Below are 57,671 nucleotides of genomic sequence, written 5' to 3'. Positions count from 1 at the left end.
GGTGTGCGGTCGGGCGCATAGCGCACCGCACTATTGGGCTGCGTGTTGGTGGCAAGTAATTTCAGTTCTGGCCAGGCCGAGACAGTGTCCATGTCAGGTTCTGCAAAGGCAGTGATTGGCTTGCTGAGCACGATGAATTCAATGGCCTGATCCAGCATCCGGGCGACATCTTTTTGCCAGGGCTGGGCCTCCGGGTCTCTGAGTTCATAAGTGGGCTCGGCAAGATCAAAACTGTCGACGATTTTTGCACCGCTCTGATCATAGAGCCGGAGCCGACCCTCCAGATGGGTAGCGAAATCAGAGATCAGATCCTCGCGATTGCTCTCTGTCTGCAGGTTAAGCGCGTCGCTGATAATCTGGGTTTGCAGACGGGCCTGGCTGAGCCGCTCGGCAGTGAGCTCATCCCGGTAATTGTCGAGATAGAACAGGCTGCCCGCCAACAGCGCAATGGCAAGGATATTCACGGCCAGTATCCGGGTTGTCAGCGACAACCGGGCAGACCAGCGCAGGGACAGTTCGGGATCGTCCTTGGCGTCTACAGATTTACTCGTTGTAGCGATAACCGGCTCCATAGAGCGTATCAATGGCATCAAATTCGGGATCCACTTCGCGGAATTTCCGGCGCAAGCGCTTTATATGGCTGTCGATCGTCCGGTCATCGACATAGACGTCATCCTGATAGGCTGCGTCCATCAGCTGATTGCGGCTTTTCACCACGCCTGGACGGTTGGCGAGCGTTTCCAAAATCATGAACTCGGTGACTGTCAATGTTACAGTGTCGCCGTTCCATTTGACGAGATGCCGGGCAGGGTCCATTTGTAATCCGCCGCGGACCAGCGGTTCCAAGCCTTCGGTATCTGCTTCTTCATCCGATAATTTGACCAGTTCAGCCCGGCGCAGAATCGATTTGACGCGGGCAATGAGCAAGCGCTGGGAAAAGGGTTTCTTGATATAATCATCAGCGCCCATGGCTAAACCGAGGGCTTCGTCCAGCTCTTCGTCTTTGGAAGTCAGAAAAATAACTGGCAAATTGCTCTTTTCCCGAACCCTGCGAAGCAATTCGAGGCCGTCCATTTTTGGCATTTTAATATCAAATATGCCGAGGTCGGGCGGGTTGTCGAGAATGGCCTGCAACGCTGCCTCACTGTCGGAATAGACCCGAGTCACATAACCTTCCGCCTGCATCGCGATGGATACGGACGTTAATATGTTTCTATCATCGTCAACAAGAGCGATATTTGCAGCCATCTAATGCACTATCCTGATTGCCATTTGCAAAAAAACATTCGTCTTCGACCTAATTCAAGCGACGCCCCTGCACAAGACGCATGTGTCTGTGCGGCGGACTTCTGTAAATGACCATCGTTGTCATTTATCCCATATCGAAACAGACCGAATTTCAAGGCAATCTGTGAATTTGACCGACTCGTTACGGTACGATAAGCGCCAGCACAAACCTGCCGAATCCGGCAAACATCCATTCCTAATTTCAAGCCTTAGGGGAATAATCGTGCCACAAGTTTCGTCCGTAACGTTAAATGATCAGGGCTTTGCCACCGCGGCAGAGCAACATTGGAATTTGGGCGCGCCCGCATTAGTTGAAGCTGCCGTGTCCCGGGGCGAAGGGCATCTGGCCAAAGACGGACCCTTGGTGGTCGAGACCGGCAAGCACACCGGCCGTTCGGCTAATGACAAATTCATCGTCCGTGATGGCGAGACGGAAGACAGCGTATGGTGGGGTAAAACCAATGTCGGAATGACGCCCGACCATTTTGCCGCGCTGAAGGAAGATTTCCTGAAAGCCCTTGGTGAGAAAGAAACTGTGTTTGTGCAGGATCTTTTCGGTGGTTCGCAGCCAGAGCACCGCGTTAATGTTCGGGTGATCAATGAACTGGCCTGGCACAATCTGTTCATCCGTACGATGCTGGTTCGGCCATCCAGCGACGAACTGGCCGGTTTTGCGCCAGAATATACGATTATCGACTTGCCGAGCTTCAAGGCTGATCCAGAGCGTCATGGTACGCGCAGTGAAACGGTTATCGCGGTGAACCTGACCGAGAAGCTCATCCTGATCGGCGGAACCGCTTATGCAGGTGAGATGAAGAAATCTGTGTTTGGATTGCTGAACTATCTGCTGCCGCTGGATTCTGTCATGCCGATGCACTGTTCGTCCAATATGGGACCGGAAGGCGATACCGCGATTTTCTTTGGTCTGTCCGGTACCGGCAAAACGACATTGTCCGCCGATGCCAGCCGTACCTTGATCGGTGATGACGAACATGGCTGGTCCGATACAGCGGTATTCAACTTCGAGGGCGGCTGTTACGCCAAGATGATCCGCTTGTCAGAAGAGGCAGAGCCCGAAATTTATGCAACTACCCGGCGTTTCGGTACGGTGCTGGAAAATGTTGTCATGGACCCGGAAACTCGGGAACTGGATTTTGACGACAATAGCAAAGCGGAAAATACCCGCGGTGCATATCCGATCGACTATATCCCCAATACATCTGAGAAGAATATGGGGCCGGTTCCCAAGAATATCATCATGCTGACGGCCGATGCTTTCGGTATTTTGCCGCCAATTTCTCGCCTGACGCCAGAACAAGCCATGTATCACTTCCTCTCCGGCTATACCGCGAAGGTAGCCGGTACGGAAATCGGTGTTACCGAGCCGGAAGCGACATTCTCAACCTGTTTCGGTGCGCCGTTCATGCCGCGTCATCCTTCGGTCTACGGCAACCTGCTGAAAGAACGGATCGCCAAAGGCGGCGTGCGTTGTTGGTTAGTCAATACCGGTTGGACTGGCGGCAAATATGGCGAAGGCAATCGTATGCCGATCAAGGCAACCCGGGCTCTATTGAATGCCGCCCTGGATGGAAGTCTGAATGACGGTGAATTCCGCAGCGACGACAATTTCGGCTTTGACGTGCCGGTATCGGTACCTGGCGTCGACAGCGGTATTCTTGATCCGCGTTCGACATGGTCAGACACAGCCGCCTATGACGAAACGGCTCAGAAGCTGGTGAAGCTGTTTATCGATAATTTCGAACAGTTTGCTGAGCATGTCGACCAGAATGTGCGGGAAGCGGCACCAACGGCGGCCTGAACCGCAATTTGCGGCTATTGCAATTGTCGTGGATCCTCCGCGACAATTGCAATGTCGACAATCTGTCCATCGTCGCTCGGCGTGAACGATAGCCTTTCACCGGCCACCAATCCGTCGGTTTCGACTGGCTGTTCAATTTTGCCATCAATGGCAATATCATGCGCAAGGCGCACCAAGCGTCTGACCACTTCGTTCGACGCAAGGTCTGCGGGGGCGCTCAGCCGTATTTCCTGATCGGAAAAATAGGACAGGCCGGATGTCTGGAAAATATGGTCGCGCGTTTTCGAAATGGCGATTTGAGCCAATACCGGAAATGGGCCACCCGCCGCATAATGATCTGTGGCTCCGGCAAAATATTCAAACCCGATATTCAATCCTGCGGGCCGCCAAATCACACTGCTGGCATCAACAGATTGACCGACATGTCGCGCCAGTTGCAACAAGGCCCGATTGACGGTCTCATCATGCTTGGCAGAGCCTATATGTTCGCCCAACGCGATTGCGACCCCGGACAAGACTGTGTCAGGTGATTTGCAGAATATATGATCGCAATCGGTTATGGCGATGGTCTGCGCTACTTCATCGGCGCTCTGGAGAAGGATGGTGAATGTCATGCCGGCGATTATTGCAGCCCATCCGTCGAGATCCTGATGTCTGAACCGGGAAAGGCTAATGATTTGCGATGCCTCTTCCGACAATTTAAGGTCGGTCAGCCGGAACGACGGCGGTAGGTCAGCCAAGATCAACAGGGGGGAATCGCTTTGCACCGCTCGTTCTTATCTGTTTTCCGGCAAAATTGATATGTTCTTTTTATGTTCTACTGTAGCTTCCGTTTCCATTCGCCAGGGGACTGGTCGCGACGGCGATCAGCCAATCACTGTAATCGCAACTTGATATCGGTGCATTATGACGGCAATATTTGGGCGAAGGAGTTGATCATTGGCTGACTGGATATTGTCTGTTTTGATGCTCGCTGGCGCAGGGCTGCTGGCTGGCGGAGTCTATCTCATCCGCACAGGCAGAAACAAGAAGCAGGGCGTGCTCATGCTGATTGCCGCCGCTGTTATGTTTGCCAATGTCGCTATTTGGACCGTGCCCACACCGAATGCTCCGACGGGTGGCGGAAATGCGATTCCGGACAATCCCGGTTGAAGACTTATTTGATCGGCGAATCCGGGGCGAGGCGCATGTCGAGATAATTATCGACTGACCCCATCAGCAGCTCCATTTCATTTTCGTAGAAATGGTTGGCGCGCGGAATTTCATCATGATGGATCGTGATATGTTTCTGGGTCCGCAGCTTGTCGACAAGTTTCTGAACCGCCACCGGTGTCACGACTTCGTCATTCACGCCCTGAATGATGATCCCGGAAGACGGGCAGGGGGCGAGGAAGTTGAAATCATACATATTGGCCGGCGGGGATACCGAGATAAATCCGCGCACTTCTGGCCGGCGCATCAAAAGCTGCATGCCGATCCAGGCGCCAAAGCTATAGCCGGCAATCCAGGTGGTCTGCGCTTCGGGATGGATGCTCTGTACCCAGTCCAGCGCTGAGGCCGCATCGGAAAGTTCGCCGATGCCATTGTCAAACGTGCCTTGTGACCGGCCTACGCCGCGAAAATTGAACCGCAGGGTTGCAAAGCCGCGACGCACGAATGTCTTGTACATCGCTTGGGTGATGCGATCATTCATGGTGCCGCCCGCTTGCGGGTGCGGGTGCAGGATCATCGCAACCGGCGCGCGGTCACGTGGCCCGGGGCTAAAACGGCCTTCCAGGCGTCCTTCGGGTCCGGTAAAAATTACGTCAGGCATGGCTTTTTCAATTCTATGGTCAAGATTTAAATTTGAATGGCGTCAAAAGGCAGATTAGCTTTTGCGCTGATTGAAGCGTCTATATAGAGAGAGTGAAATAATCCGCAACTCAATCCCGCAATTGTCAAAGGGTTTAGCCTAGCAAAATGTCTGAACAGAAACGTATCTATCTGGACTATGCCGCGACCACGCCGATGCTGGATGTCGCGCAAAAGGCCTGCCTGGAAGGGTTTGCGCATTGGGCAAACCCGTCATCACCCCATGCAGATGGGCGTGCTGCCGGAGCGATGCTCGAAAATGCGCGCAAGCGATTCAAGGCGGCCTTGGACTGGGATGGTGAGGTTATATTCACCAGCGGCGCGAGCGAAGCGATCGCCATTGCGCTGAAACAGAGCAAGCCCGTCCGGCAACTGGTTTCCCCGATCGAGCATGATGTGGTCCTGCGTTTTGCCGAAGGGGCAGGCAGCATACCGGTTGACCTCAACGGCCTGGTTGTACCGATGCGGCTCAACCACATGCTGAAAGGCGAGAAAGAGCAGGCGTTGGTCGCCATACAGTCGGTCAATAACGAAACCGGTGTGATGCAGGACATGGAGGCACTGGCCAAGGTAACCCGGGATCGCGGTGCGATCCTGCTGGCGGACTGTTCGCAATCTGCTGGAAAAATGCCGCTTCCTGATGCTGACATGATCATCATTGCGGGTCATAAATTTGGCGGCCCTCCCGGCGTCGGAGCGCTGCTTATCAAAGATCTGAACCTGCTGCATGCCCATGGCGGGCAAGAGCAGGGATATCGTTCTGGCACCCAGAACCTGCCTTATATCATGGCGATGGTTGCGGCCTTGGAGGCCCCCGCCAACTGGGCAGGCAGGGCGACAGAATTGCGCGCGCATCTCGACAATGCAATCAAGACAGAGGGCGGCGCTATCATGGCCGAAAATGCACCGCGTATCGCAACGATTGGCAGCTATCATATGCCCGGTGTCGCTGCGAATACGCAGTTGATCAAATTTGATATGGCCGGTTTTTCAGTATCAGCGGGCAGTGCCTGTTCCTCGGGCACGTTGAAGCCCAGCCACGTTCTTGAGGCCATGGGTATTGAAGAAGCAACGGCGCGGGAGGTGATACGGGTGAGCATCGGTCGCGATACCACACGCGCGCATGTCTATGACTTTATCGAGCAATGGAAATCCATTTTTAGCGCAGCGCACAAGGTCTGATCCGATGGCCAACGACCCAATTTATCTCGACAATCAGGCCACCACGCCGCTCGCACCGGAAGTCTTTGACACCATGGTTCCTTGGCTGCGTGACAATTTCGGTAATCCGCACAGCGCGCATTTACTGGGCCGCAAAGCTGCCGCTGCTGTTGAAGTCGCGCGGGATCAGGTGTCAGGCCTATTGCCGGACGGAGGAAAGCTATTTTTCGCTGGCAGCGCAACAGAGGCGATCAATCTGGGTTTCGGGGCCGTCCATGCTCAGAAAGCCGCTGGACGCAACAAGATTATCGTCCTCGACAGCGAACATGCCGCCGTCCGCGATACCGCTTCATCTTTCGCGGAGCATGGCTTCACGATCGAAAGGCATCCGGTAGGTCCTGACGGCCTTGTGTCTTTGGAACAGTTGAGCGATGCAATTGATGACAAAACCGCACTTGTTGCGGCGATGCTGGTCAACAACGAAATTGGTGTAATTCAGCCGGTCGAAGCGATTGCCGGGCTGGCTCATGACAAGGGGGCTCTGATGCTGTGCGATGTCGTGCAGGGTTATGGCAGGGTGATTATTCCGGATAGTATCGATTTGGCGGCGATATCGGCTCACAAGATATATGGCCCCAAGGGCATTGGCGCCTTATGGGTGCGTGAGGGGATTGATCTGCCGCCAATGATCCATGGCGGCGGACAGGAAAAAGGGATCCGCTCGGGGACATTGTCGCCGGCCTTGTGCGCTGGTTTCGGGCGCGCTGCAGCGCTGTGTTTGGAAAGAAGCGATGACGATGCAGCCCATATTCAGGCTTTGGCCGATAAAGCGCGAAGCTGTTTTGCAAACTGGATATTCAACGGCGCAATGGATCAACGCTATCTGGGTAATCTCAATATCCGCCGTGACGGCGTTGATGTGGCCCGCTTAATGTCGGATGTCCGCGGTGTAGCCTTTTCTGCGGGCTCGGCCTGCGCCAGTGGATCTGGTCGACCGAGCCATGTGCTGGCAGCATTGGGACTGGAGTCAGCGCAGATCAAATCCTCGATTCGTCTGGGTTTCGGTCGTTATAACAGCTTAGAAGATATTGAAATCGCATCACAATATATCAATGAAGCGGCGGAGGCACAGTTTGCATGAGCGACATTATGGTGAACTTTGTAAGCGCTGATGGTGAACAGACCATGGTTGCAAAAGCGACCGAGGGGGATGATCTGTTGAAGGTTGCGCAAATCCATGACCAGCCTCTCGAAGGTACGTGCGAAGGGCAAATGGCCTGTTCGACTTGCCATGTGATCGTCGATGCTGCGGATTTCGAAAAATTGCCCGAAGCGACGGAAATGGAAGAAGATATGCTGGATCTCGCTGCTGGTGCGCGCCGGACAAGCCGTCTGGCCTGTCAGATTACACTGACACCCGATCTCGATGGCTTGACCGTGCACATTCCGGCGGAGAGCCGAAATATGCAGGGAGTCTAGAGGTGATCGACCGCAGGACTTTCATGCTTTCATCCGGTCTGCTGGTCAGTGGTTGTATGGTGTCGCCGAACAGCAATGGCGAAACGCGGTCAAAGTCCGCAATGGTCGATCCGCCGCAGCTGGCGGCCATTGAGCAGCGCATTGGTGGACGGCTTGGCGTTGCGCTGATGGATGGTAACGGTTCCTTGATCATGATGCATCGCGGGAGCGAACGTTTTGCCATGTGTTCAACCTTTAAGGCGCCCTTGGCCTCGGTCCTCTTTGCGGCTCACGAAGCCGGTACCGTCGACATGTTCGAAGAATTTAATCTGAAACCGTCCGACGGCGTGCCCTATATGCCGTTTGTCGAGAAAAAACTGTCAGAAAAAGTACCTGTATCTCTGCACGAGCTTGCTGGCGCAGCGGTAATGACAAGCGACAATGCAGCGGCAAATTTGATTTTGAAGGCCACAGGCGGGCCAGAAGCCTTTACCAAATTTGTGCGGGCGAACGGTGACAAGATCACGCGTCTGGACCGTATCGAACCTGAATTGAACGAAAACGCACCGGGTGATCCGCGCGATACCACCAGCCCGGAGGCCATGGCCGGACTAATGCAGAAACTCCTCATAGAGGGGGCTCCGCTTGATATCGACAAGCTGACACTGCAAAAATGGATGAAGGAGAGCAAAACCGGTGCATCACGGATCAGGGCCGGTCTGCCGAAGGGATGGCCCGTCGGGAATAAGACAGGAACGGCTCCGGGAGGGATCGCCAGCAACGATATGGCGATAATCTGGCCCTCTACTGCGGAATATGCCACTAAACCAGTGATTCTTACGGTCTATACAGATCGCCCGACGGCATCGGCACAAGCAGTCGAAGCCGCCATGGCGGATGTCGCGCGAGTGGTGATTCGCTTGATTGCGCTTCCGGATTAGGCCTTCCGCGTAACACCACACTTGAATTCTGTGCGACTCCTCGCCATATGCGCAGCGGGAGTCGGGTGGACGTAGTGTTCGCCAACCCGGTCAGATCCGGAAGGAAGCAGCCGTAACGATTTTTCTACGGGTCGCCCGGCTCCTACTCACAAAATTTACACAGGCTTTTATAGCCAATCGCTGTTTAAGCTTCGACAAGCTGGCGGCTTGCGCCTAAACTCTCCAGATGTCCGATTCACCCGACATATTTGCCGCTGGCGGCGTAGAAGCGCCTGTTGATCCTGCGCCTGCTGCTGCGCAGCCTTATCGCGTGCTGGCACGCAAATATCGACCATCGAGCTTCGCTGAGCTGATTGGTCAGGATGCGATGGTTCAGACGCTGGGCAATGCGATCAAACGCGATCGCCTGGCGCACGCGTTTCTGATGACTGGCGTACGCGGAGTCGGTAAAACATCGACAGCGCGGCTGATTGCCAAGGCGCTGAATTGCGTCGGTGAAGACGGGCAGGGCGGTCCAACCATAGATCCTTGCGGTAAATGTGAGCCATGCCGGTCGATTGCCGAGGGCAGTTTCATCGACGTTATCGAAATGGATGCGGCAAGCCATACCGGAGTCGATGATGTCCGTGAGATTATCGAAGCTGTGCGCTATTCCTCGGTTTCCGCGCGTTACAAGATATACATAATCGACGAAGTCCACATGCTGTCGAAAAATGCTTTCAATGCGCTATTGAAGACGCTGGAAGAGCCGCCAGCACATGTGAAGTTCATTTTCGCGACGACAGAAGTCAACAAAGTGCCGATTACGGTACTGTCACGGTGCCAGCGCTTTGACCTGAAACGAATAAAGGCTGAGCAACTATCTGCCCATTTTGCCCATATCGTCGAAAAAGAGGGCGTGCAGGCAGAGCAGGAAGCACTTGATCTCATCGCGCAGGCTGCCGAAGGCTCCGTCCGGGATGGCTTATCGATTCTCGACCAGGCGATTGCCCATGCCGATATGGAAGGCGGCGGTGACGTCAAGGCGGCGCAAATCCGCGAGATGCTGGGGCTTTCTGATCGTGGTGCTGTGCGGCGCTTGTTCGGATTGCTTCTGGAAGCTGATTCCGGGGCATTGCTTGATGCGATTGACGAGCAATATCGAGTGGGTGTTGAGCCCTTGTCATTGATGAACGGGCTCTTGTCGCTCTGCCACCAGGTGACATTATACAAGGTTGGTCGGGCCAATGATCCCACCTTGTCGGATGAGGCCAAAGCCCAGCTCGGACAATGGGCTGAGAAATTATCATACCCTGTTCTCCATCGGTTATGGCAGCTTCTTCTCAAAGGTTATGAAGAGGTGCAGCAGGCACATATGCCGCGCGAAGCGTGCGATATGGCATTGCTGCGGGTGCTATGCGCGGCCGATATGCCGGATCCCGGTGAGTTGGCGAAGATGTTGTCGCAAGGCACTGTTCCGGCGACTCCAACGCCCGTGGAAGCCGCGCCGGTGCCTATAGCTGCACCTGTTCACGAAGCACCACCCGCGCCAGTCGCGGAAACACCGGTTCAAAACATTGAGCCGGAACGCGTCGCACCACAAATACCGGTGCAGGTTGAAGCTGAGCAGGATGGAACTCAGAGCGACCTACCTGAGGACTTTGAGGGTGTTATTACTATCATCGGCGCGATCTCGCCGGTATTGGAAAGCATATTAATAGCTGATATGCGTATCATCAGTTTTTCTGCGCCCGTCATCGAATATCAATCCGCACGGCCAATTGCAGCGTCTGACCTTAAGAAAATTACCGACGCCCTGAAAGATGCAACTGGCACAGTCTGGACGATTAAAGAGGGGCAGGGCAAGGCGAAGCCTAGCATTTCCGAACAAGCACAGCTTGATCAGGATGCCGCTACGCAGGCTATATTGGATACACCGCTGGTAAAAGCTGCCTTCGAAGCTTTCCCCGATGCGGAGTTACTGGAAAATAATACAGATCAGGCCCAAGCTGAATCCCGGCCTGAATCAAGGAGCTCACAAGCATGAAATCAATGGAAGAAATGATCAAAGCGGCGCAAGAAGCGGCGCAAACCGTGCAAACTCAGATGGAGGAAGCCCAGTCCAAGCTCGACAGTATCGAGGTGGAGGGAAAATCCGGTGGTGGTCTGGTGTCGGTCAAAGCGACTGCAAAGGGCCGTATATTGGGTGTCAGCATCGACGAAAGTTTGATGAAGGCCGAAGAGAAAGGCATTTTGGAAGACCTGGTCGCCGCGGCCTTTAATGATGCGCGTGACAAAGCTGATGCGGTGAGTAACGAAGAAATGGGCAAAATGACCGGAGGCATGGGCCTGCCGGCGGGCTTCAAGCTTCCCTTTTAGCGGTATTGCCGCTTTCCTTGCACTATGGCTTTATAGTGGTTGAAGTCATCTTAGAGCGCCCCATATAGGCTCATAAGCGCAGAAATTAGCGCTATAGTTTGGAGTATTAATGTCACAATCCGAGTCCTCATCCGCTGCTAGCCCTCAAGCAAAAGCACTGCCTTTGTTGCCGTTGCGCGATATTGTGGTGTTCCCGAATATGATCGTGCCGCTTTTCGTGGGTCGCGACAAATCGGTTGTGGCTTTGGAAAAGGCCATGGACAGCGACAAGGAAATCTTCCTGGTCGCACAGCTTGATCCAGCCGAGGATGATCCCGGACGCGATCAGCTCTATGATCTTGGTGTGGTTGCGACGGTATTGCAGCTGCTGAAATTGCCTGATGGGACGGTCCGAGTGCTGGTTGAAGGAAAACAGCGCGCGAAGCATGTTTCGCTGGATGAGCAAAGTGACGGTTTTGTGCTGGCCAATGTCGATCTGGTCGCGGAGCAAGAGGTAGAAGGGCCTGAGGCGACTGCTTTGATGCGTTCTGTGGTTGAGCAATTTGAGAATTATTCGAAGCTCAACAAGAAAATGCCTGCGGAAACCGTGGTACAGCTTGGCGAGATTGATGAAGCCTCGCGTCTGGCCGATGCCGTCGCTGCGAATATCAACGTCAAAGTAGCGGACAAGCAAAGCTTGTTGATCGAAAGTGATCCGGTCAAGCGTCTCGAAATGGCTTTCGCGTTCATGGAAGGTGAGCTTGGGGTTCTTCAGGTCGAGAAGAAGATTCGTGGCCGAGTTAAGCGCCAGATGGAGAAAACCCAGCGCGAATATTATCTCAATGAGCAAATGAAAGCCATTCAGCGCGAACTGGGCGATGGCGAGGACGGCGAAGGCGATGAAATGTCGGCGCTGGGCAAGAAAATTGAGGAGATGAAACTCTCCAAGGAAGCCAAAGCCAAGGCAAAGGCGGAATATAAGAAGCTTAAGGGCATGCAGCCTATGTCGGCCGAGTCGACAGTTGTCCGCAACTATCTTGATGTGTTGCTGGGACTGCCATGGGGCAAAAAGTCGCGGCTGAAGAAAGATATCAAGCAGGCCGAGAAAATCCTCGACGATGATCATTTCGCTTTGGAAAAGGTGAAAGAGCGGATCGTGGAATATCTCGCTGTGCAGGCGCGGACAAACAAGCTGAAAGGCCCGATCTTGTGTCTTGTTGGCCCTCCGGGTGTCGGTAAGACTTCATTGGGTCGCTCGATCGCACGGGCAACCGGCCGCGAATTTGTCCGCCAATCTCTGGGCGGTGTGCGTGATGAGGCAGAAATCCGCGGTCATCGCCGCACCTATATCGGTTCGTTGCCGGGTAAAATTGTCTCGAACCTGAAAAAGGCCGGGACATCCAATCCGCTATTCCTGCTCGACGAGATTGACAAGCTTGGCCAGGATTTCCGAGGCGATCCGGCATCGGCGCTGCTCGAAGTGCTGGATCCGGAGCAGAATGACAAGTTCCAGGACCATTATCTGGAAATAGACATAGATCTGTCCGACATCATGTTCGTGACGACAGCCAATTCGTTGAACCTGCCGCAACCCTTGCTGGACCGGATGGAGATCATCCGCCTTGAGGGATATACCGAAGACGAGAAGGTCGAGATAGCGAAGCGCCACCTGATCGAAAAGCAGGTCGATGCGCATGGTCTCAAAAAGGGCGAATTCGCGCTGCATGATGATGCTCTGCGTGATTTGATTCGCTATTATACCCGCGAAGCTGGCGTTCGGACGCTGGAACGCGAGATTGCAAAGCTCGCCCGCAAGGCGCTGCGCCGTATACTTGAAGGTGAGTATAAGAGTGTCGAGATTACGCCTGACACGCTCTCTGAATATGCCGGTGTACGCAAATATCGTCACGGCGTTGGTGAAGAAGAAAATCAGATCGGTGCTGTTACAGGCCTCGCCTGGACCGAGGTCGGCGGCGAATTGCTGACAATCGAGTCGGTCACGGTATCTGGCAAAGGGCAGATCAAGACGACCGGTAAGCTGGGTGAAGTGATGACTGAGTCGGTTCAGGCCGCCTTGTCATTCGTTAAAGCCCGCGCGCCGACATATGGGATCAAGCCTAGTGTATTTGGCCGAAAAGACATTCATATCCACTTGCCGGAAGGCGCGGTGCCGAAGGATGGTCCCTCAGCCGGTGTCGGAATCGTAACCGCAATTGTCTCCACACTTACCGGCACTCCGGTGCGCCGTGATGTTGCCATGACGGGTGAAGTGACTCTGCGCGGACGGGTCTTGCCGATCGGCGGTCTGAAGGAAAAACTGCTGGCCGCTCTGCGTGGTGGTATCAAAACGGTGCTGATTCCAGCGGAGAATGAGAAAGATCTGGTTGAAATTCCGGATAATATTACCTCCGAGTTGAAAATCATTCCGGTCAAACATGCCGATGAAGTTCTGGCTCTGGCCCTGGCTGAAAAGGTCGAGCCAATCGAGTGGAGCGATGCAGATGAACTGGCTAGCCATGCAACCGCTCCGGTTTCTGACGATGCCGGGTCTACAGCCCGGCATTAACCGCAGGCGAGCGCGAGTCGTTATGGGTAATTTCTGCGCCTGAATGCATCGCCTGCACATTGAGAATGGCCGAAAAAGACCAAAACTGTCTCAATTTTCACCATTTGACATAAATATTACATCTTTGACCCAAAATTTGGCTGTTTTCCTTTGACTCAAGGGGCACACTTGTTGTTACTGACCCCAGACAAAGTTGCGATTCAATCAAGAGTTGCTTTTAGAGAAGGGGGGATACCCATTATGAATAAACAGGATCTTATCAGTAGCGTTGCAGACCACAGTGGTCTGAGCAAAAGCGATGCCGGCAAAGCCGTGGACGCAGTTTTCGATTCTATCACAGGTTCGCTGAAGAGCGGCGGTGAAGTCCGTCTCGTAGGTTTTGGAACATTTTCTACTTCAAAGCGTAAAGCTTCAACTGGCCGTAACCCACGTACGGGTGAGCCAATGCAGATTCCTGCATCAACACAAGCAAAATTCAAAGCCGGCAAGGGCTTGAAGGACGCCGTTAACAAGTAAATAAATTGGGGAGTGCCTGGGCGCTCCCCATTTTTTTCGCGCTTTGTTTGAAAATTCAGGCGGGTTCCTTTGGGACCCGCCTTTTTTCATGGGATCGAGGATTTTCGGGCTTGGGGTTTAGCTGGCGCTAAGGGCGACACTTCTTCGCTGCAAGAGTGAAGGCTATGAAGGGCTTTCCTGAGGTTCTTAATGTCCGCTTTGGGCGCAAAAGCGGACATTGATTGCAATGCCAAGTTTTGCACCTTATTCTGGTTTAATGACGACTAAAGAAGAAAAAGCTCGGAGAATGGAGATCAGGAAGAAAACCGGCTCCCGTGTGATACGGCCACCACTGCCCAGAGAGAAGGGCGGCGGCAAGTTGGAAGCTCATGCTTGCTTCAAATGTCGTGTCAGCTTCAAAGTTGAGTTGAGAGAGGGCATGGCACCATGCCCAAACTGCCGTGCTCCGCTAGCTTCTATGGGGCGATCTTTTAAAGCACCAAAAAAGTCAAATACGCTCCAGTGGAAAAAAGTAGAAAAACTCTGGTTAGCGGGCATCCGTTTCCCGACAATTTGGGGTGGAGTTTATCGTCCTAAAAGGTGGCAAGACGCTGACGCGTATATTCGCTTAGTTCAACTTTATCGAGCACAATTGCACCGACATCAGAGAAATCAAGAAGCTAGCTAACGTCTGATAAGAGCGCAAAAATGGACGTTGAAACTCATTTGATTCCTTGTGGGATCGCAGGTATCCGAGACTTCTTCTCAGTTTAATTGCGGGCCATGGAAAAATACACAGTCACATTTAAAAACGAGATCATCAGCAAAGAGCAAATCTTTGAAGGTATCACTGATGTTGTAAAGCTTGGTTTTTCTGGGATTAGCAATTGGGATGCTTTTGATGAACTAATTTTTGAAAATTTGGAATACAGAGACATTCAAATAGTAGTTAACCACCAGTCAGCGTTACGACTGCCAGCCAGAGACTTGGAAATTTACTTCGATCTAAGGTCCGAGTTATCACTGAAATTTGGCGACAAAATCCAGTTTAACTTCAGTCATTGATACGTATTTCCAATGTCCGCTTTCGGGATAAAGCTGTCAGAACGCTTGTGTCCGCTTTGGGCGCAAAAGCGGACGTTGGAAATAGATAGCATCGACCGCAATTCGGTGCTTTCATTTTAACCGAACCACAAAAAATGTGTTGCGTCCTATTACTCTTCAGTTGGTTGCCAATCACCACCCAATGCCAAATTCAATGCCATCCATTGATCAATTCTCTGCCTTTTGACCGAGACGAGATCGCGCTGCGCGGCGAAGAGCCTTTGCTGAATATTTAGCACGTCAATGAGGTCTGTTTCACCTTCCTTATATTGCAGTTCTGTCAACCGATATGCTGTTGTCGATTTATCGGCAGCATCTTGCAGGATTTGCTGCCTTTTCCGCAACACTTGTGTCTGATCAAGACCGTTTTCTACTTCTTGCAAGGCATTCAGGGCGGCGCTCGCATAGCTGGATATAGCGACCCGCTGGTTGGCGTCTGCCTCGTCGACCGCAGCGTCGCGCAGGCCGCCGTCGAAAATGGGTTGCAACACATTACCAATAATCGACCAAATCAGGTTGGGGCCGTTCAATATGTCCGTCAAATCGTTTGAAGCTCCACCCAGATTGCCGGTAAGGGTTACCAGCGGTAAGCGTGCTGCTTTGGATTGATCCAGGCTGGCAAAAGCAGCAGCCACACGCCGTTCTGCTGCAATAATATCAGGACGTCGCTCCAACAGATTTGATGGAATACCCGCTGCGGGCGTATCGGGAGTTATCGGCAATCCCGTCTTCAACTCTATCTGATCGCCTGGATAGCGACCAAGCAAAACTTCCAACGAACGACGTGCAAGGCGAGCGCCGCCTCTGGCATTCTCCAAACTATCACTGGCTGATGCCAGATCGGAGGCCGCAATGGCGGTGTCTTGTGAAGAGGCGAACCCCTCCCGGTAGCGCACTCTCACAATTCGATCGATTTCTGCCAGTGCAGCAACGGTTTCTTCTGCCACGCCGATTTGCAGCTGCGCTTCCAGACAGGCAAAATAGGATGCGGCAACGGCTTGAGCGAGCGCGTATTGAGCAAATCGAAAATCTGCCTCGACGGCCTGTGTACTGGCATAAGCTGCCTGGCTACCAGAACGCACTCGGCCCCATAGGTCAGCTTCCCACTGCGCCTGTAAAGTAAGGGTATATTGACTGACATCTGGTATCGGGCCTTTGAAACGCCCCGTTCGGTCTGCATTGAAATTGGCATCGACAGAGGGAAATAAGGCGGAACGCGCCTGACGCGCTAAAGCACGCGATGCTTCCACATTGGCTGCTGCTGCCTGAATATCACGATTGTTGATTTGTGCCTCGCGTACCAGTTCAGATAGCAAGGGGTCCACTATGCGATCAATCCAGCCAATCTGCACTTCGCCCGGAGTTGCGCCATCAACCAACCACTGGTCAGGCAAGCTCGGCAGACTGGCCTGTGCCGCCTGCTGGATATCCGCATCGGTGCTAAGCGAAGCACAGGCTGATAAGGCCACTAACGATACGGAGAGAGCAACCATTCTCATTGGTTTTTTCATGCCAAGGCCTCCTCGCCGCTTACATCATCATCCGGTGTATCTGGCGCTGGTTTGGGTGTGGCGCTCTCATCATCCGCGATATCAAACAGAGCAGCGTAGATTACGGGAATGAGAATGAGAGTCAGAATTGTCGCGAAGCTGAGGCCAAAGACCAGGACCACTGCCATGGATTTGAAAAAGGCATCAAAAAACAGTGGTATAACTCCTAGTACCGTTGTGCCCGATCCCAGTAATACTGGTCTAACTCGGCTGGCAGCACTGTCGATGATGGCATCAAATCTGGGTTTTCCATCGCTGATTTCCAGATCAATTTGATCGACCAGTACAATAGCGTTTTTGATCAATAGGCCAGCGAGCGACAAGACTCCCAATATGGCCATAAATTCAAACGGTACGCCCATCACAATCAGGCCAAAGACAACTCCAACAAGCGCTAGCGGTACAACTGACCAGATGATTAGTGGCTGCTTTAGTGCGTTGAAAAGGAGGACTACAACCAAGACCATGGCACCGAACCCGAATGGGATCGCCCCCATAAGTTGTGCATTGGCCTCTTCACTACTGCCAGATTCACCGTCCCATTTGAGCGAGTAACCCGGCGGCAATGGAATGGCTTCTACCTTAGGCTGCACTCGCGCTTGTAGATCTCCAGCCAAGGTGCCGGGTATCGGGTCTGCCTGCGCCTTAATTGACCAAACCTTATCTGTCCGGCGTAAGCGGCTATCCCTCCACACGGTATTTACCCCGTCTGTAATCTGCTCGATTGGCAGTGATTCACCAGAAGCACTCAATACCTGAATGCCGTTTATGTCGGAGATATCCTGCCTTTCTTTTTCTGGAGCGCGGGACATGATCGGGATCAAATCATCATTTTCTCGATAGACACCGACCTGCTGCCCGGAATAATTCCGAGCAAGCGCGTTACCCATATCAGTACGACTAACGCCAGCGCGACGTCCTTTCACTTCAGAATAGACCGGCTCGATCATCGGCACCTGTTGGCGCCAATTGTCTTTTATAGAGAGAGCTTCGCCGTCTTCGGCATATATATTTTTAGTCTTCGTTGCGAGTTCGCGCAAAACTTTTGGGTCAGGTCCGGAAAATGTGGCTTCAATCTTAGAGCCGCCGCCGGGTCCGAGGACAAATCGCCAAACTTTCCCCTGTGCCTGCGTATGGTTCTTGTCGATATAATTCTGCACGTTCGGGATTAAAGTATCCAGACGATCATAGTCGTCTACTTTGACCAACAATTGACCATATGCGCTGTTGCTGGATTCAAATTGATAAGTCAGCATATAGCGCAATGTGCCGCGGCCAACCAAGGTATGGACGTTATCCACTCCCTCCTGCTTCGAGACATACTTCTCAAGTTTGCGCATGTCTTCATTGGTCTTGCTAATATCGGTTCCTTCGGGAAGCCAGTAATCCACGACCACTTGCGGAGTGGTAGATGCCGGGAAGAAGCCCGGCGTCACAAGGGTAAAGCCAAGAACCGAAACAATGAAAAGACCCACAGCACCGCCAATTGTGAGGATCTTTTTACCGATTAACGTTCCAATTAAATCTTTGAACCGGTGCATCAAGGCACCGTCTTTTTCGGCCTCACCATCATCCTGCGTAACCTTCATATTCTTGAACAAAAGGCTACACAAAAATGGCGTCAATGTGATCGCAAATATCCAGCTAAACAGCAGAGAAATGAGGATCACCCAGAACAGGTCGCCGGTGAATTCAGCCGTATCGCCCGGCGCCAGCCCAATCGGTGCGAACGCAAGGATACCAACTAATGTACCGCCAAAAAGCGGCCATATGGATTGCCGGACAATGTTACTAGCTGTGTCGATCAACTTCCGCCCCCGTTGAATACCAACCAGAATGCCGTCAGTAACAACGATTGCGTTATCTACCAGCATGCCCAGAGCAATGATCAGAGCACCCAACGAAATGCGGTGCATGGGTATGTTGATAATATACATGATGCCCAGAGTGGCAGATATCGTGAGCAACAATCCGATCCCGATGACCAAACCTGAGCGTGGACCCATAAAAATGAAAAGAGCGCCAATCACGATAATGAGCGCGATCACCACATTAATTACAAAATCGAAGACCGATTGGTCCACAATCTCGGCTTGATTGTAGAATTTATGAAGCTCCATACCAGCCGGTCGTTGTTTCTTGATTTCGTCGAGCTTTGCCGAAATATCCTGACCGATTTGGACAACGTTGGAGCCTGACACAGCAGAGACACCCAGCGCCAATGCAGGCTCGCCGCTATAGTACATCATGAAATCCGCTGGATCTCTGTATCCGCGCGTAACTTGGGCAATATCGCCTAGCTGCACTACGTTACCATCGGCAGAAGAAACCAGCAGGTTCTTTATCGCTTCAACTGAATCAATATCGCCTGTTGGAGAGATGATCAGCCGGCTATTATCAATTTTGACCGACCCCCCTGCAACAACAGTGTTTTGCGTGGAGAGTTGGTTGAAAATTGCATTGACCGTGTTTCCAAGGGAAGCTGCGTTTTGACGAGGAATTTCGACATAAATAACTTCGTCTTGTTCACCCGCAATATTGATTTTGCCAACGCCCTGAACGGACAGAAGGTCTTGACGCAATTGCTTGGCATAACTGCGCAATTCGGCCATCGAATATCCATTGCCGGTCAAAACATAGTATATTCCAAACACGTCGCCAAAGTCATCAAACACCTGCGAAGGGCCGGCACCCGGCGGCAAGTCTCCCGCCGCATCGGCAATCTTGTTCCGCAATTTGGTCCAGATTATTTGAAGATCTTCCTTGGTTGGTGAAGCTTCAAATTTGATTTCAACCGAGAGCTCGGAAAGCCCAGCCGACGAAATCGATGTGACCTTTTTGACCTCAGCCATATCCTGCAGAGCTTCTTCTAGCGGTGCAGAAACTTCGCGGGCAACATCCTCTGGAGTGCCGCCCGGATAGGATGTGAACACCTGTGCTACGCGGATTGTGAATTCAGGATCTTCATAGCGAGGCATATTCTGATACGCTATCCAGCCTGCAAAAAGCGAAAGCAGGATCACAATCCACATGATCAGACGGTTTTTTATACTGTAGGCAGCAATATCCATGGGTCAGTCCAACTCTCTTATGGCTTCCAAGGACGGACTTGTTCGCCCGCACTCAAATAGGTGCCACCCGCAGCGACAATGGTTTCGCCAACCTTCAATCCCGAGGTTGCAATCATGGTTTTACCAACACCATCAGCTAGCTTGACTTCCCGTCGATATATTTTGCGTTCAACTGGTTTGACCACCCAGACATATTTTTTACCTGCCTCTGTCATGATCGCAGAAAGCGGTACCGAGACACCGGGCGTTGCAGTGTCGTTTTTATCTGTCAGTTCGGTATCGAAAAACAGAGTGGCAGTCATACCACCTAACACCACCAGGTCATTGGGGGGAGCGAACCTGAAACGTCCTTCAAATGTCTGAGTGGATTGGTCAGCTTGTCCCGTTGCCTCAGTGAAAGTTGCCGGAAATCTGCGACCTGGAGCGGCATCTAGCTCAACGAACGTGTTGAAAAATCGAACCTTGTTGGAATTGAGGACAAAGCTGCCGGGTACATTGACAATTGCTTCGACGGAGCTGCTTTGCAGCGTCACAATAGGAGATTGAGGTTGTACATTTTGAAACTGTTCGACAAATGTCTTGCCGATATAGCCAGTAAATGGTGCCCTTAAGACGGTATCTCCAAGATTCTTGCGAGCATTATCCAATTCTGCCTGCGCCACAAGACGTTGAGCTAACCGACTTTCAACTACACTGCGCGAGATTGCATCCTCTTTGATAAGTCGCAGCGCCCGTTGATACTCGCTATCGGCATTTCGGAACTGGGCCTCAGCCTGAGCGACCGCGTTGCGAAAACTTCGCGCATCAAGGGCTGCCAGAACCTCACCTTTTCGAACATCCTGTCCACCAATAGCATTCCATTTGGTGATTTGACCGCCCACTTGGAAGGCCAAATCGGTTGCTCTCACCGACCTTACCACTGCAGGCAGGCTGTCGCTCTCTTGTGTCGATGCCTGAGTAATTTTTAACAGTTTTGCTGGTCGAGGCTCGGCTGCTGTTTCCTTTTGCTCTGCGAGACCACAAGCTGACAATAAAAGCACCATAGACACAGTCAAAAAACTTGATTTGCAACCTAACATCATTGATTTCCCATTGCGATTTCATACGACCGTTGGATCGGCGATAGCGCCCTTTTATTTCCATCTACGAAGGTAAGTGCCATCCTACTTTCCTTCCAAAGCCGCTTCTGTTTGCGCTTTTGTAAAACTTCGCTGCATGATTTTCCGCATCGCCAAATTGGGCAGCATACGTCGCAGCAACTTTTGCGCCTTTAGCGATCCAGTCATCACTTCGTGCACCGGACCAGAAACAGGAGAGGTCAGAATTCTCTCTACCCTGTCCGCCACATCTTTCGGCTGAACGAGTTTCTTCTGTCGTTCGACATATTCTTCCAGTGCCTCGGAATCGCCCTTCAGCATAGCTGTTTGGACAAATGGGACGGCTATTGTCGTTACCTTAATTTCATCTTCTCCCCACTCAACATCCAGGGCCTCGCTTAGATGCTCGACGAATATTTTTGTTGCGCTGTAGGTAGATAGGCCGGGTATTCCGTAGGTAGTTGAGGCCGATGACATATTTATGACATGCTTTATTCCTGGTTGATCTTGAAGATGGGGTTTTGCGAGATAGCAGCCGTTGATCACACCCAGAACATTAACACTTACTGTCTGATTGTGTTTTTCCAACGCCAGGTCAGAAAATTCACCATCATTTAACACGCCGGCATTGTTGAAAATGGCATTTATCCCTCCGGATTTGCCGATGATATGTTCCAGAGCCCGGCCAAAGGATTCTTGGCATGATACATCTGCAACTGCTGTGGCAATCCGACCGGTTGGAAAATGTTTCTTGGCTTGTTCCAGATTTTCTTCGTTGAGATCGATCAGACCAACAAACCAGCCACTTGCAGACAGTTTGCGGGCGGTCGCAAGGCCGATGCCAGCAGCCCCTCCGGTAATGACAATAGATTTTTTTATCTGACTATTTGACATGGCTATCCCGCTTACGAGGTTGCGTCCGTTTTCGACTGCAATCCAAAGCGTGTGAACACATTTTTAGTGATCTGCTCTACAAAGCTGTTCTGCGCCGCCAGTCCATGCACCCATTCGGTGGTTCCTGCGTTGAACACTTCACCCTTGCCACATTTGAAACTAGCCATGACCGCATGACCGCGCATCAGCCTGGCACGTGTCTGCGGCGTGTCTTCTCCAAACGTGACCCGCGTTAGAATTTCCCGATCTTCCAGAGGGATTACCTTGGGGAAAGGACTGCGATCTGATTCAGCCAGTGTGGCTGGCGCCATGGCAATAATTTCGAGATTTTCCGGAACACCAAGACCGCCAGCAGGTTTCGGCAAACCGTCCTCGCCAAATTGTATCGGGCAACCATCATTCTCATAGCCGATCAAGGGCACGTCGCCGCCGACTATATCGCCATAATATAGATCAGTATCGTCGAGTGCCCAATGCGTATCGTTGTAGATAGTATAGGCCGCGCTGCCTCTGGAAGCGCACATTGCGATGCGGTGATAGCCGCCATAGAGGAAGGATAACCCAAGGAAGCGGGCTTCCGGTGCCTCGAAAGCCGGATGAGACCATAAGTGGGTCGCATCTTTGCGGGTCGATGGATTAGCCCACAGCGGGTCATTTTCTTCACCAGCCCATTTATGCGCGACCATCGTCTGGCCATCATCTTCCCAACGGATTTTCCAATAACAGGTATTGCCGGAAAAGCTGACGAAATTGCCGCCTTGTTCGATGAAATGCTCGATTCCAAAGCGCTGGTTGACCGACCAATATTCACTATGCCCAACGACCATAGCGGTTTCATATCCGGCCAGCACAGTGGCGTTGGTCTCGAAATCATGATCGGTCAGATAATCAATCGCGTAGCCATGCTTCTCGGCCCATTGGACAAAGACGTGCTCCCACTTTTTCAGGAAACAGGCGGAACCGTCATAGGGAGTAGGTTGGTGCTTCATCGCCCATTCCATGTTCCCGGGGATTGGCATTTCACCAACATTGCGCGGTTCATAGTTGATAAGGCGGGGAGGATCGCCCGGAGGTGCAAATAGACCCTGGGGATAGGGGCGCATGCGCGATAGTCGGCCAATGGCACCGTCACGGGATTCATCGGGCGTGACCTTGCCCTCCATCAACCCAATCACGTCGGCATAGGCATTGCGCCCGCCCCAATAATTATAGGCAGCATAGGTATTGGTGGATAGAATGATCGCGGCTTTCGCCTTGGGGGCATCACTGCCTTTGCGCAAACAGATGAAATGCTGGCTTTGTGCACCATCTGGTCCAGTGAGTGTCAGATCATAATAGCCGGTCTCCCAATCTTCTTCGATTTCGAAAGAGAATGCCGCCGACCAGCCACAACCATTAGTGTCTGCGTCTTTTGGTATCTCGTGCTCGTCAATCTCAATTCCATCGAATTTTGCGACTTGCTGCACCTCTTTCCCGACGCGGCTTATGCTAAGGGTGCAGGGTGAATTGGGCGCGCTAGCGAATATTGCCACCGTTTCTCCCGGTGCGGCGCTTACCTTATCCGTGTAAAACCAAGGTTGCGACATCAGCTCCCTCCCTTTTTTTCGCCACGCAGCAATGCTACGCCGAGCCAAGCCGACCATAGCGGTGAAAGCACTACCACCAGGGCCAAAGCGGCGTCCGATATCTCCACCATTCCGGCATGCGATGTTATGAATTGAACAACCCAGATGGCGGACAGCGCGGCTGCACTGAGGCCCAGAGCTTTCAAGCCAATGGCAGAAAGCAGTTTTGCCAAGCCGCCTAGCCAAATGGCCACCAGGATTGCCTCCAGCAACCAATAGCCGCGCCAGTTGCCGCCGATTGAGGCTTCCCAAGCAGCGGCCGTTCCGGCTGACTGACCAGCATGTAGCGCTTCAAACGCACCTGCCATCTGAACGGCACCGAAAGAGCCCAATAGGCAATAAATTAGGCCGCATAGGAAAGCGATATCCGTCAGGTTTTCATCAATATGTCGCAGCGCTTTCCACGCATAGACGATGACCGGTATGAAAATCAGATAATAGCCCAGCACATCCGTCCACATTGCAGCATAGAATAGTCCAGCTTTGTCAGCCGCCAGGCCCATCATCTGATCCCCGCTTTGAAACATTGCCACTTCGCCATCGGATGCAGTCATAAACAGAAACTGGGTCAGGTAGGCGAACGGAAGTGAAACGATCGCAGCTAAAGCAGCAAGCTTTCGGCCGGGAATTTCTGGGTTGAGAGTTGCCATCTATAACTTTCCTTTTTTCAGATCCGAGCGTGCCCTCAGGCTGCGACTTTTGAACCGTCATCTTGAGTGAATTTTTCAATCGCGCGCTGCACGCTCCACAGCGCGCTTTCCATGTATCCGCCCGACATGTAATCGCCGCAGAACGACACACCTGCCCGATTGTCTACTGATTCCAGAAATGCGAGTGTGCGTTCATTATGGCCAACAGAGGATTGTGGAACCGCGTGTTTATGGCGCGTGACCGCATATCCTTCGATGTGATTATCAACATGCGGCAGGTATGACGCGATATCCCGGCGCGCGATTTGCGCGATTTCATCATCTGGTTTGTCCATCAATGGCTCTGACTGCGGACTGATGATCCATGCCTGCAAAGTGGCCCTACCGGATGGCGTATTTCCGGGGCTTTTTTGGTGCGTATCAACACAGAATGTGACCGTGCCTTTCTTGTCCCGGTTCTCAAACGGCAGGAAATAGGTCCAGACATCTTTTTCGAGGGAGCAGTCCAAGAAAAAGGATACGAGAATGGCAGGAGGCATCTCTATGGCGGAAAGATAGTCCTTTTCCTTTTGCCATTCGGAAGGGACAATTTTGGCCGCGTTTGGGGCGTGTGCTGCCACCACGATATGGTCGGCTTCGACAATGTCACCATTTTGCAGAACGAGGTCAGTTACTGCTCCGCCCTCCTGACGAAGACCTTTTACCGGGCTGTTATATTGAATGGTGGCGCGCTTCGCGAGCTCGGCATGCAGAGTGGCAGTACCGCCTTCCAGCGAGACATAATCGGTCAGCATGATGATTTTGAGCAAACGGTATATTTGCAGCATGTTGACCCGCATATCCTCAGGTTCGCTGAGCCCCCCGACCATGGTCAGCATCCGAACAATATGGTTTTGAACAAATGCTTCTGATGTTGAGTCCATGGCCAATTGCGCATCATAAGGTGCCTGCTTAGCCTCGGCTGCAAAGGTATGTGACCGGTTTTTGAGCAGCATCTTCGCCATGTAATAGGCGACTTTCAGATTGCCGGATATTCCGCCGGGATTGATCCAAGGTAATCGCGGGCTGAGCAGGTAGGATTCACCTAGATTTTTGCCGGTGAACATTCTGCTGCTGCCTGTGATTTTTTTTAATTTGGGAGAGAGCCCCAACTCATCAATAATCCGCAGACCATTGGTGTAGTTGGAATGAAAATATTGAGACCCGACATCGGCCCAATCATCCGTGCCAGGGCGGTTCAGCAATTTCCCCCGCCCGCCCGCACGGTCAGATGCTTCATATATTTCCACATCGTGACCGAGTTTTGAAAATTCATGGCTGGCGGCCAAACCAGCAATTCCGGCGCCTATAATCGCGACCTTCATGGCTCTCTCCTTTGATTAAATTATCCGAAGGAGAAACCTGCTGATGCACCTGGCTTGATGTAGCGCGGAGCATCGCGGCCCATCATCTGGCATACGCCCAGAACAGCCTGCTCAATTGTTCCGGCATCAGTTATATCAACCAACTGATCTTCATCGTCATAATTGATGTTGGCACCAGTCACGACCATGAAACCTTCGGCATTTTCTTCAGCCTCTTCAGGCACCATGAATTGGTGGATCGAGCCGCCTGGTTCATAAAGATAGCTTCCAGCTATCTGTTTGTCCTCGGGATATTCAACGTAGTTCCATGTCCCTTTTGTCGTCAAGAAATGCACCGTACCGGTATGGAAATGACGTGGCAGCAAGGTGCCAGGAGGAAATTTTGCGAATAGGACCCAAGTACCATTTTCAGGATCCAGAAATAGCGGTTGGATAAAATACCCATCGGTTGGATGTTGGACTGGCTCTTGATCGTTAATGTTAACCGTTAGCAGTCTGTCTTGGTGATTGATGACTTCAGGTATTGCCATTTTTCTCTCCTGTGTTTGTTTCGAAGCCATATTTAACTGGCCAATTCCAATGGGACAGGTTAGCTCCGGACAATAAGGGTATCATTTTCGGACAAGAGATATGAATCCAAATCAGGACCATTTTGACCGACCTGTTCTGTCACCGCAGATTGCAAACTTGATCTTGGATATCCTTGGAGAGCAAGGAATTCCGGCACATCAGCTTTTTTCGAGACTCGATTTTGATCATGGCCAGTTGGCATCAGAAGACAGCTATTTGAGCTTTCATCAAATGTTCGCCCTGATCAATGCGGCCCTAAGGTTGTCACCGACTCCCTGGCTTGGGCTAAAGGTCGGCGATTCGGAAACAATCGGTACCTGGGGTGTCTTGGGCTATGCCTTAATGAGCAGCGCGAGCGAACTTGAAGCTGCAGAGATTGGCCCGAAATATTACCAAGCGGCACCAAGTCTAATGCAAACACGGACAGCTATTGAAGATTCTCGTCAGCGTATAGAAATGACTCCTGTCTATCCGGCTGAGCGGCTTGTGCCTTTTTGTGTTGAAGAAAATATGATGGGTATATGCAAAGTCGCGTCGGAATATCTCCAAGAACCGGTGCGTGCGCTGGAGATCAGTCTCACCTATCCTAAGCCCGTATACTCGCGCAAATATGAAGAATATTTTGATTGCCCTATCCATTACAATGCGGACCGCAATATCCTGTGGACCCGTGCCCCTACTGATAGGCCACTGCGCAATTCCGATGCCGCAAGCGCAAGAATTTGCCTGAAGCTCACCGAAGAAATGGTGCAGCGAAATCGCGATGAAGATGATTTCATGCTGACAGTGAGACGCGAATTGCTTCGTAATCCGGGCAATATGTCAGGTATGGAACAGGTGGCATCAGAACTGGCCATGAGCTCTCGCACCTTGCGCCGAAAGTTGACTAGCCTGCAGACATCCTTTCGTGCTCTGCAGGATGATGTCCGGAAAAATCTGGCGTTGGACTATCTAAGAAACACGCAGCTCAATATCGATCAAATTGCCCATCGACTAGGATATAGCGAAACCGTAAATTTCCGACGCGCTTTCAAACATTGGACAAATCATCCACCAAGCCATTTTCGTGGCTAATCAATGTCCGCTTTCGGGATATAGCTGTCGTCAGAAATTGTTCAGAGGCCTAGAAGATTGATTCTAGCGACAATCTCCTCAACGCATTCCGCTGGAGATGAAATCGAAGTGTCCAATTCCAGATCATAAGGGATCTCCTCATGGACCACATCAAGCTGTGATTTTGCCAAACCTAACTTACGATCCCCGCGCTCCAATTCTCGTCTTTCCAGTTCATCCAGCTTACAATCGAGCTTTATCACAAGTACACCAATCCCATCGAGGGTACTGGAAAACTCCAAGTGCGATTTTAGTCCACTGTATATTATGTCGACTATGACGTTGTGGCCAGTTTCCGCCAATGCTTTGACCGATTTAGCCATAGCCAATTTCATTCTAGGGAAATTTGCGGAACTTGCCGGAATTGTTGGAGGTGTCATGTTCCAGAATGCGTCAAGTTGACAATGCAAATATGTGTCAGTCAATTCAAATTGAAGTGCACGAGCGAGAGTGGATTTTCCTGAACTGGACGCCCCATTGAGTACAATTACCTTCCCAGTTCCCTCCAAAATTCAACTCCATGATTGACGGTTCGTAGCGCTCGTTTCCATTGGCTGTTTCAAAACCATAGATCAACGATCATCTATGTTATCGGTCGATGAGGTTTAAAGATGTGATGTTTTCTAGCGTCCGCTTTCGGGATATTGCAGGCATAACGCTGGTGTCTGCTATGGGCGTAAAAGCGGACGTTAAAAACCGATAGCTGACCTTCCGCTAGCGACCCAATTTTTAGCCATTCAGGATCGTGTAAACTTGTCACCATTGCAGACATGTTTTCTCTATGGCATGGCCCAATCAACGTGACGGATGACCAAAAGGCTAGCGCGACGACATGATCAATAAAGAGTTGTTGGCATATTTTGGCATTGCCATTCTCTGCTTAGCTGGTCTCGTACAGGCATGGATTTTAAAAGAGGGGCAATATTGGCCGGTCTGGGTTTGGCTGCCACTAGTGGTGATTGGCCTAATTTCACTTTGGGTGCTCCGCGATCCACCTGATCCGAAGGCTAAAACCTTTGATTTCAATCCTCGGCGCGGCGCATTTTATTTCGTTTCTGGGTTCATTATATTCCCAGTGGTCGCAGTTATAAATGCGATTTTCGGTGCCGAACTATCCATATTTTCAATGATTAGCTTCACTTTGATAGGCTCCTGTGTCGCAGGAGTAGCGGGCACATTTATGGAAAACACAGGTCTTTGAGACTTGAGGTTCTGCTATGTCTACTTCTCGGACAGTTCGTCCTGAAACCGACAGACCGCTACCACCCCCAGAATAAGAAGCTAGAAGTGGTCTAGGGTAGAGTCCGCTTTCGGGATATTGCGGCTACTATGAGATAATCAATATGATTGCTTGTTGCTCATCGCCACTTTAGCGTCAGGGCACTAATTTCACGGAGACTATGTTATGATCTTTAGCATTATCGCTATGATTGCTTCGACTTCGCCGATTCAAAATGCATCATCTGGTCCTGTACCAGCAGGCAATCCGGGTAATTGGATAAACAGAATTGATTATCCTCAGGAAGCACTTCGCAATAGAGTCGAAGGTACAACCAGTTTCGCACTGACAATAGGAATGGATGGATTGGTCCAGTCTTGTGAAGTTACTACTTCTAGTGGATCAGCAGCATTGGACTATACAACCTGCAACAAGATCACGGAACGCGCACGTTTTCGTCCCGCGAGAGATGAAGCTGGCAAAGCGATCATTGGAAATTGGAGCAGCCGTATTCGTTGGCAAATGCCCACTCAGCAAACGTCTACTCAAAGGCCAGGCCTAATTTTACCGAACGAATTTTCCACCACTAGCAAAATCACTTTGATGAGAGAAAAAGATGGTACGATCTCTTCTTGCAAATATGGACATTTCGTAACCGAAGAACAAGAAAAGGCCTTGTGTGATCAAGCCAAATGGAGATTCGGTAAAAATTTGCCGGATAGTTTGATCAAAGACAGAGTAAAAATAGTGGTCAGCACGACCACAAAGATCGAAACCAGTCTTGCAGAAGCAATCGAATAGCAGTTCAATATCCATCTGTTGTTTTTGACCATATCTGGTGATGTTGAACGGTTTTGTTCTAATGTCCGCTTTCGGGATAAAGCAGACCATGTTCCAGAACAGGGCGAGCGTGCTGGCATTATTTGTGATGGCTGCAATTGAAACTGTTTCGGGTTTGATACCTGTAACGCCGGCGTCAGGTCACCCTTCGCTTGCGCTCGGGATTTTCGCGGAAAATAATGCCCCGCATTATTTTTAGATCCGCGAAAATGGTAGACGCTACAGGGTTCGAACCTGTGACCCGCTGATTAAGAGTCAGCTGCTCTACCAACTGAGCTAAGCGTCCCTATTTTTGTTACAAGGCGTATATAGGTTGGACTGTTCGCAGAACAACCGTTGAAGGACGATCTTGACTTTATCCGAAGGTTCCGCTGCGGCGGCCCGGATGGCGGTCTATCGCCATTAGCATTCCGATACAGATCATGATGGTCATCATGGACGATCCGCCGTGACTGAGGAAGGGCAGGGGAATGCCGACCACGGGCGCAAGGCCCATGACCATCATCAGGTTGATGGCAACATAAAAGAATATCGTTGTCGAAAGACCAGCGGCCAAAAGCTGAGAGAAGCGCGTCTTTGCCTTCATCGCGACTCCAAGACCCCAGCGGAACAACAGGAAGAAGCCGGTCAGCACCGCAACACCGCCCATCAGGCCCCATTCTTCTGCCATGGTGGCAAAGACAAAGTCTGTATGGCCTTCAGGCAGATAATCGAGATGGCTTTGTGTGCCGTTCAAAAAGCCTTTGCCAAATATCCCGCCAGACCCGATCGCGATTTTGGACTGGCTGATATGATAGCCAGCACCCAGGGGATCATTTTCGGGGTTGAGGAAGGTGGTGACCCGGCGCTGTTGATAATCTTCGAGTCCAAAGAAAAAGGCGATAGGGGCGATGACGGCAACGGCCGCTGCTCCACCGACAAAAAGACGCATCGGCAGTCCGGCGAGAAAAGCAACTGTCATGGCACCAGCTACAACGGTGATCGTGGTGCCTAAATCTGGTTGCAGCAGAATGAGGGCGCAAGGAAAAGAAAGCAATATCAATAGCGGCCAGATGGCGCCCCATGTCCGTATCTGGCCCGCTGGCAAGAGATCGTAAAAACGTGCAACCGCCAATATAATCGCAGGCTTCATCAATTCGGATGGCTGAATGCGAATGAAGCCGAGATTGAGCCACCGCTGGCTACCACCGCGAACAGCGCCGATGAACTCTACGCCCAGCAACATGATAACCACGACGATATAGACAGGAAAGGCAATGGTTTTCCAGAAATTCTCTTTCAATCGCGAAAACACGATGGCCATGGCGAGAAAAACAAGAAAGCGTATCATGTGCAGGCCCGCCCAAGGCGTCAGGCTACCTCCGGCCGCCGAATAAAGTACGACGAAACCAAAACTTGCCATGACAAGCAGCAATAATATTGTTTTCCAGGGAAGTTGCGCAATGGGCGCAGGAATAAAATCGTTCAATGCCTATTGCCCCACTTCGGCAGTAGAATCCTCGCCATTTGCTTCGGTTTGAGGAGGGGGTATGCGCCCTTCAGCTATTGCCTTTTCCAGCTCCTTCTGCGCGCGATAAGCAGCGAGCTGACGATCCATGCGTTCGGAGATGGTTCCGTCCCAGCTTTCCTCCAGTGCCACCAGCTTCTCCATTGCCTGTTCGCGATCATATAGAAAAGTCATGACGTCACGCGCTACCGGATAAGCAGATGAAGAGCCACCCCCATGCTGAATCACGACAGACGCAGCATAGCGCGGATTTTCAACCGGTGCGAAGCAGACAAACAGACCATGATCGCGGAATTTCCAAGGGACATCACGGCCTCCACGGCCATATTTCAAGCTGACGACTTGCGCCGTTCCTGTTTTACCACCCAATTTGATATCCTCGAGCGGCAGTCGCGCGCGTCTTGCCGTGCCGGCGCCATTCACCACTTCACTCATAGCTTCACGTACATAGGACAGATGCTCTGGAGAAATATCCAGCGGTGTTGCGGCGGGGCGGTCTTGTTCGAACAGCAATTTGGCTTCCAGCTTCCTTCCCGAAGCCATACGGGCGGCCATCACGCAAAGCTGCAGGGGATTAGATAGGAAATAGCCCTGTCCAATGGCGCTATTCACTGTATCAAAATTGGCCCATTCACGGTCATGGCGCTTTTTGATCCATTGTGTGTCCGGCACTGTGCCATAGCTTTGCGAGGCAACTGGCAGATCATATTTCGCACCTAATCCGAGTTCACGCGCCATCAGCGCGATTGCGTCATATCCAATCCGCAAGGCCATTTTATAGAAATAGGTATCACAGCTTTGGGCGTTCGCCCGCTTCATGTTCACGCTGCCATGGGTGCTGTGGCAATTGAAGAAGCGATTGCCCACCCGCAATCCGCCGGGGCAGCTAACGGTTTCATCCGGATCAATGCCAGCACGCAGCAAGGCAAGTGACACCATCGGCTTGATTGTCGAACCAGGTGGAAACAGACCCTTTAACGATTTGTCACGCAGGGGAACATGATCGTCGTCGCGTAACATGCCATATTCGGTCTGGCCGATGCCATCCGAAAAGCTGTTGGGATCAAAAGACGGCATGGACGTCATCGCGAGGATATCACCAGTCTCGCAATCCATCACCACCACAGAACCCGATTCCGGACCGAGCCTGCGAGCGGCATATTCTTGTAAATCGACATCAAGAGTCAGTTGCAGGGCTTTTCCGGGAATGTCCGGCCTGCTGTCGAGTTCCCGAACGATTTTGCCGCGCGCGGTGACCTCGACCCGCTTGGCACCGGGTTTTCCCTGCAAGCGGTCCTCGAATGTCTTTTCAAGACCATCCTTGCCGATCTTATATCCTGGCGTGACTAATATCGGATCCGGGTTTTCCTTATAATCTTCAGCAGAGGCAATCCCGACATAGCCGACCAGATGGCCAACCGCAGCGCCCGTCGGATAGAAGCGGGAAAAACCTTGTCGGGGCGAGACACCAGGAAGATCGGGCAGCCGCACGCTGACCGCAGCAAATTTCTCCCAGTCCAGTCCGGTCGCAATCTGCACGGGCTGGAAGCTGCTGGCCTGTGTCAGTTCCTTGTTGATCCGGTCGATCTCTTCCTGATCCAGTGATAAGAGCTGGGCCAGTGTCGCAACGGTTTTCTCTTTGTCGCGCATGCGATCGGGAATCAGGTCAACACGGAAATCGGTCTTGTTGTTTGCGATCGGTTTGCCGTTGCGATCAATCAACCAGCCCCTCCGCGGTGGAACCAGTGTCAGATTAACCCGATTGCTTTCGGATAAAAGCTGGTAGCGCTCATTCTCCGCCACCGAAATATAGGCCATGCGCCCAGCGAGAAGGACGCCGATACCGACCTGCAGACCGCCAATGATCGTGGCTCGCCGCGAAAATGTCAGTGCCTGAACCGCACCGCTAATCGTCTTGCCCCCGCTGATACTCATACCGCCACTCGCCAATTGTCAATCGCGCCGATCAAGCGGGTTACGAATGGATAAAGGAGGATGGAAAGCAGAATCTGGGGCACCAATATTTCGAGCCGGAGGAGATTGGATTGGAAATCGATCACGAGCATGCCGCATATTAGCACAAAAATGATGGAAAGGGAGGCGATAAGCCAGTCTTGCCAATAATCCCTGCCGACACCGCGACGATCGAGTGTTTCCAGTGCCAGAAACACAAGCGACCATAAAAAGGCGGCGCTGCCAAAGGGTTGTCCGCTGAACATGTCGTCAATCATGCCGAGAGGAAAACCAGCCCATACCGGCCAGTAGCCCGGACGGATCAGGCGCCATGAGAGCAGCACCAGAAGCCCCATTGGCGGCAGGATCGGATAGTCGGTAACTAGCGGCAAGGCTGTGATCATCGATCCCATTATGACCGTGATGGACGGAATGAATTTAATGCGAAACTGGGATGGCTGACGATTGATCCGGGAACGATAGGGTTTTGCCACTATTCGCTACCTTCCGTTTCCGTACCATCGCCGCCAATTTCTTCCTGCTCGATCGCCGCAACGGTCTCTGCCTGAAACATCGGCTGTACGATGACGTGGCTGACTTTAGCGGCATTGGCCAATATGCGTGCAATGGCGCCGGTATCGGTCTTGCGGATCACAACGGCAACCGGAATGCCCGGTGCATAGAGGCCGCCGCTGCCCGAAGTGATGAGCAAGTCGCCGCCCTTGAAGGGATTGGTACCCAGATTGATCGGTCGAATGTCGACGGTACCGTCGGCGCGGCCAGTAGCAAAGGCGGGCAGCTCGTCACTGGCGCGTTTCACGGGCATCACATTCTGGCTATCGGAAACCAGCAATATCCGGGCGGTTGTCGGACCAGCCTCCAGCACCCGTCCCACAAGGCCTTCCGGCGCGCGCACTGGCTGTCCGATTAAAATGCCATCGGTCGTACCCAATCCCAATGTTGCCATCCGGCGGGAACTGGAAGATGTCGAGCTGATCAACCGTGCCATACCGATCGCATCGGGCACTTCCTTATCCAGATCGAGCAGCCGTTTCAGCCGCTCATTTTCCTGTTTGAGCGCGCGGGCTTCCAGTATCTCAATGCGGTTGCTTCTCAACTCACGTTCCATCGCCGCATTTTTGGAAGCCGCGTTGAAATAGGCGGAGATATTATCGCCTGCATTGCCAGTGGCTCCACCGACTTCAGAAAGGGTTTTGCTAACCGGCGCGGTGGCTTCCGCGCCGATGGTGCGCAGCACAGCAAAGCCTTGAGGGTCGAATATGGAGATAAGCAGCAGGAGGAGACCGACGACAGCTCCTAATATGCCCAGTAAGTAGCTGGCGAATATGCTATATTGCGCCCGCTTGGAAAATCCTGGGCGCCGGTTTCGTGGCGGCGCCATGCTTGCTTATCCTCCCGATTTCTTCATTCTGGTCAAATCATCCATCAAGCCGTGGTGAGCACGCCGCGGAACATATCGTCTTCCATTGCGCGGCCCGTTCCGATCGCGACACAGGCCAAGGGATCTTCTGCCACGGTTACCGGCAATCCGGTCTCGTCACTAAGCGCTTCATCCAGGCCAGAAATCAAAGCGCCGCCACCGGTCAGGACGATGCCCTGATCAACAATGTCAGCGGCGAGTTCCGGCGCCGTATTTTCAAGAGCGATCCGCACGCCCTCAATAATGGTGCCAATAGGCTCACTCAGCGCTTCGGCAATCTGGCCTTGATTGATCGAAATTTCCTTAGGGACGCCGTTTACAAGGTCACGGCCCTTGATGTGGATCGTGTGGCCCACGCCATCAGCAGGCGCCTGAGCGACGCCAAAATCTTTCTTGATCCGTTCAGCCGTTGTCTCGCCAATCAGCAAATTGTGGTGACGGCGGACATAGGAGACAATCGCCTCATCCATCTTGTCGCCGCCGGTGCGGACAGAAGTTGTGTAGGCCAGCCCGCGGAGCGAGAGAACCGCGACTTCCGTCGTGCCGCCGCCAACGTCAACGACCATCGAACCAATCGGCTCTGTAACCGGCATGTCGGCGCCGATAGCAGCTGCCATCGGTTCTTCGATCAGAAACACCTGGCTGGCTCCGGCATTGGAAGCGGCATCGCGAATAGCGCGGCGCTCGACCGAGGTGGAACCGCTGGGAACACAGATCACGATTTCCGGATAGCTGAACAGCTTGCTCTTGCCGTTCACTTTCTGAATGAAGTGCTTGATCATCTGCTCAGCCACATCAATGTCGGCGATGACACCGTCGCGCAGAGGTCGAATCGCTTCGATGCTGTCGGGCGTCTTGCCCATCATCATCTTTGCATCATTGCCTACTGCTTTGACTTTCTTGATGCCATTGATCGTTTCGATTGCAACAACCGACGGTTCGTTGAGGACGATTCCCTGACCGCGTACGTAAACAACCGTGTTGGCTGTTCCCAGATCGATTGCCATGTCCTGAGACCTGAACTTGAACAGATTTCCAAATACCATGTTTTTACCCGTGTTTTCTTATATTTACAGCGAACGCTGTTCCCTAAAACCATAGCGACATTTTGGCTGAACGGGGGATGAAGCTAAGCATTCGGATCGTCCCGCAAATCCCCCCGAGAAACTAAGTCACAATCAAGGGTCGCTTGGCATGATCGCTTGGGCTAGGAATGCGGATATGTCAATAAGAAGACTCCCAAATAGCCTGATCAACCGGATCGCAGCCGGTGAAGTGGTCGAACGTCCGGCCAGTGCGCTGAAAGAGCTGGTCGAAAACGCCATTGATGCCGGATCGAGCCAGATCAATATCCGTCTCGAACAGGGTGGCCTCGATCTGATCGAGGTGGCCGACAATGGGTGCGGCATGACCCGTGATGACATTGCGTTGGCGCTGGAACGGCACGCGACGTCCAAACTGCCGGATGAAGCGATCGAAATGGTCGCGACATTGGGCTTTCGCGGCGAAGCGCTACCCTCCATTGCGAGTGTTGCGCGACTGACCATCGAAAGCCGCGTGGAGGGCGAAGATGGCTGGACACGTATCGTCAACCATGGAGAAGTCGAGAGCGACGCACCGGCAGCGATCCCGCCCGGCACCAAAGTGCGGGTTGAACAGCTATTTGCCAAAGTCCCTGCCAGAAGAAAGTTCCTGCGCACGCCGCGCAGTGAATATGCGGCCTGCGTGGATGTGGTGCGGCGGCTTGCCATGGCTAGGCCTGATATCGGTTTCACCCTGACCCATGAAAATCGTAAGGCGATTGCAGTGCAGGGCGGTGAAAGCGGTCCGGATCGGGTGGCGGCGCTGACCAACAAGGAGTTGCGCGCCAACAGCGTTGCGGTTGATCTGGTGCGCGAAGAGGTTCGCCTGTCTGGTGTCGCAGGTCTGCCAACCTATAACCGCGGCGTTGCCGATCATCAGTTTCTGTTCGTCAACGGCAGACCCGTGAAAGACCGGCTGTTGGTCGGTGCAGTACGCGGCGCCTATGCGGAAATGCTTGCGCGCGATCGTCATCCTATTGTGGCGCTCTTTATCGATATGCCGCCGGAGCTTGTGGACGTGAACGTGCATCCGGCCAAAACCGAGGTGCGGTTTCGCGAGCCGGCGATGATCCGCGGGATGATTGTCAGCGGCTTGCGGCGTGCTTTGGACGAAGGCGGCTTTCGCGCCGTCCAGCGACCAGCAGAATCCGCTTTAGCCAATTGGCAAACAGAACCACAGGCGCCGGATCCACAAACGAGCATTTTTACGGCGCAAGGGGCGGGCGGGGGCAGAGCCACGATAGCCTCGCAGCCTTATCCATCTGCAACTGCTGGCGGATTACAAGCCAATAAAAGTCCGTATGGTGCAATAAATCCGGATGAACTGGCACCCTTGATGGGACGGGCTGAAGAAGCGGCGGAACCGGTTCCTGAAGCGGTCAGCCATCCGCTCGGCATTGCCCGAGGGCAGGTGGCGAAGACCTATATCGTGGCTGAAGCAGAAGATGGACTGGTCATTGTCGATCAACATGCGGCCCATGAACGGTTGGTGCTGGAGCGCATGCGCAAGGCCGTTGAGGGCGGCAGTGTAGCTTCGCAGGCCCTATTGATGGCCGAAGTTGTGGAGCTGGATGAAAATGCCTGCGACCGCCTGGAGGCACGTCAGGCGGAACTGTCCGAATTCGGGCTGGAGCTGGAACGATTTGGCCCCACTGCGATGTTGGTGCGCGCCACGCCAGCAATGCTCGGCTCTGGCGATGTCAAAGGTCTGATCACCGATCTGGCCGATGAACTCGGGGCTTATGACGAAGCATTATCACTGAGGGAACGGATTGACCATGTCGCCTCAACCATGGCCTGTCATGGGTCGGTGCGGGCAGGGCGCGTGCTCAATGTTGCGGAGATGAATGCGCTTCTGCGAGAAATGGAAGTGACCCCGCATTCAGGCCAGTGCAATCATGGTCGCCCTACCTGGGTTAAATTGGCGCATGGCGATATTGAAAAACTCTTTGGGAGAAAGTGATGCGTGAGTCGGCTTTATGCCGAAAGCGGACACTAGTGGGCACTCCTGGAATGGCGTATTGATCAGCCCGAACGTCTTCAGTCCTGCGTCGTCGCCATCCAATCACCTAGATTCATCGGGAAGGGAAATATAATTGTCGAGCTGTTCTGTTCATTGGCTATAACGTTCAGCGTCGAAAGATACCGAAGTTGCATCGCTTCAGGTGCTTCGCTTAAAACCCGCGCCGCGTCCAACAATTTTGCGGCGGCCTGATATTCGCCCTCCGCATTGATCACCTTCGCTCGTCGTTCGCGTTCGGCTTCCGCTTGACGGGCGATTGCGCGCACCATCGATTCATCGATATCAACGTGTTTGATCTCGACATTGGCAACCTTAATGCCCCAGGCATCCGTGTGCTTGTCGAGGATTTCCTGCAAATCTTCGTTAAGTTTGTCTCGCTCCGATAACATTTCGTCGAGCTCGTGCTTTCCCAAGACCGAACGCAATGTCGTTTGGGCAAGCTCGCTCGTCGCCTGTACAAAGTCCTCGACCTGGATAATGGCCAGTTCGGGGTCAACGACCCGGAAATAGACCACGGCGTTGACCTTGACCGACACGTTGTCACGCGAGATCACATCCTGGGTCGGCACATCGAGTACGATTGTTCGCAGATCGGTTTTGACAATTTGTTGAATGAACGGGATAAGAATGATCAATCCCGGACCCCTTACTCCCGTGAAGCGGCCGAGAGTGAAAACCACCGCTCGTTCATATTCACGCAGGATCTTTATCGCCGCCCAGAGGAAAAGGACGACCAGCAGTATCAGCGGGCCATAGAAACTGTAGCTTAGAAAATCCATTTCATCCTCCTTTTGAAGGGTCGCTTTGCCCTTGTGCACGCGAGACCTTCAGCTTCAGGCTCTGAACCCCGTTGACTACCACTTCTTGGCCTTCGCTAAGATTGGCGGGTCCCTGCGCGTTCCAACGTTCCGAATGGATGAACACGTGACCTTTACCATTGTCCCAGTCGATCACGATTGCAGACGCGCCGACCAGTTCTTCGACACCCGACACGACCTCGCGTCCGATTGATCGGATTCCAATACGCAAAACGAAAACAAGTAGACCAGCGCTGAATATCGCTAGCGCGGCAATTACGGACCAGTCCACACGAAATTCCGATATGTCGGTGTCGAACAGCATCGTCGCTCCGATGGAGAAGGCGACGATACCGCCGATACCTAATATGCCGAATGACGGTGCAAATGCCTCGCCGACCAGCAGCCCAACACCGAGCAGGATTAGCGCGAGGCCGACCATATCGACCGGCAGCACGGCCAGGGCGTAGAATGCGATCAACAGGGAAATTGCACCGACTGTTCCTGGCACCAGCGCGCCGGGATTGAGGAACTCGAAAATAAGTCCGTACATACCGATCATCAGAAATACGAGGGCGATATTGGGATTGGTTAAAGTGGCAAGCAACTGTGTTGCCCAGTCAGCTTCAAATTCGGTGATAGTGATATCGGCGGTTGCAACCCTGTACTCCTCACCGTTGATGGTTGTCGCTTTTCCATCCAGTTGTTCCAGCAATGACGTTATGTTCGGCGCAACGATGTCGACGACATCCTGATCGAGCGCGGCATTCGCAGACAGGCTTTCGGCCTGGCGAACTGCCGCTTCGGCCCACTCTGCATTGCGGCCGCGTAATTCTGCTAGAGACCTGATATAGGCTACAGAATCGTTTACCGCCTTTTGGGCGGCTGCGTTCGTCGGCGGATTTCCGCCTTCATCACCCTCCTTGTCGGCTTCTGGGGCGGGCACGGCCCCGATCTGGATCGGTGTGGCAGCGCCAAGATTTGTGCCAGGCGTCATCGCGGTAAAGTGACTGGCGTATAGAATATAGGTTCCGGCGCTTGCGGCTCGCGCGCCACTTGGATGGACATAGGTCACGACCGGAATCGGCATCGCGAGTATGTCCTGGATAATCCTGCGCATGGATGTATCAAGGCCACCCGGTGTATCCATCAAGATAATCACAAGCTCGGCGTTGGAAGACTGAGCCCGTTCGAACCCGTCAGCAACATAGGATGCCGATGCCGGGCCAATCGCTCCTTCAAGCCGTATCACATATGCTTCTCTGGATGACGATTGGGCGCTGGCTGCGGAGACTGCCCAGAGGAGAGCAATGGCCGCCAACAATAGGCAAAGAAAGTGATGTCGGCTAGCCCACAAGGCACTCATCGTCCGCGACCCTCCAATCTAGTCGTATCTGCTACTGGTCTCAGTTGTGCCGCCTGACTCGGAGTCCCCGCCATCTGCTTGACCAGAACCGGTCAACGAAAACTGCCTAGGCCAACGCCCACCGATTGCTAGCTGCTCACCATCAATTTTGAATTGAATCTAAGACGCCCAAGCGGTTGGGCAAATCCGGAAAGATACTTAACGAATCTTGATGCCCGGATCTGTTCCCAAAGCAGACTTTAGCTTTGTGACCGCAATATCCCGAAAGCGGACGTTAAGATTTGTTCAGGGAGAAGCGATGTGGAACCATTTGCACCGTCTTGGCCGAATTCGATGGATCTAAGTCGAGACAATTCTGAAGCTTGTCTCGCGCGGCAGTGTTTGGTTGCTCCCAAAGCGTACTTGAAAATCCGGCGGATGAAGGGTCGCAAATCCATCCGCCGGACGCATCGCTTTCGCGTGCTTTTCGAAAGACCTAAGGGCGGCCTATCGGGGTTTATATTCGCGCAAAAGCATGCTGCTTTTCACGGTGCGATATTCGGCGCGGTTGCCGGATGCTGTTATCTGCTGTTCGGCAGAAGATTTCATAAAAGCATCATATTCTTTGTTTCGCCGTTCTGATTCTGCTGCATCTGGAATGCTGGCAAAGGTCGTCATAAGATAAAGTGTCGGCTCGCCATCACGTTGGTTCTCGTTGATGAGTATCTTATAGTCGCTGATCCAGCCTTTGGATTTGGCAAATTCCTGAACTTTGGTCCAATCGCCAGCGAGATGGTTTGCATATTTAAACGCTCCGCCGTCTTTGATATAAATACCGCTAACGTTTGAATATTCACCCGCGACTAACGGGAATTCCTGGGCTTGCACCACCGTGGGCAATGCCATGGGCAGGGTTACCACCATCGCCGCAGCTGCCATCTTCATTTGTTTAATCATTTTCATTCTTCTTCTCCTTCATTGTTGAACTTTTCTTTGGGCAGTGCCGCCTCTGGTACCGCCTCGGGATTTCCCACTTTGGCAAGTAGGCATATTGCGAGAGCCACCAGCGTGATCGCGGCGACCGTGTAATAGGTGACGGCATAGCCACCACTTTCGACCAGCCAGCCGGAATTACCGGACATCACGGATCGAGCCAGATTGGGAACTGCCATGAACAGTGCGAACTGGCTTGCTGCCACTGCAGGGTTGCAAATGCGCATGGCCCAAACGACCAGCAGGATCATCAGCAGAAGGCTCAGAACATATTGCGCCGCAAAGACTATCATAAAGGTTCGGTCACCCTGCCAGCTGTCGAAGGTCGCACCGCCGATCACTGCACAACTGCCCACCAGAACAAACAGGGTGCCGATGGCATTGCGCAAGCCAACCAAGCGTACAATCAGCGGGGATAGTAAGCCTGCGGCAACGGCAGCGATCAGGCTAACAAGCGCTGAAAAGCTGGAATATTTATCGCTGCCCCAACCCAGTTGCTGCACGGCGAGTGTCGGAGTCACCGCGTCAATAAACGCCCAATTTACCTGAACTAGAAAGACAGCCATCAGGAACAATATGGTAAGCGGCGAGACGATCGACCGGAATATTCCCGCAATGATTGGCAACCATGCGCTGTGTTGCCGTTCCTCACATTCGCGGGAAGCCGAGCCTTTACTCCATGGCAGCAAACGCTCACCAGGACGTTCGCGGAAGATCACCACCACGGACGAGACGATGGCAACAAAAGCAGCGAATACCAGCGCCGTCGACGCGATATCACCTGACATAAGCAATTGTCCTGCAACAAAACTGGCAGCCGAAATCCCGAGTGCCTGTGAAGCGGACATAAGGCCATTGACCATTGTGCGCTCTTCATCAGGCACCAGGTCAACAGCCATCCCATCTACTGCAACGTCATTAAAGGTGGCGCAAAGGTTGAGGGCAAAGCAAAAGGCCGCCAACAGGCCGATTTGATCAACAGTTGGCGCAGCCATCGCCATCGCCAGCAGGGCAATCACCATCATGGCTTGCGCGGTGATTATCCATACCCGGCGGCGTCCCATAGGTCTAAAGGTAAAACGGTCCATCAACAGGCCGTTCACCAGTTTCAATGACCATGGCAGCAAAGCGATTCCCACAAAGGCGCCAACTTCCGTCGGCGTTGCGCCATTCGCCGCCAACCAGGACGAAATGCCCACGGTCGACAAGCCGGCTGGTACGCCTTGCATAAAGTAAAGGATGGCCACAACGACAAGGCGCGCCGCCTTGCTCTCGGACAATGAAGGAACGGCCAGTCGTACTGGCAGCTTAACGGCTTGCTCCATTTCATCCCCCTACATCCAACAGGCATAGCTCTCCTGCTGGCGGCCAAAGAGATTTTTGAACCGACCTGAACGATCAAACTTGTCTGCAATTTCAATGCACTACTGATGCACGCAAATGTAAATTTCCGTCAACGGCGCTACCGTCAAAAAAGCGTCAATAATGGTCTATTTGATGGTCAAAGGCTTGGGGAGCAGGTCCGGCCAGCCATATTTTTCCCATGCATCGACCATTCCGATGCGTTGGGCAAAGTCCATGAAGTCAGGATGCAAACGGACCTGATTAATCGGTTCTGCATCAGTCCACAGCGACATGAAGGCGAAGAAATTGGCCGGTGTTATCTGCTTGCCGAGGGTTTTGAAAACCATCTGTGCCTCACCCATCCAAATGGCCGGGATTACGATAGTAGAGTCACAGGGATCATGCAGTGTCGCGTGGAGCATCTCCAACACCATGCAATAATTTTTGCGGTCCTGATCGTTCTCGCTCCAAAGCCCCTTCGCAGCCATCAGCCAATAGGCATCCATTGCTTCGGGTTCCATAGGTGCACTGCCAGCTGGTGGGTATATTACGGTGTTCATCAGCTTCTTTGTCAGCTGATATTGTTCCACCGCGAGTTCATTGTCGCCTGCAATCGCAGTTGCAGCGGCCAGCCACATAGAGGGAAAGCCAAGATCGACCATCCGCTGTCCCGCATCAATGGCGGCATCAATATTTCCAAGGTTGAGATGCACCCCTGATAACATGGCATAGCTGCGTCCGTTTACCGGATCCTGATCGATAGAGGCGTCAATATAGGGCAATGCTTCCCGGCACAGCCCGCAATAGAGCAGAAAAGAGCCAACACGGTTTAAAACATCCGGATTATTGGGCTCCAGCCGATAGGCCTCAAAAGCCAAGTCGAGCGCACCGACAATATCATTTTGGGTCCAAGCGTAAAAAGCGAGCACGATGCGGGCGTGCGCCTGCTGCGGCGATAGACTGAGAGCTTTCTTTGCATATCCAGCTGCTTTTTCACTGCGCTCCAACCGGTCTAAACATGGCGAATAAACCGTCACATTAATTTCTGCTTCGGCCAGTGCCGTCCAGCATTCCGCAAATTCAGGATCGAGCGCCAGCGCTTTTTCGAGCAATTCAATAGCCGTAGGTAACACCCCGTCGCCAATGGCTCTTATGGTTAGGGCCCGACCCTGCAAATAGAGCCCATAGGCTTCCCTATTGGTTGTCAAGGTTCGGGTTTTGGGTTCATGTTCTTGCAGATTGAGCGCTTCACTCAACCCGTTCGTGACCGCTTGTGCGACATCGGCACGTGCCGCAAAAATATCGTCCAGAGTGCCATCATAGCTATAGGACCATGATTCAAAACCGGTTTCGGCATCAATCAAGCCAACATCAATACGAACTTGCTCTCCATGTCTTTGAACAGAACCTTCCAAAAGATAAGACACATTTAGCGCGCTCGCGATATCCGATGGGCTCTTATCGGATTTCTTGAACTGGAAAGACGAGGTTCGGCCTGCGACAAGCAGTTGAGGCACCTGACCGAAAGTGGTGATTAACTCGTCGACGATGCCATCTGCGAAAAAACCCTGATCATCCGGTTCTGCGATCGACTTAAATGGAAGCACGGCAATGCGAACCTTGCCCTTCTTGCGGCCGGAAATCGGGTTGGGGGCGGGAGATCGTAATGACCAAGCGCTAAGCAAACGGGCATGATTTGCTAAATCATCTCTTTTCTCCAAAGCCGATAACGCAGTCGTAATTGCACTTTGTAAACGCTGCTCTGCCTGATGGCGATGCACTGAAAGCCAATCGTCAAACGCTTGGCCAAAATCCATCTGATCCAATAGTGGCTTGGCACCTATGGAGACCAGTCTTTCGGCCGCTTCCAAATAATTGCCTTCAGTTAGGCAATGCTGAAGATCAGAGAGGTCGGTTCTGACAGTTCCATCTCTTAATCCGATTCTCGACCGAGAAATATTCAATAGGTCACAATTCGCCGATGCCAGCACTTTGCCCAGGTCCAACAAACATTGCCGTAAGCTAGCCCGCGCCTGAGCTTCAAACCGGCCTGGCCAAAGAAGTTTGCTCAAATAATCGCGATCAATCGATTCATCCGGCGCCAAGCATAACATAGCCAATAAAGCGCGTGCACGGCGATTAGAGATCGGGATTTCGTCACCATCCAGCGCTGCAAGTCGAAATGCTCCAAAAAGCGTGGCCTGCGCTTGCCCGTCAGCTTTAGTAAGATTATCTTGCCGCTTTAAAGAATCCAACAGGCCGTCCCCCAACGAACACGTTGTAACATAATGCAAAATTGGTGCAGCACAATCGCTAAATCAGCACGGACCGCGATCTCAGTTGATGGGTGTTTGCGCCAATATCCGCTTTGCACCCTAAGCGGACGTCAGTGTGCCAATAACAACTAGTCTCCACGCACCTGAATCAAGCCGGTGCTCTCCATCGTCATGACTTTCTCGTCATGCTGGTTAAGCACAGTGATCTTGCCCTTCATGATCCCCATTTCCGGACGGCTTTCCGACCGTCGTTTCTCAAGCGTCACATGTTCGCAGCGCAGTGTGTCGCCTGGATAGACTGGTTTTAGCCAGCGCAAATTCTCAACGCCGGGGGAACCCAGGCCAGCCTGTTTATTGGCGTTCATATGATCAACCATCATTCGCATCATCATCGCGGCGCTGTGCCAACCGCTCGCGGACAAGCGACCAAAATGCGTCTTGGCAGCGGCTTGCTCATCGAGATGAAAGGCCTGCGGGTCATATTTGGACGCGAAGTCGATTACCTCTTCGCGGGTGACGTCATAGGATCCATATTTCTGGACGACGTTGATCTGGATATCTTCATAATAGAGCATGGGTGGTCTTTCTGATGAACCCTGTTTCTATGACAAGGATTCAGGGTCTTATCGCCTGTTCAAATGGAGAGAGATCACCATCACTTTCGCGCGCTTTGATTTCGGCCAAATGCGTGAGCAGTGAATAGATATCGACATTATCGAAAGTCTCGATCTTGCCATTGCCGGTAATGCCGGGGCCACTAGCGAGAAAAAATGCGATCATGTCCGGGTGAAGATGGTCATAGCCATGGCCGCCGCCAATTCCAGTCATCCATCCGGGCTTGTCCTGATAAACAACCCAACCGGATTCGGGCAGGCAAATGATCGATGGCACGCGTGGGTTTTTGCCATATTGAAAACGGGCTGGAATTTCGGCTTTGTTCCAGCATTCCATATTGTCATGCGGTTTCAGGAAGGCCGCGTTGATGGCGGTCATGTCGTCTGACAAAGGTTCGATCCCCGCATAATTGCCGTCGACAACCAGACGATATTGATCGCGCGGCAGGATGTTGTCGAGATAGATGACACGGTCAGGGTGGGTCTCGGCCATCCCATGATCTGATGTGATAACGAGGTTCACCGGTTGACCCAAGGTGGTAAGCTGTTCCTTCAGGCTACCGATATTCTGGTCAATCGCGCTGATCGCAGCATGGAGTTTCTCGCTGGGTGCTGGTCCGTAGTAATGGCCGGCGGTATCCACGGTATCGAAATAGAGCGTGACCAATTGCGGGCGTGTCGCCGCAGGTCTGCGCATCCAGTCGACCACAGCATTGACCCTTCGGTCATTGGATAGAGCCTCCGAAAAAGGCCACCAGTCGCTTGGCCGTGTTCCGTCCAGTTCCACTTCAGATCCGGGCCAGAACATGGTGGCTGTCCGCACGCCTTGTTTCTCGGCCGTTATCCAGATGGGTTCGGCTAGGTCCCACCAGAATGGGTCCTTGTTCGCCATCGTGAATCTCTGCCCGGGACGCGCCACATCTTCCATACTGTTGCCAACAATGCCGTGATTATCCGGCCTTTTGCCAGTCACCAGAGTCCAATGGTTGGGAAATGTCTTGGTTGGAAAACTGGACCGCATATCAGCATATATGCCGGATGCCGCCAGCGCACTGAGATTGGGCGTGATCCCGCGATCCAGATAGTCGGGGCGGAACCCGTCAATTGATATTAACATCGTGATCGGTTCGCGGACCTGCTGATCGGGCAGGGCACTGGTGCCCGTCGCTGTTGATGCCTCGACCGTTTCTACTGTCTGTGTAGCGGCGCATCCCGCCAACAAAGTGCAAGCGACAAATGCCTGTAATATATATCGAATCATAACCACCCCTTTAGACTGGTTTCAGTCTAACCGGCTTTTATGACAAATCAGACATTGAATTTGAAATTCATGATATCGCCATCCTGTGCGACATAATCCTTGCCTTCCTGGCGGAGCTTACCGGCATCCCGTGCTGCGCTTTCGCCGCCCAAGGAAACAAAGTCATCAAAAGCGATTGTCTCTGCGCGAATGAAGCCACGCTCGAAGTCGGTGTGAATTTCGCCAGCTGCTTCTGGGGCCTTGGCACCCTTGTGAACCGTCCATGCGCGGGCTTCTTTTGGGCCAGCGGTGAAGAAGGTCTGCAGACTGAGCAGCTGATAGCCCGCACGAATGACCCGAGCGAGGCCGGATTCTTCCAGACCCAGTTCAGCCAGATATTCTGCGCGTTCCTCGGCCTCCATGCCAACCAGTTCGGATTCGATCGCCGCAGACACGATGACGGCTTCGGCATTCTCGGCCTTGGCCTTTTCAAAAACAGAAGCACTCAAGTCATTGCCATTGGCCGCATCGCCTTCATCCACGTTACAGACATAGAGCACAGGTTTGGCGGTCAGCAGCTGTGACTGGTCAAAAATCCGCTGCTCTTCATCATCATTGGGCTGGGTTAGTCGAGCCGGCTTGCCGTCGCGCAGCAATTCCAGGGTCTGACCCAATACGCTGGCGGCAATCTTGGCTTCCTTGTCGCCGCTGGTCGCTTTCTTTTCAAAGGCCGGGACGCGTTTTTCGAGGCTCTCCAGATCGGCGAGTAGTAGCTCGGTCTCGACCACTTCGGCATCGGAAATCGGATCGACCTTGTTGGAAACATGCTGGATATCGTCATCTTCGAAACAGCGCAGAACATGCACAATCGCATCGACTTCGCGGATATTACCCAGGAACTGGTTGCCCAAACCTTCGCCCTGTGACGCCCCTTTGACGAGGCCGGCAATATCAACAAAGGCAAGCTGTGTTTCGATAATTTTCGCGCTGCCAGCGATTTTGGCAATTTGCTGCAATCGCGGATCGGGTACAGCAACCTGGCCGACATTGGGCTCAATCGTGCAAAATGGATAATTGGCTGCCTGCGCCGCCTGCGTTTCGGTGAGCGCATTGAACAGCGTTGATTTTCCGACGTTGGGAAGGCCAACGATACCGCATTTGAAACCCATTTTTGTCACTCCGTGGAATTAAGCGTGCTCGATAGCGGGCCTCCCGTGTGATTACCAGTAGCAAGATGCGATGGATATTGCTTTCATCGATGAATAGGTGCAGGTTACTAAATATTAACGATAAAAAACGGGGAGAGTGGATATGAAAGCACGTTTATTGGGTGCGCTCGCAGGTGGGTTGATACTGGCGACAGCGGTTCCGGCACAGGCGGAGCGGGATACACAGCAATATACCTCCCTGACCATTTTTGGCGATAGTCTGGTTGATGCCGGCAATGTTTTCACGGCCACCGGCGGTACAATTCCTTCACCAGCCGAAGGTTATTTCAACGGTCGGTTCACCAACGGCTTCGATTATACTGACCTGCTCAGCATCGAATTATTTGGAGCGCCGACGGTGGCATCGTTGCAGGGTGGAACCAATTTTGCATTTGGTGGTGCCCGCGCTTCGAACACAGGCCCCATTGTTCCCGATCTGGGCGAGCAGCTCGATCTGTATAACGGATATCTTGCGACACCCGGCAATGAAGTCGACCGGAACGGGCTCTACATTCTCAACTTTGGCGGCAACGATATTTTCAACGCGCCGGACGATCCTGGTGACGCAGACCTGTTTATTCGCCAGGCAGCTCAGGATTATGCCGCGGGCGTTCAGGCACTGAATGATCTTGGTGTTCGTAATTTTCTGCTGACGGGTTTTCCCATCGCAAGCCCCCTTGGTTTTGCTGGCGAGGCCTATCTGACGCAGGAGCTGGGGGCGCTCACCCTCGCGAGTGACGTATCTTTCTTCCGTTATGATTATCTCGATTTCTTCAATCGTTTGATCACCGACCCGGCTGCACTGGGACTACCGCCGCAAAGGCTGGATACTACCTGCCAACTCGCTGGCCCTGACGCGATTGCCAATGGCTGCGAGGGTATATTCTCGTTTGATGGAGTTCATTTTTCAGCACCGATTCACGAGGCCTTGGCCCGCGATATGGACAGCCAGTTTAACTTGCTTGGTTCGGTCCCTGAGCCAGGCACCTGGGCGATGATGATCTTCGGTTTCTTTATGACTGGTTCTGCTATCCGCCGACGTAAAAAGGTTCGTGTCAGCTATAGCTGAACCGATATCCGGTTTTGGGATCAGCCGTCTTGCAGCCGCAGGGCGACATCGCTGATGAAGCGCGCATCGTCGCCTTTTGCGAGCCATTCGGCTTCAGACGCTATCGCGCCTAGCATGCCTGCGAGCGGATCAATCTCTGTCTTGGTATAATTGCCAAGAACATGGCCATGAACCCGTGATTTGTGACCGGGATGACCGATACCGATGCGGACCCGTCGGAATTCTGGGCCGATATGGGCGACCAGTGACTTGATACCGTTATGGCCGGCGGTACCGCCGCCACGCTTTACCTTGATCTTGAATGGTTCCAGGTCGAGCTCGTCGTAAAAGACGGTCACGTCTTCCGGCTCCAGCTTGTAGAAATCCATGGCAGCACGCACGCTGCGGCCGCTTTCGTTCATGAATGTCGCGGGCTTCAACAACAGCAGTTTTTCCGAGCCAAGCCGCCCTTCAATGGCCCATCCCTGGAACTTCTGTTTGGGTGTGGGAAAGCTATGCACCTCTTCCAATGCATCAATCACCATGAAGCCGACATTATGGCGATGAAGCGCATATTGTGAACCCGGATTACCAAGGCCGACCCATAGTTGCATGCGTGAATTCCCTTAACCCCAGTTACAAAAAAACCGCTCATACTTCGCCAGGCGCAGCATGAACGGTTTTTCGTTACAGTTATTTGGGTGCGAAGGTCTAGTCCTCTGAACCGCCTTCTGCTTCGCCTTCGCCTTCAGCTGCCTCGCCTTCAGCGCCTTCTTCACCCTCTTCGCCTTCTTCACCTTCTTCGGCTTCGTCTTCAGAAGACTTGAGTGCGGATGGAGCGGTCACACCAGCAATGGTGAAGTCACGATCAGTGATCGAGCTCTCAGAACCATCGGGCAGGGTGACATCGGAAATGTGAACAGAATCGCCGATTTCCAGACCGGTGACATCCACCTCGATCTGATCAGGAATCTTGTCAGCATCACACATCAGGTCCAGTTCAAAGCGAACAACGTTCAACACGCCGCCACGTTTCAGGCCAGGTGATTCTTCTTCGTTTACAAATACGACAGGAATATCGACCTGTACTTTTGCGCCTTTGGCAAGGCGGAAAAAGTCGACGTGCAGCGCACGGTCACTGACAGGATCGAAAGCAACATCTTTCGGCAGGGTCCGGGTTTTCTCCCCGTTCAAGTCTACCATGACCAGCGAGTTCATGAAGTGGCCGGTACCGAGCAGCTTGTTCAGCGCGCGTTCTTCCACATGAATCGTTATAGGGTCTTTTTTATCGCCATAAATAACGGCGGGGATGCGGCCTTCGCGACGTAGTGCACGGGAGACTCCCTTGCCAGCCCGTTCGCGAGGCTCGGCTGATAATGTCAGCTGATCACTCATAATGTTGCTCCAAAAATAGGTTTTTACGATATTTCCGCCACGCCTCCAGGGTGCTCATGGCCGGAAAGAGGGCGCTATAGGCAGAGACTAGCGGAAAAGCAAGGCATATTGCGGGTTAATGGCCGACAATATTTGCCTAGCGGAAAAAGCCGATCTGATTGCTTGTAGCCAGCAGGGTTCCGGCTTTTGACCAAAGCTCGACACGCTGGTCCGTTGAACTGTTTCTTACAGTTGCACCAGAAACGCGCAGCAAGAGATGGTCCGAACCCGCAGCCGCGATATCATCTTCGCTTGCATAGATATAGGTGGCCATGGACACCGTCGATCCCATGCGAGGAATGTCGGATAGGAAGAAGGTTCTCGGCATTGGAGTATCGCAGATTGCGATAATGCTCTTGCGATCAACCGGACGGCCATCTTCCTGTTTAATCCAGGTCATCGTCTCGGGCGTTCCATTGTCCGAAAATGGCGTTCCTTGCACGATATATTGTTGATAAGTGGCAACCCAGTTCGGAGTCATCGGCATGACTTCCAGCTTGATGCCTCCGTCCATGGCTTTGGTTTCTGGTCGCGCAAGTTGATAGTCGATATTTGTTGGTTTGCGATTGCTGGTAACAATATCCGCGGTGTTTGTTATCGCGTCGCGCTGCAAAAGCTCTGCACGCCAAAATTGCGTCGATGCCCCGGATTTGAGCAAGCGTATTCTTATTTCCACTTCGCCAGGCGCCACAGCGGACAAATAGGACATTTGCAAGGAGACAATCGGTGCGGCGCAATCGGGATGTTCTTCAACCGCACGGGCCGCAATAGCCGCAACCCATCCACCAAAGGCAGCCCCTGACGGGTTTTGAAAAATTTCGCTACATTCGGCGACAAACTGGTCGGTTCCGCGCGGCACCAGCGCGGTTTCCTGATCAAATAGAAATGACATAAAAGAACCTAGGAACCTATCTTACTGAATTTTCTCAATCTTATATCCACGCGTTTCCAGCATGTTTTGCACAGCGTCTGGCCCAACAAGATGCGCCGCGCCCACTGCTACAAATGATATGCCTGGGCCTTGCATTTTCTTGTCCAACTGCTCCGACCAGTCCTTGTTACGAGAAATTAACAGCTTCTCACGGGTCTTGGGATCTTCCAATATGCCGCCCTTGGAAAGCTCAACAATCTCATCCGTATCGCCTGATATCCAGGCATTAAACAGTTTCTCAAAAGAGTCTTTCGTGTCAGCGGCTTCCTCAACGACACTGGTCAGCATGTCGCGCTGCTGCGACTCTGGCAGGGTGTCAAAATAACCCAATTGCTGTTCAATCGATTCAAGACCCTCGACAGGCTTTTTCAGTTCACCAAATTGCGCGACCAGTTTCTTCTCTACACCTTCGCTGGAATCCAGACCCAAAGCATTTGTTTGTGCGGAGGCCAGTGATAGCGCCGCGGCCCAGCTTTCCATGCGATTCAGTGCAAATTCGGGAATATTGCTTTTATCGATAACCGCATCCAGATCATCACGCAGGGAGGGCTTTATCCGTTTTTCGATCTCTGGCTGGTTGGGAGAAATGGCGAGTTTGGCAAATATTTTGGCGGCGTTTTGCGTGTCCTCCAGGCCCAGCACCTCGATAACCAGTTGATCAGAGTCAGAAATGGCTTCTTCAATGGCGGCGGTTCGCCAATTTACGCCTTTGGGCAAGATGTGGATCGTTCCAAAGAGGTAGGCCGATCCTTTTTGCTCCGCCTTGGTGCCGGTGACTTTCCAAAGCGCAGGTTTCCCTTCTTTGACGGTATCCAGTTGAACCGGCTCAGGAGTGTTAGAGCAGGCCACCAGACAGGCTGAAGCGATAATGGCCCATAAGGCTTGAATATATTTCATAAACGCTATCTGGGCATCATTGTAATCGAAAAGAAGGGCAATTGAGCCAAACGCCCTAATATTTTATGCGTTTTGTTTTCAGGCCGCGCTCCTTGAGCTTCGCTTGCAAACTCGCGTCACCGGCAAGATGACCCGCGCCGACGGCCATGAATACGGTTCCGGGCTGATCCATCCGGTCATCCACCCACTCGGCCCAGTCGGCATTGCGATTGGACAGCAAAGTATCATAAAGTATTTTCTCTTCCAGACCTGCGTTCATCAATTCCGCCAATGCCTTGATATCCGCATTGGCCCAGTGCGCGACCATGTTTTCCATGCCATCGGCCATATCGTCGATCGTGTTGACGTTAAAATTGAGAAAACGGATTTGAACGTCTTCCGGAAGATTATCAAAGAAACCTAGTTGCTGCTCAGCTGTTTCCAAGCCCACGATCTTCATGTTTCTGGCCTTCGCCGTTGCCGTCAGATCATCTTCCACACCGCTATTCGTATCATAACCGTTTTTCATCAACGGGACGAGCGACATGCTGACGCTGGCAAACCAGGGTTCCAAAGGATCGAATGCATTAACCGGCAATTCCAGAGAAGTGAGCGCGGCTTCATAGGCAGTACGATCTTCCGCGGTGAGCTTGTCGCGCAAGGAAACACCGGTCTTGTCTATCGCCAGATCGCTGACAATTTTCATCATCGCAGCCGGCTCAGGCTCGATCATCTCGATAACCAGTTCGCCAGACTTATCAAATGCCTCTTTGATGGCTTCATCAAACCAGCTCATGCCAGGCTTCAGGATGTGGACGGTTCCAAACAGATAAATGGTCGTATCCTCGTCCTTCAAAACCCAGAGCGCCGGATCGGGATCGTCCGGTATCGTCGCGATTTCTACCTCGGCAGGCGCAGATGTGCTGGCCGATTGCGCCGGGGTTGTTTGGCAAGCGGCCAGACCGATTACCAGAGGCAAGCATATTAACGGAGAAAACCAGCGACGCGTCATGGGCATAAATTCCAATTTTATCGAAAGACCGGGGCTTGATAAGTTGTGACTGTTAATTGCCTATTTATGTCGGAAATCCCAGCAATTTTTCAATATGCAAATAATTTTCCCTGCTTGCGGTGGTCACTGCTTTACCACTCTGCTAATTGGTCAGTTAAATCAGGAGACATATGATGAGCCAAATCCATGCCCGCACCTGCCATATCTGTGAAGCCAATTGCGGCGTATTGGTTGAAGTTGAAGGCCGCGAGATTCTATCAATCAAAGGCAATCCTGATCACGTCCTGAGTCGCGGCCACATCTGCCCCAAAGCGACAGCTATTGCAGACTTGCAGGATGATCCGGACCGTTTGCACAAGCCGCTGAAGAAAGTGAATGGTCAGTGGCAGGAAATTGGTTGGGAAACCGCATTTCAAGAAATTGCCAGCAAGCTGAAGGACCTGAAAGAGGCCGGTGCGAAACCGGCCATGTATATGGGCAATCCCAGCGCACATGATTATGGTATTTCAACGCAGATCAGCACATTGCGTCGCGCCATCGGCCTGAAGAACATCTATTCCGCGTCCACGCTGGACCAGATTCCGCATCATGTCGTGCAATATCATATGTACGGTCATGTTAGCCTGGCGGCGGTCCCGGATATTGATCGCAGCCAGTATCTGGTGATTGTTGGCGGCAATCCGGCTGCCTCCAACGGCAGCATCTGGACGGTGCCAGACTTCAAGAAACGCGTGAAGGAAATGCAGGCACGCGACGGCAAGTTGGTTGTTATCGATCCACGCCGGACGGAAACCGCGAAACTGGCCGATGCGCATCATTTCGTGAAGCCGGGTACTGATACGGCGTTGTTTCTCGGCATATTGAAAGCGGTTTTTGACGACGGCCATGCTGATATCTCGCGCCTCGAAGCAATTATGGACGATAGCTGGGGGAATATTGAGCCAGCGATTGCCGGTTTTGATATGGCGCAGCTATCGGCGCATTGCGGGATCGCGGTTGAAGATATGCGGGACATAGCGGCGCAACTCGGCGCTGATCAGCCGGCGGCGATTTATGGCCGCATGGGTGTTTCTGTCTGTGAATTTGGCACGCTCAACCAGTGGCTTATCCAGGTAATCAACATAGCAACCGGCAATCTCGACCGCGAAGGCGGCACGATGGTGCCTGAACCGGCGCTTGATACGATCAACCTGGTGGGCAGGGGCTCTGTCCGGAAAACCCAGACGGCGCGCGGCGAAATGCCGGTGGTGATGGGCGAGCTGCCGACCATCACTTTCGCAGAGGAAATGCTGCGCGAAGATGACGAGCGAGTCCGCTCCTTGTTCGTTGTCACTGGTAATCCGGTTCTGTCAGCCCCTGATGGTGCGAGGCTGGACCGTGCGTTGGAGAAGCTCGACCTGATGGTATCATTCGACATGTATGTTACCGAAACAAGCCGCCATGCCGACTATATTCTTCCGCCTTGTGGACCGTTGGAAAAAGACCATTATCCCTTCTTTTTTGGACCTTTGGCGGTGCGCAACTATGCCAGCTATTCTCCTGCGATCTTTGACATTCAGGATGGCGAGAAAGCCGACTGGGAAATTATCGCCGAACTGGCGCGCGAGATATTGGCCACCGATGGGCAGGATGTGCCCAATATCCGCGAGCCAAGAGACGTGCTCGACAATATGCTGCAAAGCTCGCCGGCTGGCCTGACCCTAGCCGAAGTGGAAGCTGCGCCGAACGGAATTGATCTGGGGCCATTGCGACCGTGTATGGCGGATCGGTTGATGACCGAGGACAAGCAGATCCAATGCGCCCACCCCGACTTTCTGGCGGAATTGCAGCGCTTTGACGATTCTTTGAACGATGTCCGTCCGGATGTGCTGCGTCTGATCGGCCGCCGTCACGTACGGAGCAACAATAGCTGGTTGCACAACAGCAAGCGCCTGCTCAAGGGCCCGGAACGCTGCACATTGATGATCCATCCCGATGATGCGACCGAACGCGGTCTGGCGGACGGCGATATGGCGGCGGTGGAAAGCCGGGTGAACAGCGTCGAAATCGTCGTCGAGGTAACCGATGACGTCATGCCCGGCGTGGTGTCGATCCCGCATGGCTTCGGTCATGGCCGTGAAGGGGTGGGACTGTCGGTAGCCGCCGCAAAACCAGGCGTTTCGATCAATGATCTTACCGATCCGGAAAGCTTTGACCGATTGTCTGGCAACGCGGTGCTCAACGCGACGCCGGTAACGGTTGCGCCGGTCCGAGAATTGGAAGCGGCGGAGTAGCGCAAAAACGCCAATCACGGCTTGACCCTATGGCGTGCTTTCGCCAAAGCAAGCGCGACACATATTGCACACCCAAATTCTTTGGCGAAGAAAGCTATCACTTTGACCGACCAGAAGCCTCTCAGCTTCCAGCAGATCATCCTGAAACTCCACGATTATTGGAGTGAACAGGGCTGCGCAATCTTGCAGCCTTATGACATGGAAATGGGTGCTGGAACGTTTCATACAGCAACCACTTTGCGCGCGCTTGGCCCCGACCCATGGAATGCGGCTTTTGTGCAGCCTTGCCGTCGACCTACCGACGGGCGTTACGGGGAAAATCCGAACCGTTTGCAGCATTATTATCAATATCAGGTGATCCTCAAGCCATCGCCGCCGGATATCCAGCAGCTTTACCTCGATAGTCTGACTGCGATCGGCATTGATCCGATGCTGCATGACATCCGTTTTGTCGAGGATGACTGGGAAAGCCCGACATTGGGCGCCTGGGGTCTGGGCTGGGAAGTCTGGTGCGACGGCATGGAGGTGACGCAGTTCACCTATTTCCAGCAAATGGGCGGCTTTGACTGCAAGCCAGTAGCCGGCGAACTGACTTACGGACTGGAACGGCTCGCCATGTATATTCAGGGCGTCGATAGTATCTATGATCTGGATTATAATGGGAATGGAGTCAGTTACGGCGATATCTTCTTAGATAATGAGAAGCAGATGTCGGAGTGGAATTTTGAGGTTGCCAATACCGAAACGCTGTTTGACCTGTTCAACAAAGCGGTTGGCGAATGTGAAAATTGCCTCGAGGCGAAACTGCCTATCCCAGCCTATGAACAAGCGATCAAGGCGAGTCATGTGTTCAACCTGTTGCAGGCGCGCGGCGTGATCTCTGTGCAGGAGCGCGCCAGCTATATGGGCCGTGTCCGCGACCTCGCGAAAGGCAGTTGTGAAGCCTATATGGCGAAGAACGGGTGGGACGCGTAATGGCTGATTTCCTGCTCGAACTGCTCTCTGAAGAAATTCCCGCCCGTATGCAGGCCAAGGCCCGTGCCGATCTGGAGCGGTTATTTGTCGCCCAATTGGCTGATGCTGGCCTCAAAGCTGGCAATATCACCGTTTATTCGACGCCAAGGCGGCTTGCGCTGATTGCAAAGGATCTGCCTGCGCAGACCGAAGCGGTGAATGAAGAAGCCAAGGGGCCGCCGGAAGGTGCACCGGATCAGGCGGTTGACGGATTTTGTCGCAAAAACGGCGTGACTCGCGATCAGCTGGAAGTACGCGACGTCAAAGGGCGTGCGACCTATTTTGCGGTGATCAACAAGCCGGGCCGTGATACCAAAGAGGTTCTGTCGGAAGCGATCCCGGCAATCATCAAAGCCTTCCCATGGCCCAAATCCATGCGCTGGGGTGATGCGAGTCTGTCAACCGAAAGCCTGCGCTGGGTGCGGCCTTTGTCCGGCATTGTCGCGATATTGGGCGATGATCTGGTGGCCTGTGCAATTGACGGCGTGGCGTCAGGTTATGAAACCGTCGGCCATCGCTTCCACCATGACGGAGTGGTAACGATCGGCAATGCCGGTGATTATGCCGAGAAACTGCGGGCGTGCCACGTGCTGGTCGATCAGGCGGAACGCGAAGCGATTGTTCGCGAGGGTGCGGCCAAGGCGGCATCGGACGGCGGACTTGAGTTGGTTGCGGACGAGGGCCTGGTGATCGAAAATGCCGGCCTGACCGAATGGCCGGTCCCGCTGCTGGGCGGCTTTGACCCGGCGTTTCTGGATGTACCAGAGGAGGTCATCCAGCTCACCGCCCGGGTGAACCAAAAATATTTTATCTGCCGTACCCCCCTCCCGCTCGCGGGAGGGGCCGGGGGTGGGCCTGGAACCACAGGCAATCCCACCCCTAACCCCTCCCGTAAACGGGAGGGGGACTTGGCACCGAATTTCATCTGCACTGCCAATATTGACGCCAGCGACGGCGGCAAGGCGATTGTTGCGGGTAATGAAAAAGTGCTGGCGGCAAGGCTGTCCGACGCCAAATTCTTCTGGGAGCTTGACCAGAAGACGGCGCTGGAAGATCATGCCAAGAAATTGAGCAACATTGTGTTCCATGAAAAACTGGGCACGGTTGCCGACAAGGTAGAGCGTGTGGCCAAGTTGGCCGAGTGGTTGGTTTCTTTAGAAGGGAATGGTTTTGACCAGCCCAACCCCGGCGATACATTTCATGGTGAAGTGTCCGAGGCCGCACGTCTCTGCAAAGCCGATCTCGTCACCGAAATGGTGGGCGAGTTCCCCGACCTGCAAGGTCTGATGGGCGGCTATTATGCAGAGAAACAGGGCAAGTCCAAGGCGGTCGCAAACGCGATCCGCGATCATTACAAGCCGGTTGGGCAGGGTGATGAAGTGCCGACTGATCCGGTGACGGTGGCGGTGAGTTTGGCGGATAAGCTGGATACACTTGTCGGGTTTTTTGCAATTGGCGAGAAGCCTACGGGATCGAAGGATCCGTATGCCCTACGAAGAGCCGCTATCGGAATTCTAACGCTGTTGGAATCAACTAACTTAAGATTGTCTTGGTCCAGTGCTATTGAATTTGCTCTCGGTGAAATTGCATATTCATGCGGTAAAGCTGGCAAAGCAAAGGAAGTTAGTGCCTTTGTTCATTATGTGACAGAAATTGATTGGGAAGTTTCAGACGCGATCGAAGCTATCCGAAAGAAAGAACGAGACGGAGCAAAGTCTAGCCCGTTCGGTGATAAGCTTTTCGATGAGATGAAAGATGCTTTTTTGGCGGCTCCCGCTCTTATTAGAAGTTTTCTTGTTGATCGCCTCAAAGTTCAACAACGCGAAGCAGGCGTCCGTCACGACCTGATCGACGCGATTTTCGCCCTAGGCGGAGAGGACGATCTGGTCCGCTTGCTCGCGCGCGTGAAGGCGTTGCAGGCTTTTGTCGAGACGCAGGATGGTGAGGACCTACTGGCTGGCTACAAGCGTGCTTCGAATATCTTGAAGAAGGAAAGCGCAGAGCAGAGCGATACAAAATCCCTTTCCTACACGCCCGAAAAAGCAGAGAAGGCACTGATCGACGCACTCGATTCCGCGCAGCCCAAAGTGGCGGCCACGATCGAAAGCGAAGACTTTACCAGCGCGATGACCGCACTGGCCGACCTGCGCGCGCCGATTGACCAGTTTTTCGAGGATGTGACCGTGAATGACAGCGACGAAGACAAACGGACAGCGCGGCTTGCATTGCTTGCCCGTTTCCGCACAGC

The 57,671-nt window shown here is 52.8% G+C and carries 50 protein-coding genes, 1 tRNA gene and 1 other RNA gene (2 of these 52 running past the window's edge); 20 read left to right on the top strand and 32 right to left on the bottom strand.

Translation table 11 applies throughout. The annotated features are described in order from the left end of the window. Positions 1–572 carry the beginning of an ATP-binding protein gene (locus tag DG177_RS03560; protein WP_108810240.1) on the bottom strand. Its footprint begins 1,030 nt before the window's first position, so only the first 572 of its 1,602 coding nucleotides appear in the window; the start codon lies at positions 570–572; its stop codon lies off the left edge, out of view. Then, on the bottom strand, positions 544–1,248 hold the full coding sequence (locus tag DG177_RS03555) for a response regulator (protein ID WP_108810239.1): 705 nt from the start codon (positions 1,246–1,248) through the stop codon (positions 544–546). The genes DG177_RS03560 and DG177_RS03555 overlap by 29 nt, the downstream gene beginning before the upstream one ends. 262 nt (positions 1,249–1,510) lie before the next feature. On the opposite strand from DG177_RS03555, the gene DG177_RS03550 reads away from it, so the two are divergent. Continuing rightward, the gene (locus DG177_RS03550) at positions 1,511–3,106 is read left to right on the top strand and encodes a phosphoenolpyruvate carboxykinase (RefSeq protein WP_108810238.1); all 1,596 of its coding nucleotides are present in this window, start codon (positions 1,511–1,513) and stop codon (positions 3,104–3,106) included. Between the two features lie 14 nt (positions 3,107–3,120). Here DG177_RS03550 and DG177_RS03545 read toward each other — a convergent pair whose 3' ends face one another. Continuing rightward, the gene (locus DG177_RS03545; RefSeq protein WP_108810237.1) at positions 3,121–3,873 is read right to left on the bottom strand and encodes a hypothetical protein; all 753 of its coding nucleotides are present in this window, start codon (positions 3,871–3,873) and stop codon (positions 3,121–3,123) included. Between the two features lie 172 nt (positions 3,874–4,045). Here DG177_RS03545 and DG177_RS03540 point away from each other — a divergent pair, with 172 nt between their 5' ends. Next, positions 4,046–4,258 (top strand): hypothetical protein, encoded by a 213-nt coding sequence (locus DG177_RS03540; RefSeq protein ID WP_108810236.1) that lies wholly within the window; start codon positions 4,046–4,048, stop codon positions 4,256–4,258. Positions 4,259–4,262: 4 nt separating this feature from the next. Here the strand turns inward: DG177_RS03540 and DG177_RS03535 are convergent, their stop codons facing one another. Continuing rightward, a complete protein-coding gene (locus tag DG177_RS03535; RefSeq protein ID WP_108810235.1) occupies positions 4,263–4,919 on the bottom strand; it encodes an alpha/beta fold hydrolase in 657 nt (218 codons plus the stop codon). A 146-nt stretch (positions 4,920–5,065) separates the two neighbouring features. Here DG177_RS03535 and DG177_RS03530 point away from each other — a divergent pair, with 146 nt between their 5' ends. From DG177_RS03530 to DG177_RS17640, 10 genes are all read left to right on the top strand, one after another. Beyond that, positions 5,066–6,139 carry an aminotransferase class V-fold PLP-dependent enzyme gene (locus DG177_RS03530; protein ID WP_108810234.1) on the top strand — a complete coding sequence of 358 codons (1,074 nt, stop codon included), beginning with the start codon at positions 5,066–5,068 and terminating at the stop codon, positions 6,137–6,139. 4 nt (positions 6,140–6,143) lie between these two features. Further along, on the top strand, positions 6,144–7,259 hold the full coding sequence (locus DG177_RS03525; protein WP_108810233.1) for an aminotransferase class V-fold PLP-dependent enzyme: 1,116 nt from the start codon (positions 6,144–6,146) through the stop codon (positions 7,257–7,259). Then, entirely contained in the window at positions 7,256–7,597 is a 342-nt protein-coding gene (locus DG177_RS03520) for a 2Fe-2S iron-sulfur cluster-binding protein (RefSeq protein WP_337658478.1), read from the top strand. The genes DG177_RS03525 and DG177_RS03520 overlap by 4 nt, the downstream gene beginning before the upstream one ends. Before the next feature lie 2 nt (positions 7,598–7,599). Next, positions 7,600–8,517 carry a class A beta-lactamase gene (bla, locus tag DG177_RS03515; RefSeq protein ID WP_108810232.1) on the top strand — a complete coding sequence of 306 codons (918 nt, stop codon included), beginning with the start codon at positions 7,600–7,602 and terminating at the stop codon, positions 8,515–8,517. A gap of 54 nt (positions 8,518–8,571) precedes the next feature. Further along, positions 8,572–8,666: signal recognition particle sRNA small type (gene ffs / locus DG177_RS03510), an RNA gene on the top strand. Positions 8,667–8,743: 77 nt separating this feature from the next. Then, complete coding sequence (locus DG177_RS03505; protein ID WP_108810231.1) at positions 8,744–10,543, top strand: DNA polymerase III subunit gamma/tau; 1,800 nt, start codon at positions 8,744–8,746, stop codon at positions 10,541–10,543. After that, positions 10,540–10,875: a YbaB/EbfC family nucleoid-associated protein gene (locus DG177_RS03500; protein WP_108810230.1), complete on the top strand. Its 336-nt coding sequence runs from the start codon at positions 10,540–10,542 to the stop codon at positions 10,873–10,875. The genes DG177_RS03505 and DG177_RS03500 overlap by 4 nt, the downstream gene beginning before the upstream one ends. A gap of 109 nt (positions 10,876–10,984) precedes the next feature. After that, positions 10,985–13,420, top strand: a complete 2,436-nt coding sequence (gene lon, locus DG177_RS03495) for an endopeptidase La (RefSeq protein WP_108810229.1) — start codon at positions 10,985–10,987, stop codon at positions 13,418–13,420. A 240-nt stretch (positions 13,421–13,660) separates the two neighbouring features. Next, a complete protein-coding gene (locus tag DG177_RS03490; protein WP_108810228.1) occupies positions 13,661–13,936 on the top strand; it encodes an HU family DNA-binding protein in 276 nt (91 codons plus the stop codon). Between the two features lie 226 nt (positions 13,937–14,162). Continuing rightward, positions 14,163–14,603 (top strand): hypothetical protein, encoded by a 441-nt coding sequence (locus DG177_RS17640; RefSeq protein WP_337658477.1) that lies wholly within the window; start codon positions 14,163–14,165, stop codon positions 14,601–14,603. 526 nt (positions 14,604–15,129) lie between these two features. Here the strand turns inward: DG177_RS17640 and DG177_RS03480 are convergent. The 8 genes from DG177_RS03480 to DG177_RS03445 all read right to left on the bottom strand — a co-directional run bounded on the left by DG177_RS03480 (position 15,130) and on the right by DG177_RS03445 (position 25,800). Next, complete coding sequence (locus DG177_RS03480) at positions 15,130–16,530, bottom strand: efflux transporter outer membrane subunit (protein WP_108810226.1); 1,401 nt, start codon at positions 16,528–16,530, stop codon at positions 15,130–15,132. Further along, positions 16,527–19,640, bottom strand: coding sequence for an efflux RND transporter permease subunit (locus DG177_RS03475; RefSeq protein ID WP_108810225.1), 3,114 nt, complete (start codon positions 19,638–19,640; stop codon positions 16,527–16,529). Before DG177_RS03475 ends, DG177_RS03480 begins: the two co-directional genes overlap by 4 nt. A 17-nt stretch (positions 19,641–19,657) precedes the next feature. After that, a complete protein-coding gene (locus tag DG177_RS03470) occupies positions 19,658–20,683 on the bottom strand; it encodes an efflux RND transporter periplasmic adaptor subunit (RefSeq protein WP_337658476.1) in 1,026 nt (341 codons plus the stop codon). Between the two features lie 120 nt (positions 20,684–20,803). Further along, the gene (locus tag DG177_RS03465; RefSeq protein ID WP_108810223.1) at positions 20,804–21,631 is read right to left on the bottom strand and encodes an SDR family NAD(P)-dependent oxidoreductase; all 828 of its coding nucleotides are present in this window, start codon (positions 21,629–21,631) and stop codon (positions 20,804–20,806) included. A gap of 11 nt (positions 21,632–21,642) precedes the next feature. Next, a complete protein-coding gene (locus DG177_RS03460; RefSeq protein ID WP_108810222.1) occupies positions 21,643–23,217 on the bottom strand; it encodes a N,N-dimethylformamidase beta subunit family domain-containing protein in 1,575 nt (524 codons plus the stop codon). Beyond that, positions 23,217–23,906: a hypothetical protein gene (locus DG177_RS03455; protein WP_108810221.1), complete on the bottom strand. Its 690-nt coding sequence runs from the start codon at positions 23,904–23,906 to the stop codon at positions 23,217–23,219. Before DG177_RS03455 ends, DG177_RS03460 begins: the two co-directional genes overlap by 1 nt. A 35-nt stretch (positions 23,907–23,941) precedes the next feature. Continuing rightward, positions 23,942–25,270 carry an FAD-dependent oxidoreductase gene (locus DG177_RS03450; RefSeq protein WP_108810220.1) on the bottom strand — a complete coding sequence of 443 codons (1,329 nt, stop codon included), beginning with the start codon at positions 25,268–25,270 and terminating at the stop codon, positions 23,942–23,944. 20 nt (positions 25,271–25,290) lie between these two features. Next, a complete protein-coding gene (locus DG177_RS03445) occupies positions 25,291–25,800 on the bottom strand; it encodes a cupin domain-containing protein (RefSeq protein WP_108810219.1) in 510 nt (169 codons plus the stop codon). Positions 25,801–25,900: 100 nt separating this feature from the next. Here DG177_RS03445 and DG177_RS03440 point away from each other — a divergent pair, with 100 nt between their 5' ends. Continuing rightward, complete coding sequence (locus tag DG177_RS03440; protein ID WP_108810218.1) at positions 25,901–26,914, top strand: AraC family transcriptional regulator ligand-binding domain-containing protein; 1,014 nt, start codon at positions 25,901–25,903, stop codon at positions 26,912–26,914. A 41-nt stretch (positions 26,915–26,955) separates the two neighbouring features. On the opposite strand, the gene DG177_RS03435 is transcribed toward DG177_RS03440, so the two are convergent. Further along, complete coding sequence (locus tag DG177_RS03435; RefSeq protein ID WP_337658475.1) at positions 26,956–27,462, bottom strand: chloramphenicol phosphotransferase CPT family protein; 507 nt, start codon at positions 27,460–27,462, stop codon at positions 26,956–26,958. A 323-nt stretch (positions 27,463–27,785) separates the two neighbouring features. Between DG177_RS03435 and DG177_RS03430 the strand changes: the two genes are divergently transcribed. Both DG177_RS03430 and DG177_RS03425 read left to right on the top strand, forming a co-directional pair. Next, a complete protein-coding gene (locus tag DG177_RS03430; RefSeq protein ID WP_108810216.1) occupies positions 27,786–28,154 on the top strand; it encodes a hypothetical protein in 369 nt (122 codons plus the stop codon). A 204-nt stretch (positions 28,155–28,358) separates the two neighbouring features. Beyond that, positions 28,359–28,973 (top strand): TonB family protein, encoded by a 615-nt coding sequence (locus tag DG177_RS03425; protein WP_108810215.1) that lies wholly within the window; start codon positions 28,359–28,361, stop codon positions 28,971–28,973. A gap of 249 nt (positions 28,974–29,222) precedes the next feature. Here the strand turns inward: DG177_RS03425 and DG177_RS03415 are convergent. The 6 genes from DG177_RS03415 to DG177_RS03390 form a co-directional block, all read right to left on the bottom strand. Beyond that, positions 29,223–29,298: transfer RNA gene (locus tag DG177_RS03415), tRNA-Lys, on the bottom strand. Positions 29,299–29,367: 69 nt separating this feature from the next. Next, a complete protein-coding gene (rodA, locus tag DG177_RS03410; RefSeq protein WP_108810213.1) occupies positions 29,368–30,480 on the bottom strand; it encodes a rod shape-determining protein RodA in 1,113 nt (370 codons plus the stop codon). Between the two features lie 3 nt (positions 30,481–30,483). After that, the gene (gene mrdA, locus DG177_RS03405; protein ID WP_108810212.1) at positions 30,484–32,454 is read right to left on the bottom strand and encodes a penicillin-binding protein 2; all 1,971 of its coding nucleotides are present in this window, start codon (positions 32,452–32,454) and stop codon (positions 30,484–30,486) included. Next, positions 32,451–32,966 carry a rod shape-determining protein MreD gene (mreD, locus tag DG177_RS03400; protein WP_337658474.1) on the bottom strand — a complete coding sequence of 172 codons (516 nt, stop codon included), beginning with the start codon at positions 32,964–32,966 and terminating at the stop codon, positions 32,451–32,453. The genes mrdA and mreD overlap by 4 nt, the downstream gene beginning before the upstream one ends. Beyond that, entirely contained in the window at positions 32,966–33,874 is a 909-nt protein-coding gene (gene mreC, locus DG177_RS03395; protein WP_108810211.1) for a rod shape-determining protein MreC, read from the bottom strand. Before mreC ends, mreD begins: the two co-directional genes overlap by 1 nt. 44 nt (positions 33,875–33,918) lie before the next feature. Continuing rightward, positions 33,919–34,959 (bottom strand): rod shape-determining protein MreB, encoded by a 1,041-nt coding sequence (locus DG177_RS03390; protein ID WP_108810210.1) that lies wholly within the window; start codon positions 34,957–34,959, stop codon positions 33,919–33,921. Between the two features lie 175 nt (positions 34,960–35,134). Between DG177_RS03390 and mutL the strand changes: the two genes are divergently transcribed. Beyond that, positions 35,135–36,958, top strand: a complete 1,824-nt coding sequence (gene mutL, locus DG177_RS03385) for a DNA mismatch repair endonuclease MutL (protein ID WP_108810209.1) — start codon at positions 35,135–35,137, stop codon at positions 36,956–36,958. A gap of 77 nt (positions 36,959–37,035) precedes the next feature. Here mutL and DG177_RS03380 read toward each other — a convergent pair whose 3' ends face one another. The 8 genes from DG177_RS03380 to ychF all read right to left on the bottom strand — a co-directional run bounded on the left by DG177_RS03380 (position 37,036) and on the right by ychF (position 46,796). Beyond that, entirely contained in the window at positions 37,036–37,797 is a 762-nt protein-coding gene (locus DG177_RS03380) for an SPFH domain-containing protein (protein WP_108810208.1), read from the bottom strand. Between the two features lies 1 nt (position 37,798). Then, positions 37,799–39,067, bottom strand: coding sequence for an NfeD family protein (locus tag DG177_RS03375; RefSeq protein ID WP_337658473.1), 1,269 nt, complete (start codon positions 39,065–39,067; stop codon positions 37,799–37,801). Positions 39,068–39,667: 600 nt separating this feature from the next. After that, positions 39,668–40,123: a hypothetical protein gene (locus tag DG177_RS03370; protein ID WP_108810206.1), complete on the bottom strand. Its 456-nt coding sequence runs from the start codon at positions 40,121–40,123 to the stop codon at positions 39,668–39,670. Then, entirely contained in the window at positions 40,120–41,478 is a 1,359-nt protein-coding gene (locus DG177_RS03365) for an MFS transporter (protein WP_108810205.1), read from the bottom strand. Before DG177_RS03365 ends, DG177_RS03370 begins: the two co-directional genes overlap by 4 nt. 165 nt (positions 41,479–41,643) lie before the next feature. After that, positions 41,644–43,752: a tetratricopeptide repeat protein gene (locus tag DG177_RS03360; protein ID WP_108810204.1), complete on the bottom strand. Its 2,109-nt coding sequence runs from the start codon at positions 43,750–43,752 to the stop codon at positions 41,644–41,646. A gap of 149 nt (positions 43,753–43,901) precedes the next feature. Further along, positions 43,902–44,348, bottom strand: a complete 447-nt coding sequence (locus DG177_RS03355; protein ID WP_108810203.1) for a MaoC/PaaZ C-terminal domain-containing protein — start codon at positions 44,346–44,348, stop codon at positions 43,902–43,904. A 40-nt stretch (positions 44,349–44,388) separates the two neighbouring features. Then, positions 44,389–45,648 (bottom strand): alkaline phosphatase family protein, encoded by a 1,260-nt coding sequence (locus DG177_RS03350; RefSeq protein WP_337658472.1) that lies wholly within the window; start codon positions 45,646–45,648, stop codon positions 44,389–44,391. Between the two features lie 47 nt (positions 45,649–45,695). Beyond that, complete coding sequence (gene ychF, locus DG177_RS03345; protein WP_108810201.1) at positions 45,696–46,796, bottom strand: redox-regulated ATPase YchF; 1,101 nt, start codon at positions 46,794–46,796, stop codon at positions 45,696–45,698. Positions 46,797–46,938: 142 nt separating this feature from the next. Between ychF and DG177_RS03340 the strand changes: the two genes are divergently transcribed. Further along, entirely contained in the window at positions 46,939–47,904 is a 966-nt protein-coding gene (locus tag DG177_RS03340; RefSeq protein WP_108812744.1) for an SGNH/GDSL hydrolase family protein, read from the top strand. A 20-nt stretch (positions 47,905–47,924) separates the two neighbouring features. Here DG177_RS03340 and pth read toward each other — a convergent pair whose 3' ends face one another. The 5 genes from pth to DG177_RS03315 all read right to left on the bottom strand — a co-directional run bounded on the left by pth (position 47,925) and on the right by DG177_RS03315 (position 52,136). After that, complete coding sequence (pth, locus tag DG177_RS03335) at positions 47,925–48,497, bottom strand: aminoacyl-tRNA hydrolase (protein ID WP_108810200.1); 573 nt, start codon at positions 48,495–48,497, stop codon at positions 47,925–47,927. Positions 48,498–48,594: 97 nt separating this feature from the next. Beyond that, positions 48,595–49,278: a 50S ribosomal protein L25/general stress protein Ctc gene (locus tag DG177_RS03330; protein WP_108810199.1), complete on the bottom strand. Its 684-nt coding sequence runs from the start codon at positions 49,276–49,278 to the stop codon at positions 48,595–48,597. A 136-nt stretch (positions 49,279–49,414) separates the two neighbouring features. After that, entirely contained in the window at positions 49,415–50,209 is a 795-nt protein-coding gene (locus tag DG177_RS03325) for an acyl-CoA thioesterase domain-containing protein (RefSeq protein ID WP_108810198.1), read from the bottom strand. A 21-nt stretch (positions 50,210–50,230) separates the two neighbouring features. Beyond that, positions 50,231–51,145: a TraB/GumN family protein gene (locus tag DG177_RS03320; protein WP_108810197.1), complete on the bottom strand. Its 915-nt coding sequence runs from the start codon at positions 51,143–51,145 to the stop codon at positions 50,231–50,233. 55 nt (positions 51,146–51,200) lie between these two features. Continuing rightward, positions 51,201–52,136, bottom strand: coding sequence for a TraB/GumN family protein (locus DG177_RS03315; RefSeq protein WP_108810196.1), 936 nt, complete (start codon positions 52,134–52,136; stop codon positions 51,201–51,203). 170 nt (positions 52,137–52,306) lie between these two features. Here DG177_RS03315 and DG177_RS03310 point away from each other — a divergent pair, with 170 nt between their 5' ends. The 3 genes from DG177_RS03310 to glyS form a co-directional block, all read left to right on the top strand. Beyond that, positions 52,307–54,409 (top strand): molybdopterin oxidoreductase family protein, encoded by a 2,103-nt coding sequence (locus DG177_RS03310; protein WP_337658471.1) that lies wholly within the window; start codon positions 52,307–52,309, stop codon positions 54,407–54,409. A gap of 102 nt (positions 54,410–54,511) precedes the next feature. After that, a complete protein-coding gene (locus DG177_RS03305; RefSeq protein WP_108812743.1) occupies positions 54,512–55,384 on the top strand; it encodes a glycine--tRNA ligase subunit alpha in 873 nt (290 codons plus the stop codon). Then, positions 55,384–57,671 carry the 5' portion of a glycine--tRNA ligase subunit beta gene (gene glyS / locus DG177_RS03300; RefSeq protein WP_108810194.1) on the top strand. It continues 40 nt past the right edge of the window, so 2,288 of the gene's 2,328 nt are visible here — the first part of the coding sequence; it begins with the start codon at positions 55,384–55,386; its stop codon lies off the right edge, out of view. Before DG177_RS03305 ends, glyS begins: the two co-directional genes overlap by 1 nt.

This window comes from Sphingorhabdus sp. Alg231-15, from assembly GCF_900149705.1.
GTDB lineage: Bacteria > Pseudomonadota > Alphaproteobacteria > Sphingomonadales > Sphingomonadaceae > Parasphingorhabdus.
The sequence above is the reverse complement of the archived record's forward strand: the minus strand, read 5'-3'. Positions and strand labels throughout refer to the sequence as shown.

What these genes read in the sequence shown, in the direction of transcription:
- DG177_RS03520 (WP_337658478.1), top strand. Translation starts at nt 7,256, where the DNA reads ATGAGCGACATTATGGTGAACTTTGTAAGCGCTGATGGTGAACAGACC.
- lon (WP_108810229.1), top strand. Translation starts at nt 10,985, where the DNA reads ATGTCACAATCCGAGTCCTCATCCGCTGCTAGCCCTCAAGCAAAAGCA.
- mreC (WP_108810211.1), bottom strand. Translation starts at nt 33,874, where the DNA reads ATGGCGCCGCCACGAAACCGGCGCCCAGGATTTTCCAAGCGGGCGCAA.
- DG177_RS03450 (WP_108810220.1), bottom strand. Translation starts at nt 25,270, where the DNA reads ATGAAGGTCGCGATTATAGGCGCCGGAATTGCTGGTTTGGCCGCCAGC.
- DG177_RS03370 (WP_108810206.1), bottom strand. Translation starts at nt 40,123, where the DNA reads ATGAAAATGATTAAACAAATGAAGATGGCAGCTGCGGCGATGGTGGTA.
- DG177_RS03490 (WP_108810228.1), top strand. Translation starts at nt 13,661, where the DNA reads ATGAATAAACAGGATCTTATCAGTAGCGTTGCAGACCACAGTGGTCTG.
- DG177_RS03525 (WP_108810233.1), top strand. Translation starts at nt 6,144, where the DNA reads ATGGCCAACGACCCAATTTATCTCGACAATCAGGCCACCACGCCGCTC.
- DG177_RS03455 (WP_108810221.1), bottom strand. Translation starts at nt 23,906, where the DNA reads ATGGCAACTCTCAACCCAGAAATTCCCGGCCGAAAGCTTGCTGCTTTA.
- DG177_RS03330 (WP_108810199.1), bottom strand. Translation starts at nt 49,278, where the DNA reads ATGAGTGATCAGCTGACATTATCAGCCGAGCCTCGCGAACGGGCTGGC.
- DG177_RS03310 (WP_337658471.1), top strand. Translation starts at nt 52,307, where the DNA reads ATGATGAGCCAAATCCATGCCCGCACCTGCCATATCTGTGAAGCCAAT.
- DG177_RS03325 (WP_108810198.1), bottom strand. Translation starts at nt 50,209, where the DNA reads ATGTCATTTCTATTTGATCAGGAAACCGCGCTGGTGCCGCGCGGAACC.
- DG177_RS03475 (WP_108810225.1), bottom strand. Translation starts at nt 19,640, where the DNA reads ATGGATATTGCTGCCTACAGTATAAAAAACCGTCTGATCATGTGGATT.
- DG177_RS03445 (WP_108810219.1), bottom strand. Translation starts at nt 25,800, where the DNA reads ATGGCAATACCTGAAGTCATCAATCACCAAGACAGACTGCTAACGGTT.
- DG177_RS03340 (WP_108812744.1), top strand. Translation starts at nt 46,939, where the DNA reads ATGAAAGCACGTTTATTGGGTGCGCTCGCAGGTGGGTTGATACTGGCG.
- DG177_RS03460 (WP_108810222.1), bottom strand. Translation starts at nt 23,217, where the DNA reads ATGTCGCAACCTTGGTTTTACACGGATAAGGTAAGCGCCGCACCGGGA.
- DG177_RS03535 (WP_108810235.1), bottom strand. Translation starts at nt 4,919, where the DNA reads ATGCCTGACGTAATTTTTACCGGACCCGAAGGACGCCTGGAAGGCCGT.
- DG177_RS03320 (WP_108810197.1), bottom strand. Translation starts at nt 51,145, where the DNA reads ATGAAATATATTCAAGCCTTATGGGCCATTATCGCTTCAGCCTGTCTG.
- DG177_RS03555 (WP_108810239.1), bottom strand. Translation starts at nt 1,248, where the DNA reads ATGGCTGCAAATATCGCTCTTGTTGACGATGATAGAAACATATTAACG.
- mrdA (WP_108810212.1), bottom strand. Translation starts at nt 32,454, where the DNA reads ATGAGTATCAGCGGGGGCAAGACGATTAGCGGTGCGGTTCAGGCACTG.
- DG177_RS03480 (WP_108810226.1), bottom strand. Translation starts at nt 16,530, where the DNA reads ATGAAAAAACCAATGAGAATGGTTGCTCTCTCCGTATCGTTAGTGGCC.
- DG177_RS03350 (WP_337658472.1), bottom strand. Translation starts at nt 45,648, where the DNA reads ATGATTCGATATATATTACAGGCATTTGTCGCTTGCACTTTGTTGGCG.
- DG177_RS03530 (WP_108810234.1), top strand. Translation starts at nt 5,066, where the DNA reads ATGTCTGAACAGAAACGTATCTATCTGGACTATGCCGCGACCACGCCG.
- ychF (WP_108810201.1), bottom strand. Translation starts at nt 46,796, where the DNA reads ATGGGTTTCAAATGCGGTATCGTTGGCCTTCCCAACGTCGGAAAATCA.
- DG177_RS03500 (WP_108810230.1), top strand. Translation starts at nt 10,540, where the DNA reads ATGAAATCAATGGAAGAAATGATCAAAGCGGCGCAAGAAGCGGCGCAA.
- DG177_RS03505 (WP_108810231.1), top strand. Translation starts at nt 8,744, where the DNA reads ATGTCCGATTCACCCGACATATTTGCCGCTGGCGGCGTAGAAGCGCCT.
- DG177_RS03390 (WP_108810210.1), bottom strand. Translation starts at nt 34,959, where the DNA reads ATGGTATTTGGAAATCTGTTCAAGTTCAGGTCTCAGGACATGGCAATC.
- DG177_RS03315 (WP_108810196.1), bottom strand. Translation starts at nt 52,136, where the DNA reads ATGACGCGTCGCTGGTTTTCTCCGTTAATATGCTTGCCTCTGGTAATC.
- DG177_RS03470 (WP_337658476.1), bottom strand. Translation starts at nt 20,683, where the DNA reads ATGGTGCTTTTATTGTCAGCTTGTGGTCTCGCAGAGCAAAAGGAAACA.
- DG177_RS03465 (WP_108810223.1), bottom strand. Translation starts at nt 21,631, where the DNA reads ATGTCAAATAGTCAGATAAAAAAATCTATTGTCATTACCGGAGGGGCT.
- mutL (WP_108810209.1), top strand. Translation starts at nt 35,135, where the DNA reads ATGTCAATAAGAAGACTCCCAAATAGCCTGATCAACCGGATCGCAGCC.
- DG177_RS03380 (WP_108810208.1), bottom strand. Translation starts at nt 37,797, where the DNA reads ATGGATTTTCTAAGCTACAGTTTCTATGGCCCGCTGATACTGCTGGTC.
- pth (WP_108810200.1), bottom strand. Translation starts at nt 48,497, where the DNA reads ATGCAACTATGGGTCGGCCTTGGTAATCCGGGTTCACAATATGCGCTT.
- DG177_RS03430 (WP_108810216.1), top strand. Translation starts at nt 27,786, where the DNA reads ATGATCAATAAAGAGTTGTTGGCATATTTTGGCATTGCCATTCTCTGC.
- DG177_RS03425 (WP_108810215.1), top strand. Translation starts at nt 28,359, where the DNA reads ATGATCTTTAGCATTATCGCTATGATTGCTTCGACTTCGCCGATTCAA.
- DG177_RS17640 (WP_337658477.1), top strand. Translation starts at nt 14,163, where the DNA reads ATGCCAAGTTTTGCACCTTATTCTGGTTTAATGACGACTAAAGAAGAA.
- DG177_RS03355 (WP_108810203.1), bottom strand. Translation starts at nt 44,348, where the DNA reads ATGCTCTATTATGAAGATATCCAGATCAACGTCGTCCAGAAATATGGA.
- DG177_RS03440 (WP_108810218.1), top strand. Translation starts at nt 25,901, where the DNA reads ATGAATCCAAATCAGGACCATTTTGACCGACCTGTTCTGTCACCGCAG.
- DG177_RS03365 (WP_108810205.1), bottom strand. Translation starts at nt 41,478, where the DNA reads ATGGAGCAAGCCGTTAAGCTGCCAGTACGACTGGCCGTTCCTTCATTG.